This is a genomic window from Lentibacillus sp. JNUCC-1, assembly GCF_009741735.1.
Taxonomy (GTDB): Bacteria; Bacillota; Bacilli; order Bacillales; family Amphibacillaceae; genus Lentibacillus_B.
In genome coordinates this window covers 461,374-519,044 of record NZ_WHOH01000001.1, presented here as the reverse complement: position 1 = coordinate 519,044, position 57,671 = coordinate 461,374, and the positions used below count along the sequence as shown (strand labels likewise).

Annotated in this window: 51 protein-coding genes, 1 other RNA gene, 3 pseudogenes and 2 riboswitches (2 of these 57 only partly in view); of the genes and pseudogenes, 44 read left to right on the top strand and 11 right to left on the bottom strand. The window is 43.6% G+C overall.

Translation table 11 applies throughout. The features are described from left to right. On the top strand, positions 1 to 384 hold the end of the coding sequence (locus JNUCC1_RS02490; RefSeq protein ID WP_156645366.1) for a CynX/NimT family MFS transporter. The gene continues 846 nt to the left of window position 1, outside the view; only the last 384 of its 1,230 coding nucleotides appear in the window; its start codon lies off the left edge, out of view; it ends in the stop codon at positions 382 to 384. 219 nt (positions 385 to 603) lie between these two features. Here the strand turns inward: JNUCC1_RS02490 and JNUCC1_RS02485 are convergent, their stop codons facing one another. Both JNUCC1_RS02485 and JNUCC1_RS02480 read right to left on the bottom strand, forming a co-directional pair. Beyond that, positions 604 to 2,523 (bottom strand): vWA domain-containing protein, encoded by a 1,920-nt coding sequence (locus JNUCC1_RS02485; RefSeq protein WP_156643842.1) that lies wholly within the window; start codon positions 2,521 to 2,523, stop codon positions 604 to 606. Between the two features lie 10 nt (positions 2,524 to 2,533). Next, positions 2,534 to 3,412: an ATP-binding protein gene (locus tag JNUCC1_RS02480; protein WP_156643841.1), complete on the bottom strand. Its 879-nt coding sequence runs from the start codon at positions 3,410 to 3,412 to the stop codon at positions 2,534 to 2,536. Positions 3,413 to 3,591: 179 nt separating this feature from the next. Here JNUCC1_RS02480 and JNUCC1_RS02475 point away from each other — a divergent pair, with 179 nt between their 5' ends. The 4 genes and pseudogenes from JNUCC1_RS02475 (at position 3,592) to JNUCC1_RS02460 (ending at position 9,722) form a co-directional block, all read left to right on the top strand. Continuing rightward, complete coding sequence (locus tag JNUCC1_RS02475; protein WP_156643840.1) at positions 3,592 to 5,187, top strand: glutathione ABC transporter substrate-binding protein; 1,596 nt, start codon at positions 3,592 to 3,594, stop codon at positions 5,185 to 5,187. An 82-nt stretch (positions 5,188 to 5,269) separates the two neighbouring features. Then, positions 5,270 to 5,466: riboswitch (cobalamin riboswitch) on the top strand. A 760-nt stretch (positions 5,467 to 6,226) separates the two neighbouring features. Beyond that, the gene (locus JNUCC1_RS02470) at positions 6,227 to 7,222 is read left to right on the top strand and encodes an ABC transporter substrate-binding protein (RefSeq protein ID WP_331713571.1); all 996 of its coding nucleotides are present in this window, start codon (positions 6,227 to 6,229) and stop codon (positions 7,220 to 7,222) included. After that, positions 7,185 to 8,245: pseudogene (locus tag JNUCC1_RS02465) on the top strand (FecCD family ABC transporter permease). The gene JNUCC1_RS02470 and the pseudogene JNUCC1_RS02465 overlap by 38 nt, the downstream one beginning before the upstream one ends. Position 8,246: 1 nt before the next feature. Further along, entirely contained in the window at positions 8,247 to 9,722 is a 1,476-nt protein-coding gene (locus JNUCC1_RS02460; protein ID WP_156643839.1) for an adenosylcobinamide amidohydrolase, read from the top strand. Positions 9,723 to 9,829: 107 nt separating this feature from the next. On the opposite strand, the gene JNUCC1_RS02455 is transcribed toward JNUCC1_RS02460, so the two are convergent. Continuing rightward, complete coding sequence (locus tag JNUCC1_RS02455; RefSeq protein WP_156643838.1) at positions 9,830 to 11,149, bottom strand: D-arabinono-1,4-lactone oxidase; 1,320 nt, start codon at positions 11,147 to 11,149, stop codon at positions 9,830 to 9,832. Continuing rightward, positions 11,137 to 12,324 carry an amino acid deaminase/aldolase gene (locus JNUCC1_RS02450; RefSeq protein WP_156643837.1) on the bottom strand — a complete coding sequence of 396 codons (1,188 nt, stop codon included), beginning with the start codon at positions 12,322 to 12,324 and terminating at the stop codon, positions 11,137 to 11,139. Before JNUCC1_RS02450 ends, JNUCC1_RS02455 begins: the two co-directional genes overlap by 13 nt. Positions 12,325 to 12,492: 168 nt before the next feature. Here JNUCC1_RS02450 and JNUCC1_RS02445 point away from each other — a divergent pair, with 168 nt between their 5' ends. The 17 genes from JNUCC1_RS02445 to JNUCC1_RS02365 all read left to right on the top strand — a co-directional run bounded on the left by JNUCC1_RS02445 (position 12,493) and on the right by JNUCC1_RS02365 (position 29,980). Further along, on the top strand, positions 12,493 to 13,392 hold the full coding sequence (locus JNUCC1_RS02445; protein ID WP_331713570.1) for a YegS/Rv2252/BmrU family lipid kinase: 900 nt from the start codon (positions 12,493 to 12,495) through the stop codon (positions 13,390 to 13,392). Between the two features lie 141 nt (positions 13,393 to 13,533). Next, complete coding sequence (locus JNUCC1_RS02440) at positions 13,534 to 14,136, top strand: TetR/AcrR family transcriptional regulator (protein ID WP_156643836.1); 603 nt, start codon at positions 13,534 to 13,536, stop codon at positions 14,134 to 14,136. A gap of 56 nt (positions 14,137 to 14,192) precedes the next feature. Next, complete coding sequence (locus JNUCC1_RS02435; protein WP_156643835.1) at positions 14,193 to 14,351, top strand: hypothetical protein; 159 nt, start codon at positions 14,193 to 14,195, stop codon at positions 14,349 to 14,351. A 936-nt stretch (positions 14,352 to 15,287) separates the two neighbouring features. Continuing rightward, on the top strand, positions 15,288 to 15,446 hold the full coding sequence (locus JNUCC1_RS02430) for a XapX domain-containing protein (protein WP_156643834.1): 159 nt from the start codon (positions 15,288 to 15,290) through the stop codon (positions 15,444 to 15,446). 10 nt (positions 15,447 to 15,456) lie between these two features. Next, the gene (locus JNUCC1_RS02425; protein ID WP_156643833.1) at positions 15,457 to 15,636 is read left to right on the top strand and encodes a XapX domain-containing protein; all 180 of its coding nucleotides are present in this window, start codon (positions 15,457 to 15,459) and stop codon (positions 15,634 to 15,636) included. A gap of 149 nt (positions 15,637 to 15,785) precedes the next feature. After that, entirely contained in the window at positions 15,786 to 16,496 is a 711-nt protein-coding gene (locus JNUCC1_RS02420) for a hypothetical protein (protein ID WP_231746951.1), read from the top strand. Then, positions 16,493 to 17,806 (top strand): efflux RND transporter periplasmic adaptor subunit, encoded by a 1,314-nt coding sequence (locus JNUCC1_RS02415; RefSeq protein WP_156643832.1) that lies wholly within the window; start codon positions 16,493 to 16,495, stop codon positions 17,804 to 17,806. The genes JNUCC1_RS02420 and JNUCC1_RS02415 overlap by 4 nt, the downstream gene beginning before the upstream one ends. 158 nt (positions 17,807 to 17,964) lie before the next feature. Further along, on the top strand, positions 17,965 to 19,224 hold the full coding sequence (locus JNUCC1_RS02410; RefSeq protein ID WP_156643831.1) for a cytochrome P450: 1,260 nt from the start codon (positions 17,965 to 17,967) through the stop codon (positions 19,222 to 19,224). Between the two features lie 100 nt (positions 19,225 to 19,324). Further along, positions 19,325 to 19,508, top strand: a riboswitch (Lysine riboswitch). 139 nt (positions 19,509 to 19,647) lie between these two features. After that, complete coding sequence (locus JNUCC1_RS02405; protein WP_156643830.1) at positions 19,648 to 20,481, top strand: transporter substrate-binding domain-containing protein; 834 nt, start codon at positions 19,648 to 19,650, stop codon at positions 20,479 to 20,481. Positions 20,482 to 20,496: 15 nt separating this feature from the next. Continuing rightward, complete coding sequence (locus JNUCC1_RS02400; RefSeq protein WP_156643829.1) at positions 20,497 to 21,252, top strand: amino acid ABC transporter permease; 756 nt, start codon at positions 20,497 to 20,499, stop codon at positions 21,250 to 21,252. A gap of 15 nt (positions 21,253 to 21,267) precedes the next feature. After that, on the top strand, positions 21,268 to 21,993 hold the full coding sequence (locus JNUCC1_RS02395; RefSeq protein WP_331713569.1) for an amino acid ABC transporter ATP-binding protein: 726 nt from the start codon (positions 21,268 to 21,270) through the stop codon (positions 21,991 to 21,993). Between the two features lie 959 nt (positions 21,994 to 22,952). Continuing rightward, positions 22,953 to 24,137, top strand: coding sequence for a M20 metallopeptidase family protein (locus JNUCC1_RS02390; RefSeq protein WP_231746950.1), 1,185 nt, complete (start codon positions 22,953 to 22,955; stop codon positions 24,135 to 24,137). Continuing rightward, positions 24,130 to 25,449 carry an amidohydrolase gene (locus JNUCC1_RS02385; protein ID WP_156643828.1) on the top strand — a complete coding sequence of 440 codons (1,320 nt, stop codon included), beginning with the start codon at positions 24,130 to 24,132 and terminating at the stop codon, positions 25,447 to 25,449. Before JNUCC1_RS02390 ends, JNUCC1_RS02385 begins: the two co-directional genes overlap by 8 nt. Positions 25,450 to 25,461: 12 nt before the next feature. Beyond that, the gene (locus tag JNUCC1_RS02380; RefSeq protein WP_156643827.1) at positions 25,462 to 26,718 is read left to right on the top strand and encodes a M20 family metallo-hydrolase; all 1,257 of its coding nucleotides are present in this window, start codon (positions 25,462 to 25,464) and stop codon (positions 26,716 to 26,718) included. Next, the gene (locus JNUCC1_RS02375; RefSeq protein ID WP_156643826.1) at positions 26,703 to 28,043 is read left to right on the top strand and encodes a hypothetical protein; all 1,341 of its coding nucleotides are present in this window, start codon (positions 26,703 to 26,705) and stop codon (positions 28,041 to 28,043) included. The genes JNUCC1_RS02380 and JNUCC1_RS02375 overlap by 16 nt, the downstream gene beginning before the upstream one ends. 16 nt (positions 28,044 to 28,059) lie before the next feature. After that, the gene (locus JNUCC1_RS02370; protein ID WP_156643825.1) at positions 28,060 to 29,574 is read left to right on the top strand and encodes an AbgT family transporter; all 1,515 of its coding nucleotides are present in this window, start codon (positions 28,060 to 28,062) and stop codon (positions 29,572 to 29,574) included. 97 nt (positions 29,575 to 29,671) lie between these two features. Continuing rightward, complete coding sequence (locus tag JNUCC1_RS02365) at positions 29,672 to 29,980, top strand: rhodanese-like domain-containing protein (protein ID WP_156643824.1); 309 nt, start codon at positions 29,672 to 29,674, stop codon at positions 29,978 to 29,980. A gap of 54 nt (positions 29,981 to 30,034) precedes the next feature. Here JNUCC1_RS02365 and abc-f read toward each other — a convergent pair whose 3' ends face one another. Then, the gene (abc-f, locus tag JNUCC1_RS02360; RefSeq protein ID WP_156643823.1) at positions 30,035 to 31,924 is read right to left on the bottom strand and encodes a ribosomal protection-like ABC-F family protein; all 1,890 of its coding nucleotides are present in this window, start codon (positions 31,922 to 31,924) and stop codon (positions 30,035 to 30,037) included. Positions 31,925 to 32,181: 257 nt separating this feature from the next. Here abc-f and JNUCC1_RS02355 point away from each other — a divergent pair, with 257 nt between their 5' ends. The 7 genes from JNUCC1_RS02355 to JNUCC1_RS02325 all read left to right on the top strand — a co-directional run bounded on the left by JNUCC1_RS02355 (position 32,182) and on the right by JNUCC1_RS02325 (position 35,261). Next, on the top strand, positions 32,182 to 32,799 hold the full coding sequence (locus JNUCC1_RS02355; protein ID WP_197431601.1) for an NUDIX hydrolase: 618 nt from the start codon (positions 32,182 to 32,184) through the stop codon (positions 32,797 to 32,799). A 107-nt stretch (positions 32,800 to 32,906) separates the two neighbouring features. After that, positions 32,907 to 33,131, top strand: coding sequence for a DUF1659 domain-containing protein (locus tag JNUCC1_RS02350; RefSeq protein WP_156643821.1), 225 nt, complete (start codon positions 32,907 to 32,909; stop codon positions 33,129 to 33,131). Positions 33,132 to 33,178: 47 nt separating this feature from the next. Then, a complete protein-coding gene (locus tag JNUCC1_RS02345) occupies positions 33,179 to 33,397 on the top strand; it encodes a DUF2922 domain-containing protein (RefSeq protein WP_156643820.1) in 219 nt (72 codons plus the stop codon). Between the two features lie 161 nt (positions 33,398 to 33,558). Next, entirely contained in the window at positions 33,559 to 33,696 is a 138-nt protein-coding gene (locus JNUCC1_RS02340; protein ID WP_156643819.1) for a YvrJ family protein, read from the top strand. Positions 33,697 to 33,949: 253 nt separating this feature from the next. Then, positions 33,950 to 34,255, top strand: coding sequence for a hypothetical protein (locus JNUCC1_RS02335; protein WP_156643818.1), 306 nt, complete (start codon positions 33,950 to 33,952; stop codon positions 34,253 to 34,255). Positions 34,256 to 34,529: 274 nt separating this feature from the next. Further along, positions 34,530 to 34,673, top strand: a complete 144-nt coding sequence (locus tag JNUCC1_RS02330; protein WP_156643817.1) for a lmo0937 family membrane protein — start codon at positions 34,530 to 34,532, stop codon at positions 34,671 to 34,673. A gap of 72 nt (positions 34,674 to 34,745) precedes the next feature. Further along, positions 34,746 to 35,261, top strand: coding sequence for a type 1 glutamine amidotransferase domain-containing protein (locus JNUCC1_RS02325; protein ID WP_156643816.1), 516 nt, complete (start codon positions 34,746 to 34,748; stop codon positions 35,259 to 35,261). A gap of 368 nt (positions 35,262 to 35,629) precedes the next feature. Here JNUCC1_RS02325 and JNUCC1_RS02320 read toward each other — a convergent pair whose 3' ends face one another. After that, entirely contained in the window at positions 35,630 to 36,607 is a 978-nt protein-coding gene (locus tag JNUCC1_RS02320; RefSeq protein ID WP_156643815.1) for a proline dehydrogenase family protein, read from the bottom strand. A 149-nt stretch (positions 36,608 to 36,756) separates the two neighbouring features. Here JNUCC1_RS02320 and JNUCC1_RS02315 point away from each other — a divergent pair, with 149 nt between their 5' ends. The 4 genes and pseudogenes from JNUCC1_RS02315 (at position 36,757) to uppS (ending at position 39,995) form a co-directional block, all read left to right on the top strand. Continuing rightward, on the top strand, positions 36,757 to 37,089 hold the full coding sequence (locus JNUCC1_RS02315; protein WP_156643814.1) for a PadR family transcriptional regulator: 333 nt from the start codon (positions 36,757 to 36,759) through the stop codon (positions 37,087 to 37,089). Then, positions 37,086 to 37,721 (top strand): HAAS signaling domain-containing protein, encoded by a 636-nt coding sequence (locus tag JNUCC1_RS02310; protein WP_156643813.1) that lies wholly within the window; start codon positions 37,086 to 37,088, stop codon positions 37,719 to 37,721. The genes JNUCC1_RS02315 and JNUCC1_RS02310 overlap by 4 nt, the downstream gene beginning before the upstream one ends. A gap of 79 nt (positions 37,722 to 37,800) precedes the next feature. Continuing rightward, on the top strand, positions 37,801 to 39,270 hold the full coding sequence (locus JNUCC1_RS02305) for a DUF4153 domain-containing protein (RefSeq protein ID WP_231746949.1): 1,470 nt from the start codon (positions 37,801 to 37,803) through the stop codon (positions 39,268 to 39,270). 24 nt (positions 39,271 to 39,294) lie between these two features. Further along, a pseudogene (gene uppS, locus JNUCC1_RS19430) lies at positions 39,295 to 39,995 on the top strand (polyprenyl diphosphate synthase). A 19-nt stretch (positions 39,996 to 40,014) separates the two neighbouring features. Here the strand turns inward: uppS and fdhD are convergent. Then, positions 40,015 to 40,824 carry a formate dehydrogenase accessory sulfurtransferase FdhD gene (gene fdhD / locus JNUCC1_RS02295; protein ID WP_156643812.1) on the bottom strand — a complete coding sequence of 270 codons (810 nt, stop codon included), beginning with the start codon at positions 40,822 to 40,824 and terminating at the stop codon, positions 40,015 to 40,017. Between the two features lie 732 nt (positions 40,825 to 41,556). Beyond that, positions 41,557 to 43,908 carry an FdhF/YdeP family oxidoreductase gene (locus tag JNUCC1_RS02290; RefSeq protein ID WP_331713567.1) on the bottom strand — a complete coding sequence of 784 codons (2,352 nt, stop codon included), beginning with the start codon at positions 43,906 to 43,908 and terminating at the stop codon, positions 41,557 to 41,559. Between the two features lie 275 nt (positions 43,909 to 44,183). Here JNUCC1_RS02290 and JNUCC1_RS02285 point away from each other — a divergent pair, with 275 nt between their 5' ends. The 8 genes from JNUCC1_RS02285 to JNUCC1_RS02250 all read left to right on the top strand — a co-directional run bounded on the left by JNUCC1_RS02285 (position 44,184) and on the right by JNUCC1_RS02250 (position 51,213). Then, on the top strand, positions 44,184 to 44,720 hold the full coding sequence (locus tag JNUCC1_RS02285) for an RNA polymerase sigma factor (protein WP_156643810.1): 537 nt from the start codon (positions 44,184 to 44,186) through the stop codon (positions 44,718 to 44,720). Continuing rightward, entirely contained in the window at positions 44,698 to 45,987 is a 1,290-nt protein-coding gene (locus JNUCC1_RS02280; RefSeq protein WP_156643809.1) for a hypothetical protein, read from the top strand. Before JNUCC1_RS02285 ends, JNUCC1_RS02280 begins: the two co-directional genes overlap by 23 nt. 32 nt (positions 45,988 to 46,019) lie before the next feature. Next, positions 46,020 to 47,162 (top strand): glycerate kinase, encoded by a 1,143-nt coding sequence (locus JNUCC1_RS02275; RefSeq protein ID WP_156643808.1) that lies wholly within the window; start codon positions 46,020 to 46,022, stop codon positions 47,160 to 47,162. Positions 47,163 to 47,192: 30 nt separating this feature from the next. Beyond that, positions 47,193 to 47,377, top strand: a non-coding RNA gene (gene ssrS / locus JNUCC1_RS02270) — 6S RNA. Between the two features lie 87 nt (positions 47,378 to 47,464). Beyond that, positions 47,465 to 48,877 carry an MDR family MFS transporter gene (locus JNUCC1_RS02265; RefSeq protein ID WP_156643807.1) on the top strand — a complete coding sequence of 471 codons (1,413 nt, stop codon included), beginning with the start codon at positions 47,465 to 47,467 and terminating at the stop codon, positions 48,875 to 48,877. 21 nt (positions 48,878 to 48,898) lie between these two features. Next, positions 48,899 to 49,216, top strand: coding sequence for a TIGR04104 family putative zinc finger protein (locus JNUCC1_RS02260; RefSeq protein WP_156643806.1), 318 nt, complete (start codon positions 48,899 to 48,901; stop codon positions 49,214 to 49,216). Positions 49,217 to 49,339: 123 nt separating this feature from the next. Then, complete coding sequence (locus tag JNUCC1_RS02255) at positions 49,340 to 50,098, top strand: alpha/beta hydrolase (protein WP_156645360.1); 759 nt, start codon at positions 49,340 to 49,342, stop codon at positions 50,096 to 50,098. A gap of 2 nt (positions 50,099 to 50,100) precedes the next feature. Continuing rightward, entirely contained in the window at positions 50,101 to 51,213 is a 1,113-nt protein-coding gene (locus tag JNUCC1_RS02250) for a serine hydrolase domain-containing protein (protein WP_197431600.1), read from the top strand. Here the strand turns inward: JNUCC1_RS02250 and JNUCC1_RS02245 are convergent. Continuing rightward, positions 51,114 to 51,548, bottom strand: coding sequence for a DUF3889 domain-containing protein (locus tag JNUCC1_RS02245; RefSeq protein ID WP_231746948.1), 435 nt, complete (start codon positions 51,546 to 51,548; stop codon positions 51,114 to 51,116). The two genes, JNUCC1_RS02250 and JNUCC1_RS02245, sit on opposite strands and share 100 nt — an antisense overlap. A gap of 66 nt (positions 51,549 to 51,614) precedes the next feature. Beyond that, positions 51,615 to 52,712 (bottom strand): SDR family oxidoreductase, encoded by a 1,098-nt coding sequence (locus JNUCC1_RS02240; protein ID WP_156643803.1) that lies wholly within the window; start codon positions 52,710 to 52,712, stop codon positions 51,615 to 51,617. A 94-nt stretch (positions 52,713 to 52,806) separates the two neighbouring features. Between JNUCC1_RS02240 and JNUCC1_RS02235 the strand changes: the two genes are divergently transcribed. The 3 genes and pseudogenes from JNUCC1_RS02235 to JNUCC1_RS18430 form a co-directional block, all read left to right on the top strand. Further along, positions 52,807 to 53,886 carry a sensor histidine kinase gene (locus JNUCC1_RS02235; protein ID WP_156643802.1) on the top strand — a complete coding sequence of 360 codons (1,080 nt, stop codon included), beginning with the start codon at positions 52,807 to 52,809 and terminating at the stop codon, positions 53,884 to 53,886. A gap of 27 nt (positions 53,887 to 53,913) precedes the next feature. Further along, positions 53,914 to 54,573 carry a response regulator transcription factor gene (locus JNUCC1_RS02230; protein WP_156643801.1) on the top strand — a complete coding sequence of 220 codons (660 nt, stop codon included), beginning with the start codon at positions 53,914 to 53,916 and terminating at the stop codon, positions 54,571 to 54,573. 408 nt (positions 54,574 to 54,981) lie between these two features. Next, positions 54,982 to 56,237, top strand: a pseudogene (locus tag JNUCC1_RS18430) (IS3 family transposase); the annotation flags it as partial. A 297-nt stretch (positions 56,238 to 56,534) separates the two neighbouring features. Here the strand turns inward: JNUCC1_RS18430 and JNUCC1_RS02215 are convergent. Continuing rightward, positions 56,535 to 57,671 carry the 3' portion of an IS256 family transposase gene (locus tag JNUCC1_RS02215; protein WP_156643798.1) on the bottom strand. Its footprint extends 57 nt past the window's final position, so the window shows 1,137 of its 1,194 coding nt (coding positions 58–1,194); its start codon lies beyond the right edge, outside the window; its stop codon occupies positions 56,535 to 56,537.

Sequence of the window (57,671 nt, the reverse complement as noted above, 5' to 3'; positions counted from 1 at the left end):
AAAGGAATTGTTCTTGTGTTCAGCGGTTGTACCACTGTTGGATTTTTAGGGCTACTCGCTGGTGGTCCCGCACCGCTTATATTTTTGTGGATTACGCTAGTTGGTATTGGTGCTGGTGCTACGATCAGTTTATCTCTGACATTGTTAAGTTTGCGGGCGGCTACTACAGCGCAGGCTGCACAGCTTTCCGGAATGGCTCAGTCTGTCGGATACGTGTTGGCCGCATTTGGTCCGATGGTCATTGGGCTTTTGTATGACATCACCCATACATGGCAAGCACCGATTCTGACAATAGTCGCAGTTGGAATTATCATGAGTCTGGCCGGCTATGGTGCTGGAAGAGATAAATACGTATTGGAGGAAGAAGCTGCCGAGAAGGCATAAATAGATAGGAAACCACATTCCTTAAGATAGGGAATGTGGTTTTTTTTGCTTAGAAAATTATTAAATGTCCGAGCTGTTAATAAACATAGCCAAGGGCAACGTCCAGCTCCAACGCCTACCCCCTCGAGTCATAAGCAATAACGCTACGTGGCAAAGACCGCCACTACACGTTCTTGCTTATGATTTTCGGGGGTGAACAAGGCGTTTCCGCTTTTGTTATCAAATCGCTTTTAGCAGCAGTTTTTTCAATAAAGGCGTGAAATGATCAGGCAATTCTTCAACGGACGGTACAATGATGCGTTCTTTATCATATATATTTTTCATGAGAGCATCCGCTTGTTCTGTGATTTCACCTTCAGCAAGAAAGAGTCCGATCACATCAATTTGTTGTTTTCGGGTTTCTGAAACGGCCAGATGCGTATCCACAATGCCATTGTCTTCGTAGTAGGCAGCAGCGGGTTCACCGTCAGAAAAGACGAGCAGGAACCGGTTTTTCTCAGGTCTTGTCAACATCCTTTCCCGTGCCACACGAATACTGAATCCATCACGGTTGTCTTCTTGAGCTTCCAGTTGCATAATTGCTGCGCCTTTATCCTTGTATAAAGAGTCACTGAACGCATGAACGATATGAAAGTAATTCGGCTGATAGTTGTCTCGGACATCTGATGCTTCTTCCCAGAAACCGATGATTTCATGAGGGATTTTCAATCGTTTTAAAACCCTGTGAAATAAAATGACACCTTTTTTTGTTTCGTCCATTTTGTTGATCATTGAAGCGGAACAATCCACTAACAATGAAAAGACAGCGTCAATTTCTTTATCGTCCTCATTCTTTTTGTAAAACAAGCGAGGGAACTCATCTGTCGCGATACTGATCAGTTTTTTCGATAGACGTCCGGCAACTAAATTGGTCCTTGGCGCTGTTTGCTTGTGTTCAAGCATATTGTCGATCGTTCTCGTCAGCCTGTTCTCATAGGGGATAATGCTTTCTGAAAACCGTTCGTAAGCGTTAATGTCTTCATCTGTCGGAGAAGTGGCTTTCTGTTCAATGGCTACAGCGAACCGATTGTCTTTGCCAAAAGCTGCCCCGTGAGAGCCTTCTTTATAGTCCCCGCTTTTCTCCGGCATCGGAGTTTTATCGGAATAGTCATTTGTGTCTGATTCCCCTGATGACCCTTGAATTGAAGCGAGGGCCTGGTCGCCTTCCTCAGTTTCTCTGGCTCCTTCTCCGATTAGAGACGTCTTCGTGCCCTTTTCGAGTTCAAACTGGAGAAAAGTCTGCTTGTGGTCGGCGTTTTCATTTTCTTTATGCCATGTTGGCATTGTTTCGTCAAAAACGTCGCTGTCCTCTGGATCTGGGTCATCTTCATCATCATTATCGAGCGGGTCTGTCCTTCTGATGTCATCGGATGCTCGGTCTTCGTTCGAATCTGTATGCGTGATAGGGAACGCAAAATATTCGTTCATTAAATCGTTGTATCCTGGAGAACTTCCCTCGACTGCCTCAACGATGTTCAGAACGATTTCATTAACATCGTTTGTCTGTTTCGCCTCGAATAAGCGTTCAAGAAGAGGTGTGAGCTGCCGCAGCAGGTTTGTCTGCTCCTCATTGGCCTCTGGAAAGTCCGGGTCAGGTCCATCTGCCTGGATAAATAAATAGATCAATGCAAACAGTTCATCCAGACGATACCCGCGCTCAGCATTCACTTTAAGCTGCTGGGTAAAATAAGACCGGTAATATGTGCGTCGTGTATCAAACAGCTTCTTTGTTCCCGGGCGCTGATGCTTGATCGTTTCTTCAAGGCGGATGTCTTCGAGTATCGCAAATAACTGCTCGACAAACTTGCGGAGGCGCATGTCTTCTGCTTTAAACATCATAGACATGACACTATCCACTTCAGACGCCTGCATAGTCCCAATCGCTCTGAGATAAACATCTGTTTTCAAGCCAGCCTGCTTATAATCTTCCCGGGTTTTTTCCCAATGTGTACTTGCCGTTATTTTCCCCTCAGTAACAGAAAACGTCGAGCCATATGCATATTCGAATGAGATCTGAGGCCGTCCAATTAAGACACGGACAAGATCCTGCAGTTGCATAAACAACGCGGTATCAATCTTTTTATCATGAAAACGGTACATGTCGATACTCCTAACTGAACAGCGTTTGGGCGATATTTTCAACAAGCTGCCGTTCACGAGACTCTTCCAATTTATCCGTAATAGCTCTTTGGATAGCCCGTCGTGGTGCAATATGGGACGAGAGATCGCACGCATCTAATAACGCTCGGATTGAGGCTGCATCTTCGGCGAGCTGGCCTTGTGATACGGCTTTGATCAAATCACTGGACAGTGTCACAAAGTGGTTGATCAGCCGGTCATCATTCAGACGGCTTTCACTCTTAATTAACTGCTTTAAGTCTTCTCCTTGTAAATATGGAATGTCAATGACAATAAAGCGATTTTTGAGTGCCTCGTTCAGTGGGACGGTCCCTACATAGCCTTCGTTAATCGCAGCAATGACCCCGAATCCATTTTCAGCAGTAATAATCTCTTGTGTGAAGGGGTTGGTGATTGTACGGCGATAATCCAGAACCCCGTTAATCAGCGGCAAGGTTTCAGGTCTCGCCATGTTGACCTCATCAATATAGAGGAAAGTTCCGTGTTTCATGGCGTTGGTCACCGGACCCGGAACAAATTCAATTACTTGCTTATCCCCTTCATAGGCAAGTGTTTTAAAACCGAGTAGGCTCTCAGCATCAAGGTCCACTGAAGCATTGATGCTGAACATCGGCTGATTGAATAGGTGACTCAGTGTATCAGCAAACCGTGTCTTACCAGAACCGGTAGGACCTTTCAACAATATATTTTTACCCATAGAAAGCGCGATAATAGCATCAGTCAGCATATTTTCCTTGGGAGGAACGTAGCCCTCTTCCCGAATCAATTCATGATAGGCATCGCTCTTTGTTTGATGATAATCTTTTAATAATGTTTGGATGGTTTCTGGTAATTGTTCTTTTATGGACATAGAAGTGTATCTCCTTTCAAAGCTATTCTAACGTGTTTCATAGCTGAATTGAAAGCACTAGGTATTCCTTACAATTCAGCAAACAATTTGATTTTTATTGCATGATGTTTTATGGTATGAAACATGGTTATTTAATACATAAATAGTCATACAATTTTGAAATGGAGGAATTAACACCTATGAAGTCACGCAGACATGTATGGTTCATTAGTCTCCTGGCGGTGCTTGGATTAATTCTGAGCGCATGTGCCGGCGACGGAGAACCTGACACCGCAGAAGACAGCACATCATCCAATGAAAAAGGAGAAGGTGGCGATCTCGTTATCTCTATCGGCGCAGATGTTGTTTCGCTGTCCACTCAAGGATCTAACGACATCCCCTCTGGTAATGTGGCCGTCAATCTTTATGAAACGCTAACAACCATGGACGACAACCAGGAAATTCAGCCGGGTCTGGCGAAAGACTGGGAAGAAGTGGATGACACTACATGGGATTTTCACTTGAAAGAAGACATTAAATTCCACGATGGCGCCGAATTTAACGCAGAGGCAGTTAAAAAGACATTCGACCGCTTGATGGATGATGAAATTGGCTCACCGCGCGCTTTCCTCTTAAAAGCAGTGGAAAGTGTTGAAGTAAAAGATGACTATACCGTTCGCATTAACCTTGAATACCCTTATGCACCGCTACTTGCCAACCTTTCACATATAGGCACAGCAATTATGAGTCCAGAAGTCATTGAAAAAGATTATGCTCAAATGGAAGAAGGCGGGGATGTAGACGCCTATATTAACAAGCACCCTGCCGGAACAGGACCTTTCAAATTTAAAGAATGGGTACCGGGAGACAAAGTGGTGATCACCAAAAATGGAGATTATTGGGGAGAGCCTGCTAAACTTGACACAGCTACATTCCAAGTTGTTTCAGAACAAAGCACACGCCTGGCTCAGCTTGATACAGGGGAAGCAGATGTAGCAGATGCCATTGGTCCGAACAATGTTTCCCGTATGGAAAACACGGAAGGCGTACATTTGCTGCAAGAACCAAGTGTATCGTTGTCATATATCGGTTTTAACGTTCAAAAAGAACCATTCGACGATGTGAAGGTACGAAAGGCTGTTTCTATGGCGATTAACAAAGAGTCGATCATTGAAGGTGTCTACAATGGGGTAGGTATTCCTGCAAAAGGGCCGCTACCGCCAAATGTATTCGGTTATGATGACTCATTGGATGGTTTTGATTATGATCTTGAAAAGGCGAAAGAACTCCTTGCAGAAGCTGGTTATGAAGATGGATTCAAAACGACGATCTGGACAAACGACAATGAGCAACGTGTAGATACGGCCATAACGGTCCAATCTCAACTGAAAGAAATTGGAATTGAGGTTCAGATTGAAGAACTGGAATGGGGCGCTTATTTAGAACGAACAGCAAACGGCGAGCATGATATGTTTGTGCTCGGCTGGGTTGTCGGAACGATGGATGCGGATTATGGGCTTTATCCACTGTTCCACTCCGATTCATTAGGCGGTCCGGGCAACCGTACATTCTTGCAAAATGAAGAAATAGATGAATTGTTAGCCGAGGCGAGACGTGAAACAGATTCTGATAAACGTAAAGAACTGTACTCACAAGCCCAAGAAAAACTGATCGAACTGTCACCAATGGTATATCTTACTCACAAAGAATATTTACTTGGTGTGAGTGATTCGCTTAAAGACTTCGGGATCGATGCTCTAGGATATTATGAAATCAAGGACGCTTATATCGAATAAATAAAGGATACCCCCGAATATTACTTATTTCGGGGGTGTTTTCTTTCTCATCCAGCTGAGTTGTAGTATACTCATTTATGAAATTGAATAGTTCAGATAGGGTGCGTTGTTTATCTCTTTTGGATGAACGAACGATAATAGGGAAGTTGGTGAGAAGCCAACGCGGTCCCGCCACTGTAATTGGTTATTCAGCAGCACTAGCCACTGTGTTAAAACATGGGAAGGCGCATGCTGATGATACCATGAGCCAGGAAACCTGCCCGGATCTGTACGCCAAGAGTGCCTACGAGGATAGGGAGGTGTAATCTATTCGGTATGATCCTACATAGATCAAACCGTCACATGGCAAACGATATCCACGCCATGTCCCATCACCCCTTCTGCCCAAACGCAGAAGGTGTTTTTATTTGTACTTAAAATATTGCCATGCACAAAACCAAAATACCTATAAATTGCAAACTAACTAGGCAGATTTTATGACTGTCACTGGCAACCGCTCAGGGAAAACACTCCGCGTCCAGTGGGCGCTGATGAGCCTCGGGCCACGGGACGTGGGTCATGAAGGCGTTACGACAGGACGTCGCGTTCTTAGCCTTCCTTCCCCAAATGCGCGCTGTGGGGTCTCATCGAGGCTTTTGCTCCCACAGGAGTCTCCGTGTTTTCCCCGAGCTTATAGTAGAATAATCCCTCTCTTTACCACATTGGAAAGAGATTACTACCTCTTGCTAAGCCGCTGGAATATGCGAGACTCCTAGGGGAACAGCACGAGCCCGAAGACCCCGCAGAGGCACATTAAAGAGGGTCGACTAAAACCGCCCTTTGCGGGCAACGTCGACATACCCCTTGCCGGGGCAAGGAGGCTGAGGCCGTGCCCCTGGAAAGCGAGTATATTCCAGCGGCGTTAGCCAGAAAGCCTTAAAAAAGCGTTTAGGGGAGAGTTTTCGCTAGTTCGCAGTTTGTGTCGATTATTCGTGGGAGATTTTCAGTTGTGGGGCAATGATTGTTTAGAAAAGGTTTTTATATTTAAGGAGGATTTAGTGTGAAGAAGTTACATTTATTTTTATTATCGTTACTTGTTATGGTTGGTTTAATGGCTGGTTGTGGTTCGGATGATAATCAGCAAAATGCGAACAATAATGCTGCAGATCAAAATAATACGGAGCAAACAGAAGATAATGGCAATGATGAAGAAGAGGCAGCGTTTCCGTTTACGATAGAAGATGCCTCAGGAGAAGAAGTGACGGTTGAAGCAGAGCCGGAACGTATTGTATCACTGATTCCAAGTAACACTGAAATCGCATTTGCTTTGGGACTTGATGAAGAAATTGTTGGGGTTTCAGACCATGACAATTACCCTGAAGCTGTCGCTGAAAAAGAAAAAGTCGGTGGCATGGAATTGAATATAGAAGCCATTCTTGCTCTTGACCCTGATTTGGTCCTCGCCGAAGTCGGCAATCCTGAAGAGGCTGTTAAACAACTGAGAGATTCCGGTATAACAGTACTTGTGATGCCAACAGGAGAAAATTTTGAAGAGGTCTATGAAAACATTAAAACGATTGGACAAGCTACAGGCCAGGCTGAAGAGGCCAATAAAATTGTCATTAATATGCAAGAAGAGCTAGATACTTTGAAAGAAAAAGCTGAGCAAATTGAAGAAGAAGATCGCAAAAGCGTCTTTATTGAAACTTCACCATCACCTGAAATTTATACGGGTGGAAAAGGAACATTTTACAGCGAACTTCTTGATGTGATCAACGCTGATAATGCTGCAGGAGAAGAAGAAGGCTGGGTTATGCTCGATCAAGAAGCGATCATCGCCCTTAATCCAGACGTGATTATCACCACATATGGCGATTATGTTGAAGAACCGATTGCCGAAGTGAAAGGACGCGACGGTTGGGACGATGTAACTGCTGTACAAAACGATGCGATTTACGATGTGAATACAGATCTTGTCAGCCGCCCGGGACCACGGTTGGTTGAAGGGGCGAAAATTCTTGGTGAATCTATCTATCCTGACGTTTTCAAAGACTAAGCGGTTTATTGCTTATCCGTTGCTTATAGGGATTTTAACAGCAGCCATTCTGATGGGTATCTCCATCGGAACGGTTCATATCCCGGCAATGTCTGTTGTGAAAATTATATATGCACATGTTTTCCATGTAGCACTCGACCCAGGGGTTAATGTTATGCATGATAACATCGTAATGAACATCAGGTTCCCCGGGTCGTCCTTGCCGGTCTTGTTGGTGCTGCTCTTGCTATTGCAGGGGCAGCATTTCAGGGACTGCTCCGTAATCCGCTTGCCGATCCATATACCATTGGGGTCTCATCGGGGGCGAGTGTTGGTGCTGTTCTCACTTTGTTTTTTAATCTAAGCTTGCCTTTTATAGGGTTGTATACGTTGCCTGTTGTAGCTATTATTGCATCATTCATAACGATTTTTACAGTTTTGTTTTTTGCCAGGCAAGTAGACCGGACGATGCGAGTGGAAACGATTATTTTGACTGGGGTCATCTTCAGTTCTTTTCTTGGGGCACTGATTTCTCTTATGATCGCACTTACCGGCGAAGAATTGCGGCAAATTATTGGTTGGCTGCTCGGAAGTGTATCCATGCGAGGCTGGGAGTATGTATGGATTATCCTGCCATTTTTTATAGTGGGGGCCTTGATTCTGCTCATGCACGCCAAAGAATTGAATGCTATGTCATTTGGTGAAGACCGCGCCAAACATTTGGGTGTCCATGTTGAACGAAAGAAATTAAATGTGCTGATTGCCGGTTCACTGCTTACAGGAGCAGCTGTCGCGGTATCAGGTACCATCGGATTTGTCGGGCTTGTTATTCCCCATTTTATTCGAATCTTATGGGGACCGGACCATAAGCATTTGCTGCCATTGTCGGTCCTGGCAGGTGCAGCATTTTTAATATTGGCCGATTTGGTTTCACGGATTATTATTGCACCGGCTGTGTTGCCGATCGGAGTCATCACAGCACTCATCGGTGCACCGATTTTTGCCGTAATATTAATGAAGCGGCGGTTTGAAAGAAGTGGGTAAAATGATCGAAATGAAGCACGTTTCAGGTGGTTACGGGAGCGAACCAGTTGTAAAAGATATTACATTTGAAATAAAGTCTCAAGAGTTCTTTGGTATTATTGGCCCGAATGGCAGTGGCAAAACAACGCTTGCCAAGCTGATGAGCGCTTTGCTCCCTGTGCAATCAGGTACGATTCATGCAGCGGGAAAGGCACTTGAAGACTATTCCGCGAAAGAACTTGCCCGTTTGATGGCTGTGCTCCCGCAGCACAGTTCACAAACCTTTAGCTATACGGTCTATGAAACAGTTTCACTTGGCCGCTATGCCCATCAAAAAGGACTTTTTGGTTCTTTTACGGCGGAAGACGAACAAATTGTCCAGGAAGTCATGCAGCAGACAGGGATCTCAGTTTATCAGGATGCCAAACTTGATCAACTATCAGGTGGGGAACGACAGCGCGTTTATCTTGCCCAGGCTCTCGCTCAAAATCCAAGTATATTGCTTCTGGATGAGCCAACCAATCACCTGGATCTTGCCTATCAAAAAGATTTACTTGACTTGCTGAAACGCTGGACAAAAGAAAAAGAGCTCACGGTTATTGCTATTTTCCATGATCTGAATTTGGCTGGTTTATATTGCGATCGGCTTCTTTTACTGGAAAAAGGGTATGATTACGTTTGTGATACGCCGGATGAAGTATTAAAAAAAGAGCGTCTTGAACGCGTTTATGAAACGACTATTGAAAAAAACCCACATCCTAAAGTTCCTAAGCCTCAAATTATGCTTGTCCCCGAACTGCTGCCAGATCAAATTGAAACGGAAAGGGTAGACGCTCGTCGGTTGGAGCGTGAAGATGATATGATGCTTCTCACTAGTGAAACCCCTCTTAAGACCATGTCTTCAAGTGTGATTGGTGCGGGTATGGGATGGTACAAAAATTTCATCAATCGCCGTGTGCCAGCCAATTATGATTGTACTGATCATAAAGCGGAAATGGAGGAATTTATCGCTCACAAAGGGCTCGATCCCAATGATACAGCAGGTATGATGACTGCGGTGAACCTGGAAGATGCGGCTGAGGTGTTTTTGGAGGGGGATGGATTCTCAATTTATGTCGTTGTAACAGCAGGTTCTGGAACAGCACTGGACGTTACCAGGGGAGAACAGCATGCTGAGATCACAAGGCCTGGCACCATAAATACATGGGTGTTTGTGAATGGTTATGTTCTTGATGAAGCATTTATTCAAGCGATTGTTACAGCAACAGAAGCCAAAACAAAAGCCCTGCAGAGGTTAAGCATTACAGATCCTTACAGCGGGACTTCCGCTACAGGTACCGCAACAGACAGTTTTTTAATCGCAGCAACCCAGCAAGGGGATGTATTGCAGTTTGCTGGTCCAATTACGCCACTTGGAATCCTCATTGCCAAAGGCGTATATACTTGTACCCTTAAAGCGCTCGACAGCTACCAAAAAAGAAATAACGGTGGCATATAAAATGCTAATCAGCAAAAAACGGAACACCCCCATTTAAGTGCGTGGAGGTGTTCGTTTTTTGAGCAACAATGTGGTTTAGCGCTTTCAAAATTGAATTGTTCCGACCTCTACTTTTTAATACCGAATAATTTCTGTAAATAGCTGTTTAAAAACAGACCGTTAGGATCCAGTTCTTGTCTCAGGTCCAGGAAATTTTGCAGCTGAGGATAAGCTGTATTAAGTTCCTCATAGGTCATGGTGTGCATTTTGCCCCAATGAGGCCGTCCTTCATAATGTCTAAAGACCTCTTCCAGCGCGTCAAAGTAAGGTTGAAACGGCATTCCTTTGTACATATGGACTGCGACGTAAGCTGAATCTCGATTGTATGCCGGACTCAACCAAATGTGATCTGCCTTAACATAACGGCACTCAATCGGGAAATGCACGTCAAAATTGTACTTTTTAATGATGTGCTGAATATCCTCCAAAACATCTGGAAGCCAAGCTTGTGGAACGCTATATTCCATTTCAGTGAATTTAACCAAGCGGGGTGTGGCATACATGTCATGGCTGTATCCGCTGCTCTTTCCGGTAGGTACCGCTTGAGCCGAGAGCAGACTGGCCGATTTGGATAAAGCAGGCAAGGTGCGGCACAGTTCCGACAGCACCCAAAAAGCGCCGTTTTCAACGATGATGTCTGCAAATTTATTGCGCCCACGAGGGGGTTTTGGTGTGTTTGCTGTGATGTTCATCATTTTTCCTTGAACAGTTTTTGTGTGTGGGAACCAATAAAATTCAAAATTCCGGTTTGAGTCATTCAGCTGCTTCAGGTTGCTCAGGCAATCTGTAAGCGGCATTCGGAGACTTGTTGCTTCAAGGCGATAGGCTTTTACAACCTGAAGTTCCAGCTTAATGATCACTCCAAGCATGCCCAGCGACAAACGTGCGGCTTCAAAGTATTCCTCATTCTCTTCGCGTGAAATATGAAGAAGATCCCCTGAGGCGGTGATGATCGTGAGACTTGTAACTTGGGTGGATAAACTGCCAAATGCCTGCCCAGTCCCGTGGGTCCCCGTGCTAATGGCTCCTGCAATTGCCTGGGCATTGATATCACCAAGGTTCTCCATGGCATATCCTTCTTCAAACAAAAGTGGACCAAGATCATTCAGCCGTGTCCCGCCCCAAATGGTGACACGCCTATTTTGATGATCGATTTTCTCAATTCCTGATAAATGTTCGAGCGAAAGCAGCACATCACTGGTAGCTGCAAGCGGTGTGAAAGAGTGGCCCGCCCCAATAACACGCATAGACCTGCCACTTTCCTGGCACTCTTTCACGATTCGTATCACCTCTTCAGTGGAACTTGGTTTCATGATTGCTCCGGGCTGATTATAAACGGTTCCTGCCCAATTTTTCCATTCTGTATCATTTGTTGTCATAGAAAACATTTGGCATCCCCCCTGTAAGTTCGATACGTGTCAATGACGCTTCCATCCTTTATGACATGGATCAGATGGAAGTGCTCACACAGTTCGCCTGCTTTACTGTGTCGTAAAAAAACAGGATCACCGATTTGCAAGTCAATCTCGCCTTGATAAACAACCGGTGTCTGAACCTCACCTGCTCCTTCATTTGAGGTGAGATTCGCACCTTCTGGTAAGTACACACGCGGCAATCGGTCCTCTCCCACAGCACCAGAGGCAATGTAGCCACCCCCTGCACATGTGTAAATATCTTTTTTAGGCTGGCGTGTAATTTCAAGTGCAAACCCCATTGCAGGATCATTTCTGTGATCGATATAGTCATCGAACAGATGCGGATTGAAGAAACCAGAGCCTACTGTTACTTCACTGACAGCTTCTTCGATTGCGGTCTGATGCAGACTGCCTGTTCCACCACCATTCACAAATCGCAGGTCTATACCTTTGTTCTCAATGTCCTTCACAATCTGTTCACGTTTGTTGACCAATTCTTTTGTTGAGCTTCTTTTAAGCAGTCGTATGACAGCATTTTTAGTTTTTTGTTTCGGATTGTTGTCTGTTACGCCGGCAATCTGTGCCTCATACCCCATTATGCCATCAAGGCGGACATGTTTAGAGTTATGAATGCGATTTATAAGTGCTATGGCATGTTCCCGGGTTTTGACAGGGGAACGGTGCACACCGAAATGAAGCCCGGGATACGAGCTAGATAAATCGATATCCAAACAAACAAGAAAATGACTGTCAGTTTCTTTAGCAATTTGTTCCAAAATCTCTATATGTGTAACACTATCGATCATGAGCGTAATGGTTTGGTTTTGTTTCACACGCTCAGCAATCTGTTTTAAAGATGAATGGTTCACTGCAGGATAGGCGATTAACAAATCATCAAATCCGTTGTCATTTAAGTAAAGAGCTTCATCAGGGTGGAAACATAACACGCCTCTAAAAACATCTGAAACGTTAAAAATAAATCTGAGTGCATCGATCGAACGGACTGATTTGCTGGCAATTCGAATTTGTTTACCTTGAGCCCTTTCTGCAATGGATTCAATGTTCCGGTGAAATAATTCGCTATCCAAAAAAGCACACGGTTTGTCGACTGACGTCAAAGCTTCTTTGTAATATTCATAAGTACGCATAATGACGCTCCTTATAAAGTTAGTATATTTTAAGTATACTGCAAAATGCTCACAGATCATAATGAAAGATGTCAGTTTATTGTGACCAAGAGCAGATCGCTTTTAGTAAGGCATTAAGTTGGGTATAGATTGTAAAGACGCGTTGTTTGGAAGGGAAGTGACGTGAAGGTGCGATATAATAAAGCAGTGTTGATTTATAACGGCGTGGCTGGGGGAAACAATTTGCAGCAAAAACTGGCTCAGACACTACCAATCCTCAGTCAGGCAATTCGATCGCTAAATGTTGTTCAAACATTATCTCAAGAAGAAACAGAAGACGTTTGCCAGAACCTGGATTCTGATATAGAGCTGTTGCTTATACTTGGAGGGGATGGCACAGTGCACGTGTGTATTAATGTTTTGGCTAAGTTGGAGCACAGACCTGTCATTGGAATCTTACCGGGCGGGACCTCGAATGATTTCACACGGACACTGGGCATACCTCAGAATCTGCAGACTGCTGCTCAAACCATTGTGAATGGAATCGAAAAACCAATTGATGTAGGTGTCTCAGGTACCGATTATTTCCTTAATTTTTGGGGTGTGGGTTTGGTGACTGAAACCTCAAAGAATATAGACGTTTCCCAAAAGCAGAATCTGGGTGTGCTCAGTTATTTGTTGAGTACGATTAAATCTATTGGAAATGCCAATAACTTTACTTATGAACTTGAAACTGAAGAAGAGACATATAAAGGGGATGCGGTATTGATTTTCGTGTTGAACGGTCGTTTTATCGGGACCAGAGAACTGCCAATCCCAACATTAGAGGCTGATGACGGAATGCTTGAGGTTCTTATTGTGAAGAATTCCAATCTGGGTTCTTTTCGGGAGTTCATGGCTATGAAAAATCCCGATATGGATAAAAGCGCTTTTCAGCAAATTGAACACTTTCGGGTAAAAGATTTGGCCATCAAAGCCAAACCTAAACAAGAAGTGGATATGGATGGAGAAATTTATCAAATGACACCTGCAGAGATATCTATTTTGCCCGGTCATTTTCGCATGATAGGTGTTTCAGAGCCCTTATAACCCGGTTGTTTCACCAAATGAAACGGTTTGACAAACAATCGTCACAAGTTCTCAAGCATAACGGTTGTAAATTGTGTCAAAATCGAATACAATTTATATAGACTCATTGGTCAGTTTAAGATTCAAGGCAGGTGCAAGGGGATGGCTCCACGTATTTCAGATGAAGCAAAAGAAGAAAGACGCGTTAAAATTCTGCAAGCTGCATTGGAGTGTTTTTCACAAAAAGGCTATTATGCATCGAAAGTGGATGACATTGTTCAATACTCCAACATGAGTAAGGGTTCGATTTACAACTATTTCAGTGGCAAAGAAGACATCTTTATCAGTATACTGCAGCATGAAACACAGAAGGCACACGCGGTGATGGACGCTAAACTCAAAGAAATCTCCAGCCCGCTTGAACAATTGAGATACTGGATCAAATCAGATATACCATACGATCCGACCAAAAAGAAACTGATGCGTGTGCACATTGAATTCTGGCTATATTCGACTGACTCTCCTGAGGTCCAGCATGTGTTGAAAGACCGTTTCGATTTTAATTTTGAAAAGGTCAAGGACATTATTATCGCTGGGCAGAAACAAGGAGAGATCAAAGCAGACATTGATCCAGAGAAAGCAGCGGCCACTTTTTGGGAACTGCATGATGGTCTATGGCTGCATAAGATTATCGGGTATGCCGAAGAGAAAATAGAAGAACGAATCTTAAAAATGGAAAAGACAATGATGGCATTACTCACTTAGGAAGAACTGCCACCACAATAAACTGACCAGTCATTTTAAAAAAGGAGTGATTACACATGGCTAATAAAATTAAAAACATGTTCAGAAGAGAGCGCAAATATTTGAACGATGGCAAGTCTGGCATTGAAGCTTACCACGTTCAACAAAAAGAAGCTCAACAACAAAAGCGTAACTTCATCCTTTATTGCGAAAATGTACGCCAATTTTCACGGTAAAACACAGTTGAAGTTAAAACGTCCGCCTGATTCCAGGTGGACGTTTTTTAGATCAAAATTTCTTACATAAATTGGTAGGAAAAATTGAACAGATCACGTATGATAGAACTATACATGTGAAGCAAATAACAATTCAGTTTATGTCGTTTCCCACAAAATATACTAAGTCACAGTATAAGTAAACTGCGAACTAACTTATGACTGCCCCATGCAGCCGCTCGGGGGAAACACTGCGCTTTCCGCGGGCGCTGCTGAGCCTCCTCGGTCTGACGACCTCCGGGGTCTCATCGAGGCTTTGCATCCCGCAGGAGTCTCCGTGTTTCCCCCGAGCTGTTGATCTTACTTCTCGCCTTCGTAGGTAGAACGGATTTAAGCGTGAAAAGGCATATAGAGATAGAAAAACCATAAGTAAATACAAACCCTGTAAGCCCAGATTACGACTAAATTAGATATAATACCTATTAGTGGAACAACTCAAACAGTGTTCACGTTCATATTTGATTTCTTGAGCAGAACCGTCCAAGTCACTGAAAAACATAAAGTGATTGGAGCGGAGGGAAGTCGACTCCTGCGGGAACAGCACGAGTCCGAAGACCCCACAGCGTTACATTAGGGAGGGTCGACTAAAACCGCCCTTTGCGGGCAACGTCGACATACCCCTTGCCGGGGCAAGGAGGCTAAGGCCGTGCCCGCGGCTAGAAGACACTGTGAAAGTGCACTTCTTGAACAGATGTCGCACTTGAGCTGTTATAAAGTTAAAGCGACTTCCCGCAGCGGAAATCACGATACTCTCATTATGGTGGTTAGTTGCCTGCCAGAAGCAGTCATTTCAAATTTTCTCTGGTTCGCAGTTTGTGTCTACTTTTCATTACGGAATTGTTGCAAATTAAGAAATTTACTGGCTTGATTTTGAAAATGAAAAGGTGTGCAAGGGTAATGATGACGATTATTTTTTCTTTTATTGCTGGAATTTTACTTGGTGTTGTTTTTTCAGTATTTGATCTGCCGATTCCTGCTCCGCCAAATCTTGCGGGTGTGATGGGGATTGTTGGTGTTTTCTTGGGATATGCACTTATTAGCACAGTTATTTCTTAGGAGGAACTTTATGAAACTCATACTGAAGTCACTTTTGGCCGGTTTTTTGCTTGGGGTCGTGTTTTCATTATTGAAATTGCCAATTCCTGCGCCACCGAATTTACCGGGGGTTACCGGGGTCGTCGGGGTCTTTGTCGGGTTTATCCTAGTAAAGGCATATAAACGCAGAAAAGTGTCGAATACGAATTAAACGATAAAGGTGTCGGCAGTCACTTTCTAAAGAACGCCGACATCTTTTTGTTAGTGAACTCATTCTTTTGGCCTAAATGTGACAAATACTTTAAATTTCGTTGGAAAAATGTATAAAAACAGGTTATCCTTTAGATAGAAGAACCTTATATGCTCGATACGCATGTAACAGAGAGGAAGACACTTATGACTTATCGGGGAAATGTTATTAAACTGTTATTCAGAATGGATGATCATTTATTTCGGGTAAAACAAGCTGAAAAAATGTCAAATATATGGAAAACAACTGCCTGGCTGTTCGTGGCTGCTATGGGGGTTTACATTTGGATGGCTTGGCTTGGTATGGGTACAAACTTGTTATCAGAAAAGGCTTTGATGTATACACCCGAGGAATATGAGGCCGCTAAATTTTGGTTTGTGATCGGGCGTGCCGGATTTGGGCTGTTACTCGCCGCTCTCATTTTGTTTGTGCCATCTCTATTATTCTATTATTTAACTGGAATTCCGTATAAAAAACTTGTCTACATGCAACAGGCTGTTCTTCTTCTGCTGCTGGTTGAACGGCTCATTTGGATTCCACTTGCAGTCTATGCCGGGCTTGACTGGTATGTCTCGCCAATGTCATTTGGACCACTTATGGCTTACATCACCTCCCAGTCATGGCTGATTTACTTTTTTGGCGCCATCAGTCTTTTTCAGATTTTGATTATCTGGTTTCAGGCTAAGTTTCTGAAGCGTTTTGGTGTTTTAAAGCTACGCTGGATTTGGACGAGTCTTATTTTATTACATATCTTTGAGTGGGCATGGGCTGCTTTGCTCGCATCAGTTGATCATATCGTATTAGGCGGGTGGTTTGGATGAACCGAAAAAGATGGATCAGTGTCGTGGCTGGTTTGTTTGTAATTCTCAACATATGTCTTGTTATGTTTGATGATGAGGGTAAAATTGACAGACTGTCTTATGTATCTGAATGGGATGAATTATTTCAAACAGACCTTTTTGAGCATCTGAAAAAAGACGGTGTACTGGACTATGCCGCTGAATACCATATGTATTTTGATGAACGATCAGGCCGTTTTGGTGAATTCCTTGTTGAAGAAGGTAGTCAGATCCAGCAAGGTGATCCCCTTTACACATATGAAGTGCGCAACTTCGCCGAAACGCGGCGTGCCCTTGAACAAAAGGTGCAGCAATTGAGAGAGGAAATCAGTTCTGTTGAAACAGCCTTGAGGACAATCGAAAGTGCCCCGGTTAATTCTGAAACGCTCTCCATCATGTTTCCGGATGAAACAGGCGCCATGGAGGTCCCACAAGGGTCAGCAGAAGCAGATATGCTAAAAGCTCAATTTATTGCTGAACAGGAAAAAGAGCTTGGACAGCTCCAGGCTAAGCTGGGTGCTGTGGAAGCTGAAATGTCCGCCGTTAATGCTCAGGAAGCTGAGGTAACCGTAATGAGCCCATATAATGGTCGCATTATTAATCGCTCAGTCGCCTTGGATAATCCGTTGCTGACGATTGGTGGAGAAGGTTTGCTGACGAAAGGGATACTTACAGAAGAAGAACGGGCCATGGTTGAGGCCGATATGGATGTAGAGGTACATGTGACTGAACAGCAAAAGGTTCTTGATGGAAGCTTTTTAGAATTATCAAAGGATCCTGCTGCGGTAGCCCTGGAGGAAGAGAGCCGCTATCCATTTACTGTTAATTTTGAAACAGAAGAAACGGATGAGAACGAAGGCGATACTGAAGAATATGATAAAACCGAACAACATGGTGAAACCGAAACAGGCCAGGATGAACTTGAAACGACAGAAGAGAAAGAACAGGAATTACTGCCAGGCTATCATGCACAACTGTATATTACGCTAAATGAGGCGTTGGATACCCTTGTAGCTAATAAGAATTGGCTGCAGGGTGAAAGTATTTGGGTGATGACAACGACAGGCACTCTAAAACCGGAAATCGTTGATCGTGGGCTTGAAATGAATGAGCTTGTGCAGATAACCGGCGATGTAGAGAATGGAAATTGGGTAGCCGTGGAGGAAAGTACTTCATTTTACCCGGACTCAGTGTTCGTCACCCCATTCAAGGCAAAACGCGTTCAGTGGTCGAATGCTGCAGAGCAGGTTAATTGGAAGGAATACATTGTAACAGGATTATTGTCACGCTAAGTATATATTGTCATTACTGATCAAACCATGTCGGGACTCTGAATGAGCTCTGGCATGGTTTTTGTTTGTTCGGCAAATTGTTTAAGATAGCAGTTAAAGAGGAACAATCTAAAGGTAACACAAGACGGATGTATTTACGTTGAACAGGAGGTATTCGAATGGTTTACAGAGTAGAGATGCCAGTCGATCATGGTGCAGATCATACATTAGGATTGTTGAAAGAAGGTTATACGTATATTTCAACAAGACGTGAAAAATTTAACTCGAACATTTTTGCAACACGTGTGCTTGGCGGTCAGAATGCAATTTGTATGGGAGGAAAAGAAGCAGCTGAAGTATTTTACGATACTGATAAATTCAAACGTTCAGGTGCCGCCCCCAAACGTGTTCAAAAAACATTATTTGGCGAAAAAGGTGTTCAAACGCTTGATGGTGAACCACATAGAAACCGCAAGAAATTGTTTATGGATTTAATGACTGAAAAGCGTTTGGCTGAGATGCAGAGCATTGTTGAAAAGCATTGGCAGGAAGCTTTAACCAAGTGGGAAAACAAGCCATCAGTTCATTTGTATAAGGAAGCTAATATTTTACTAACACGTGCGGCCTGTGAATGGGCAGGCGTTCCCTTAAAGGAATCAGAAGTGCCCAAACGCGCTAAACAGCTCAACGCTTTATTTGATGCGGGCGGGGCAGTTGGCCTCAGACATTTTGAAGGCAGAAAAGCCCGAAAAGACGTAGAAGCATGGTGTGCTGAGCTGATTGGGGCTGTAAGAAAAGGCAATCTTCAGGCAGAAGAAGGAAGAGCGCTGCATACAATTGCCTGGCATAAAGAGCCGAATGGACAATATATGCCTAAAGCAATTGCAGCTGTTGAACTGGTCAATATTTTACGTCCAATCGTAGCAGTTTCGGTCTATATTGCCTTCAGTGCACTTGCATTGCATGAATATCCTGCCGAAGCCACTCAATTGGATGATGATACACGTATACAATGGTTTGTTCAGGAGGTCCGCAGATTTTATCCATTTTTCCCTGTAGCTGCGGCTCGTGTGAAAAAAGATTTCACTTGGCAGGGCTACGTATTTAAAAAGGATACACTGGCATTGCTGGATCTTTATGGAACCAATCATGACCCGGATCTCTGGGAGAACCCAAATGATTTTAAACCAGAACGATTTAAGTCTTGGGATAAGAGCCCGTTCGATTTTATCCCACAAGGCGGGGGCGATTATTATAAAAATCATCGTTGCCCAGGAGAATGGCTCACGATTGATATCATGAAAACCAGTATTAAAATGCTTACAAGAGAAATGAGCTACACCGTCCCGCCTCAAAATCTTAACTACAGTATGAACCGGCTTCCAAGCCTCCCCAAAAGTGGCTTTTTGATTAAAAATGTGACAGCAGGAAAACACTAGGTGATTTCTAAGTGCTAACAAAAAATCTTAAATGCCCTTGACAATGCAGGCAGGGGTCGATATAATGTGAAGCATAATTTAATAAGACCTCACTTTTAGCAGGTGGGGTAGAGGCGCGATGTTTAACGATCGGCAGTGGAGCTTGAGGAAGCAACGATGCTGCATGATCAGGAAATATCGCCGAAGCAGATAATAGCCTCACTATTATCTTGCTGGGTCTGTAATTCATAGTTACAGGACTGTCTTGGTAAACGTCCGGTTTACCGAGTTGAGCTATCTCATTTTGAGAAAAGAAGAGGAATGACGGGCATTCTATAAAAAAATGCGACCCGAGTTCATCTCGGGTCGCATTTTTTTATTTTTATCAAGCTTGTCGAACTGCAAGGTGTGGGTCAATTATAAAAAATGGGAGGAGAAACATTTATGAGAAACAAGTTGGTTGGATTATTGGCAGTCTTGATCTTAGGCGCAATTTTAGCTGGATGTGGGGCAGAAGAGGCATCGGGCGAGCAGAAAACAGAAGACGATACATTTACAGTGGGACTTGAAGCAGGCTATCCGCCGTTTAATTGGACACAAATGGACGATTCCAATGGTGCTGTTAAGATTGACGGGAATTCAGAATATGCTGGGGGCTACGATGTTGAAATAGCTAAGCGGATTGCGGACGGTCTTGGCAAAGAGCTTGTTATCGTTAAAACGGAATGGGATGGACTCGTACCAGCATTAACATCTAAAAAAATTGATGCCATTATTGCGGGAATGTCCCCTACTGAAGAACGCAAAGAATCCATTGATTTTTCTGATGTGTATTATCAGTCAGACCTGGTTATGGTTGTGAAAAAAGGTGGTGCGTATGAGGGAGCGGATTCTCTTGACGATTTTTCCGGAGCTAAGATTACGGGCCAGCTGAACACATTCCATTACTCGGTCATTGCCCAGATCGAAGGCGTTGATAAGCAACCTGCAATGGACAACTTCCCTGCGATGCGCGTTGCATTGGAGTCTGGAGTTATTGATGGCTATGTTACAGAGCGTCCCGAAGCTGTGAGTGCAGCCAATGCTAATGATAACTTCGCCATGGTAGAATTCACAGATGGATTTTCCACATCTGAAGAAGACACGGCAATTGCAGTCGGCCTTCGTAAAGACAGCGAATTGACTAGCGACATCAACGAAGTACTCGAAACCATATCATTGGATGAACAAACAGAGATTATGGACAAAGCGATCGAAAATCAGCCATCGGCACAGTAGCAAGGAGCATTATTTATGAGTTTTGAATCAGTCATCCAAATTATCACAGACAACTGGCCCATGTTTTTACGAGGTGCTGGTGTTACACTATTAATCTCAATGATTGGAACGACTGTCGGCGCTGTTATCGGTCTGTTGATCGGGGTTTTCCGTACAGTTCCGACACCGGGAAATGCTTTTAAGCGTATCTTGCACAAAATGCTGGGAGCTGCGTTTTCCACCTATATCGAAATCTTCCGCGGAACACCAATGATTGTGCAGGCAATGGTCATTTATTATGGGTCCGCGATGGCACTGGGGATCGACATGGACCGGTTGTATGCCGCGATTTTCATTGTTTCAATTAACACAGGTGCGTATATGTCAGAAATTGTCCGGGGCGGCATTGTTTCAATCGACAAAGGGCAATTTGAAGCTGCTCAAGCTGTGGGCATGAACCATATACAGACGATGATGCATGTGGTCTTGCCTCAAGTTATGCGGAATATACTGCCTGCAACAAGCAATGAGTTTGTGATCAATATTAAAGATACTTCTGTCTTGAACGTTATTTCCGTTACTGAGCTTTATTTTCAAACGAAAACAATTGCTGGGAATAACTTTAAATACTTCGAGTCATTTCTGATTGCCTGTGCCATATATTTTGTCATGACATTTGCAGTGACCCGGTTGCTCCGTCTGATCGAAAAGAAACTCGATGGACCTGACAACTACAACATGGCCGGGAATCAAATGCAGGTCAACACACCTCAAATTGAAGGGCAATCTTAGAAGGAGTCATACATTGTGCAACCACTTATAGAAATACAACATTTAAGAAAATCATTTGGGCATCATGAAGTACTTAAAGATATTGATTTCTCCGTTCATAAGGGTGAAGTCATTTCCATCATAGGTTCTTCCGGATCAGGGAAATCAACCTTGCTCCGCTGTGTCAATCTGCTGGAGCGGCCAACAGGCGGAGATATTATCTATAAGGGTCAAAATATACTCGCAGGCGCTAATGACCTTGGCACTTACCGTAAAAACGTCGGCATGGTCTTTCAACAATTTAATTTATTTAACAATCACAACGTCTTAGGGAATTGTGTTGTCGGTCAGAGAAAAGTTCTCAAGCGCACCAAACAAGAAGCTGAAGAAGTTGCGATGAAATTTTTGCATCATGTAGGAATGGGTGAGTTTATCCATGCCAAGCCAAAGCAGCTTTCCGGGGGACAGAAACAAAGGGTAGCCATTGCAAGAGCATTGGCTATGGAGCCAGATGTGCTTCTATTTGATGAACCAACCTCAGCACTTGATCCCGAAATGGTCGGCGAAGTGCTGACAGTGATGAAACAACTTGCTGAATCCGGACTAACGATGTTAATCGTGACACACGAAATGGCCTTCGCCAGAGACGTTTCCGACAGGATTGTGTTTATGGATCAGGGTGTCATCGCAGAACAAGGACCCGCAGACCAGATTTTTGAAAATCCTGTAGAAGAACGAACAAAAGCCTTCTTAGGCAAATAAAAACAAAATCAAAACACGGAGACTTCAATAACCTTGAAGCTCCGTGTTTTTAAATGTATTCATAACCCAATAACCCCTTGCTTTGACGGAAAGTTTTAATGAAAACACAAGACAAACTGTAACTAGAGAAAACTTGGAATGACTGCTTCTAGCAATCGCTCGGGGAAACACTGCGCTTTCCGCGGGCGCTGCTGAGCCTCGGGGCCACAGGATGTGGGTCATGAAGGTGTTGCGACAGGACGTCGCGGTTTTAGCCTTCCTTCCCCTATAGCGACCTCCGGGGTCTCATCGAGGCTTGTTCTCCCACTGGAGTCTCCGTGTTTCCCCCGAGCTTGGTTTGGGAGGTTATTCTCAAACTCTTATAGGAGTAGAACCGTCCAAGCCACTGAATTAAATAAAGTGATTGGAGCGGGGGGAAGTGATTCCTGCGGGAACAGCACGAGTCCGAAGATCCCACAGCGAGGACATTAAGGAGGGGTGACTGGGACCGTCCTTTTCGGACAACGTCGACATACCCCATTGCAGGGGCAAGGAGGCGTTAGGGGATGTTCGATTTAAACCAGCGCGTCCTGCGCCAACATCGAACGATCTGCGTCCTGCAGGCCCCTTGGCAAAGAAGACACTGTGAAAGTGGGTTTATTGAACAGATGTCGCACTTGAGCTGTTGTAAAGTTAAAGCGGCTTCCCGCAGCGGAAATCACGGTACTCATTTAAACATATGAAGGGGCTTAGTGACAGTCAAAATATGCTTAGTTAGTTCGCTGTCTAGGGAAATTTTGTCCTTGCAAGAGATAATGTTTTCTGTTTGGAGGATTGATGGGATGTTTGTGTGTTTTATCAAAAAATTTCATAAAACATCTGGACAAATGTGTTTGTAAGCGCTATTATGGATTAACGGAACATATATGGACATTTTCCCTAATGAAAATACGGAATAGTCTGTGCAAGGAGAGAGATGAATGACAAATATGATGAACATCATGAAAGATGTTATAGCGTTCAGAAGGGATTTACACCGCTATCCGGAATTGTCTGGTGAGGAATATGAAACATCACGCAAAATACAAGAGAAACTCGCTGAATACGGTATCCCCTATCAAACTGGTTTTGCTGGAACAGGGGTACTTGGCATCATTGAAGGCGATCAACCCGGGCCGACAGTGGGATTGAGAGCCGATATTGACGCTCTCCCAATTACAGAGAAAACTGATGAAGCCTTTCGCTCAACCATTGACGGTGTTATGCATGCCTGTGGTCATGATGCTCATACAGCAATGCTGCTGGGAACAGGTCGGCTTTTGATGGCAGAACGGCACAACATTGCCGGAAAAGTTTTGTTGATTTTTCAACCGGCTGAAGAAGATTCACCAACAGGCGGAGCAGCGCAAATGCTGGAAGACGGCGTTTTTGCCGAACATCAACCTGATGTATTGGTGGCACAGCATGTGTGGCCGTCACTTCCAGCTGGCCAGATCGGTGTTGTGCCAGGACCGATTATGGGCAACTCCGACCGCTTCCAAATTACAGTGCGCGGGTCTGGCGGTCATGCCTCAATGCCGCATGACACAGTTGATGCGTTGGCTGCTGCAAATCAGATATTCACCGCGCTGCAGACCATTGTCAGTCGAAATGCCAATCCATTTGATCCAGCCGTTATTACAGTCGGAAAAATGGAAGGCGGCTACCGGTACAATGTAATAGCCGATGAAGTTGTGATGGAGGGAACGATCCGGACACAATCTGATGCTATGAAACACATTATTAAACACAGGTTCCATGAAGTTGTCCAGGGTGTGGCCAGTTCAATGCAAGCCGAGGCGAACATCATATACTATGACGGGTATCCGGCTACAGTTAATACTGAGCGGTGGGCTAGGCGTGTAAAACAAACAGCTGCGCGGGAATTCGGTGCCCAACAGGTTCCTGAAGTAAGCCCCAGCTTAGGGGGGGAAGACTTCGGAAGGTTTTTGGAACGATATCCAGGTGTCTATTACTGGCTTGGAACCTCAATTGGAGAAGGACAAAAGCCGCTTCACGACCCCGGATTTATGCTAGACGAGGCAGCGCTTGAAAAAGGTGTTACCTTGATGAGACAACTCGCTTTAGATATTCTGAAAGATTTAAAGGATGGTCATTATGATTGATATCAATGAATTTATTGAAGGTATAACGGATGAATTGATTGAAAACCGACGTATGCTGCACACAATCCCAGAAGTGGGTTTTACGGAATATGTGACCACATGGCACATTGTCAACCAATTGAACAATACAGCTTTTACAGTTTACTACGGACGAGATGCGCTTGATTCTGACAGTCGATACGCTGTGCCTGATCAGGAGACCCTCGAGTCAGCTGAACAAGAAGCTGCAAAGGCGGGTGTTCCAGTAGAGATGCTCGATCATATGTCAGGCGGGCACACGGGCTGTGTTGCAAAGCTGGATACCGGCCGGCCAGGGCCTCATATTGCGCTTCGTTTTGATATTGATGCCTTGCCGATTATTGAAACAGATTCTGATGATCATATCCCTGTCAAACACGGGTTTTGCTCTCAAAATCATGGAGCAATGCATGCTTGTGGGCATGATGGTCACACTTCAATTGGTCTTGCTGTGGCAGCGTTTATTAACAGATTCAAAACCCAATTAACCGGTACTTATACTTTATTATTCCAGCCAGCAGAAGAAGGCGGAAAAGGTGCCAAAGCAATGGTCGAAAAAGGATGGCTTGAGGGTGTCGACTTTTTTTTGAGTGGGCATCTTGGGATTATGGAAGCCCCTGCAGGTACAGTCGCTGCCACGACTGAAAGGTTCCTGGCAAGTTCAAAACTGGATGTGCATTTTAAAGGCAAGTCAGCTCATTCTGGGCTTGAGCCGAATGCCGGGAACAATGCTCTTCTCGCCGCAGCGACTGCCGCTTTGCACTTGCATGCCATTCCACGTCATAAAGACGGGGCAACACGCGTAAATGTTGGCACTATGAAGGCCGGATCTGGCCGTAATGCAATCGCTGACACAGCCCATATCGCTTTGGAAACACGCGGAGAAACAACGGTGCTCGATGATTATATGCAAACTGAAGCCAAACGTATTCTTAAAGCCTCAGGTGATTTACATGGTGTTGAAACACACATCAATATGATGGGGAGAGCATTGAATGGGAAGTGTGACCCTGTATGGAAAACAATCATTCCAGAAGCTTTAAAAGAGACGTCTGTTGTTACAGATGTTTGGGAGCATGGAGAACTCGGAGCCTCGGAAGACGTGACATACATGATGGAAGCTGTGCAGCAACAGGGCGGTAAGGCAACATTTATGCTGTTTCCGAGCCCGCTTCCCGCTGGACATCACCACCCAGCTTTTGATTTTGAGGAACACGCGATGACGACAGCAGTTGCCGCATTTGTAAGTATGATTGCTTATCTCAACGAGTTTGGCAGTCATTTAATTGAATAGGAGAGGGATCACATGCAAAAGTGGCTTGAAACCCATTTGTTGAAATTAAATGGTACACAAGAGATGGATTACATCAAGGGCTTCACCCGACACGGTTATTCAAAAGAAGAATCTATTTCTATTGAGATGTTTAAACAAATTTCTAAAGAACTGGGACTCAGCATTCGTGAGGACTTGGCGGGAAATGTCATAGCCCGCTGGGAGGGAACAACGCCGGACCTTCCGGCAGTTGCTACAGGCTCACATCTTGATACCGTCACCAATGGCGGTGGCTATGATGGTCTGGCAGGCGTATTGTGTGCACTTGGTGCGGTGAAGCAGCTGAAAGACCATCGTTTTCAGCCGAACTACCCGATAGAAGTTATTGTGTTCCGCTCGGAAGAATCAGCTCGCTTCGGCATTTCAACTCTTGGCAGCAAGGCGATGAGCGGATTGCATACGTCTGAGATTGGTTCTGTGGTTGATCAGCAAGGCGTTTCGATTAAAGAAGCTGTAACACAATGCGGTTTTGACTGGAATGCATTTTCTGATGCTGAACGAGACATGGAAGAACTAAAATCTTTTGTTGAACTGCATATTGAACAAGGGATGCTTATTGAGAATGCCGGTAAAGATATAGGAATTGTCGAAGGTATTGCCACCCCGATCCGACTGGTGATTACAGCGGAAGGTCAGGCAGGTCATACAGGAACGACCCCGATGGATCATCGGCAAGACGCACTTGTCGCGATCAGTCCGCTCGTCCAGTTTGTTCATGATTATGCAAAACAATGCAACAGACACGAAACCATTCCCGTTGTAGCAACAGTCAGTATGCTGTCATTAGAGCCAAACGCCATGAATGTCATACCGGGAAAAGTGGAAATGGGCATTGATATTCGCAGTGTTAATGATGATCTGAAAGAACATGTTGCGACCGCCATTAAACGGGAGTGTCTGGAATTATCCCGGGTTCATGATGTCGAGATACATGTGGAGGAACGGGTGAATAACGCCTCTATCTTCTTGGGTCGGGACATCAGCAGAAAGTTGCATAAAGCGGGAGAATTAGCCGGGCTGACGATCCATCCCATGCACAGCGGGGCGGGTCATGACGTTATGAATATGGCAGTGAAATGGCCTGCGGGCCTTATATTTATCCCTTGTAAGAACGGCATTAGCCACCACCCTGCAGAATACGCTTCTCTTGAAAATTTGGAAAAAGGTGTTCAGGTTTTGAAGGCGTATTTTGAATCTGAAGCTGGTGAAGCGCCATGCCAATTCGAATAGGTGCCATCGGTCCTGCTGATTCAGTTCAACGGGTGATGGAAGTCGGCCAGCAATACACAGATGTTGATATCAAACCATTTGTGTATCAAGCGACTGAGGATACGGGGATTATTATTGAGAGAAATCGACATTTGGTGGATCAGTGGTTTTTTTCCGGTCCCGTGCCCTATGACTTTGCGGTACAAAATGACTTTATCAATCCAGATGAAGGCATTTATGCGACGCTACACGGTTCCAGTCTATTGGGCGTTCTGCTAACTGCCTCGATGGAAAGACAACAGCTAATTCCATCCATTAGTCTCGACTCTATTGATGAAAGCCAGCTGCGATCCGTTAAACCCGGCACAGATATTAATCACCTGAAGATTCATCAATATCCCGGAACCGGATATGTGCCTAAAGATAAGCTTGTTGCATTTCACGAAGCTCTTTACCGTGCAAATGAAACCACTGTCGCAATTACATGTATCAATGGTGTCTATCACCAACTGCAGGCTCGAAACATCCCTGTGTACAGAGTCATTCCATCTGAACTGGCCGTCCAGCTCGCCATTGACTACCTGCGCCAGCGCCAGCAGAAATTATCATACAGAAAGAAACAACTCGTAATCATTGGTTTTGAAGTCATTTACCCATCAGCTATAGAAGACGGATTTATTCCTTATAAAATTCAGCATTCAGAACTTGAATTGCACCACCAGCTCCTTCAATTTACTGAAAAAGTTAATGGGTCACTCGCTAAGATTGGCAATGGAAAATATGTTGTGTATACGACCCGCGGCGAACTTGAATTCTACCGTCGCACACACTCACTTGAAACGTTTGTCGAGGACATTAAAAGGCATAGCAGTCTTGGTGTCCGGGTTGGTATTGGCTATGGACATACCGTTCTTGAAGCTGATGAACATGTGCATATTGCTTTTGATTATGCGAGACAGGATAACCGACACAATCTGATCATCGTTAATGAAGACAAGGAGGTGAGTGAACTCAGAGGCTCATCAGAAAGCACACTGCTTCAACAGCGCATAGTCCGAGAGAAATTTGAGGGACTCGAAGTCAGCGCAACACAAGCGATGCGCGTGTTTACATTGGCTCAACATCATGAAAAACAGACATTTACCGCTCAGGAACTGGCAGGCTGGCTTCAAGGAACTGAACGCAACGCCAGGCGTGTTTTACAAGCGCTGGAACGGGCCGGGTTTGTAAGAGTGGTCGGCGAAGAATCAGGTCAGCGGGGCCGGCCGCGACGTGTGTATCAGTTAGAAGAAAAAGCATTCGAATGGACAGTCGACAAGGGAGATTTTAAACAGAGAGATCATTAAAAAGGGAGTTGAAAACATGGCAAAATCACAAGAAAAAGAAAGTAAGGGGTTCTTGAGCGCAGTTGAGCGCTTGGGGAATAAGCTGCCAAATCCATTCTTCATATTCGTTTATTTGGCAGTAGCTGTTGTATTAGTATCCTGGCTGATCAGCAGTTTAGGCGCAACTGTTGTACATCCTGGTACACAAGAAGAATTGCCGATTAAAAGTCTTGTGTCTGGTGAAGGTATCCAATATATTTTAGACTCCATGCTCGATAACTTCACTGGTTTTAAACCGCTTGGCCTCGTATTGGTCATGATGCTTGGGATCGGTATTGCTGATAAAGTCGGTCTACTTGAAACTGCCATTAAAAAGTCTATTTTAAATGCTCCAAAACCACTTGTCACCTATGCCGTTATTTTTGTGGGCATCCTCGGCAACCTTGCTTCGGATGCGGCGTTTGTTCTCGTTCCGCCTCTTGCTGCCATGGTGTTCTACACGGTTGGACGTCATCCGCTTGCAGGGTTAGCGGCAGGGTTTGCGGGTACTGGGGCAGGTTTCACCGCCAATATTATTATTGCTGGTACCGACGCCCTCTTATCAGGGATTTCAACAGAAGCAGCTAAAGCCATTGATGACACGATCAATGTTACACCAGTTGACAACTGGTACTTTATGATCGTTTCGGTTGTTATTTTGTCTGTTGTCGGCGCTATTATAACCGAAAGAATTATTGAACCCAGACTGGGTAAATATGAAGGCGATTTCGATGGTGAGGTCCAAGAAGTGACCAAATTGGAGTCCCGAGGATTGAGTAATGCCGTCATTGCGGCAATTGTATTCCTGCTAATTCTAGCTATCGGACTTTTCTGGCCGGATTCCCCATTGAGAGGTGAAGGAGGTAAGATCGTCCCTTCTCCATTCTTGAGCGGAATTGTCCCGATTCTTCTTTTCTTCTTTATTACACTAGGTGTCACGTACGGTATAACTGTCAAAAAAATTAAGTCGTCCAATGACATTCCAACATATATGGGTGAGGCCATGAAGGATATGTCGGGTTACATTGTGCTCATATTCGCTGCAGCCCAGTTCATCAATTACTTTAACTGGACCAATCTTGGAACATATGTAGCTGTAAACAGTGCTGAGTTTTTGACCAGTATTAATATGACAGGGATGCCGGTGATCATAGGATTCGTGCTGTTAACTGCCCTATTGAATCTTGTAGTGTTCAGCGGCTCTGCACAATGGGCGCTAGAAGCTCCGATTTTCATCTCAATGTTTATGCTGCTGGATTATAACCCGGCATTTATTCAAGCCGCATACAGAATTGCGGATTCGTCAACCAATATCATTACGCCGCTAAATCCATATATTCTAATCGTCCTTGCTTTCATGCGGAAATATGATAAAAATGCAGGCATCGGCACATTGATCTCTCTCATTCTGCCATACAGTCTGATTTTCCTGGGCATCTGGATCGTATTACTCTTAATTTTCGCCTATACAGGTATCCCATTCGGTCCTGGTGTAGGTGTGTACCTGTCGTAAAAGAGCATCTACTCATTTGCTGTAGTCAATAGTTGACGCTATACGTGCCAGTGTTTATGATGGGAATGTCTGAAAAGATGAAAGGAGACATAATCCCATGAAAGAAATAACAACAAAACAACTGGCTGAAAAACAAAAAGAAGATGCGGACATAAGCATTATTGACGTACGTGAAGACGAAGAAGTCGCTAACGGCATGATTCCGGGAGCCAGGCATATTCCCTTGGGAGAAATCCCACATCGTCTAAGTGAAATTGATAAAGACAAGACCCATTATCTTGTTTGCAGATCCGGTGGCAGAAGCGGCAAGGCAAGTGAATTTATGGATGAACACGGATACGATGTTATTAATGTTGATGGCGGAATGCTTGAATGGAAGGAAGACACTGTTAAGAAAGACCAGTGAATATAAAAAGCATGGATTTCGGAGCAGCCTTCGAAATCCATGCTTTTTTCGTTGCTATTTTTCAAATGACTCGACAAGCAAAGTCAGTTCTTCCCAACGTTCCATTTTTGCTTCCAGAGCTTCCTCTGTTTCTTGTTGTGTTTCAAAAAGGCTCTGCACTCTCTCAGCATCACTTCCTGCTTCTGAGATTTCAGTTTGGAGCTGATCTATCTTTTGTTCCAATTCAGCAATTTCATCTTCAATAACCGCCCATTCTTGTTGTTCATGGTAGGATAATTTCTTTTTCTTTTGTGGTGTTGCAGCAGCAATGTCCTTTTGTTGAGTTTGAAATGATGGTTCAGGCGAAGAAGAAGCCAGACGCTGCTCTTCCATATAGTCACTGTACGAGCCAATATAACGTGACGTTTTTCCGCCGCCTTCAAAGATAATCAAACGGTCGATGACACGGTCAAGAAAATAACGGTCGTGAGACACAGTTACGACGACCCCGGGGAATTGTTCGAGATAGTCTTCCAGAACCCCGAGTGTCTGTGTGTCAAGGTCATTTGTCGGTTCGTCGAGGAACAAGACATTCGGCTCACCCATTAGTACTTTGAGCAAATAGAGCCGGCGGCGCTCGCCTCCAGAAAGACGCCTGATATATGTCCACTGCTGTGGGCGGGAAAACAAAAATCTTTCAAGCATTTGTTCGGCCGTGATCACTTCCCCGTTTTTCGTGTGAATCACTTCAGCGACCTCTTTAATATATTCAATAATACGTTGATTGTCGTCCAGTTCGGCATCTTCTTGAGTATAATAACCAATATTAACGGTTGAACCAATGTTTATATCACCGCTGTCTGGTGTGATTCGCTCCGCCATCATATTTAATAAGGTTGTTTTCCCCGAACCATTCGGACCGATAATGCCGATTCGATCTCCTGGAATAATCAAGTCACTAAAATCCTGCAATAAAATCCTGCCGCCGAATGATTTCGTCACATTCGTTATCTCGATCACCTGTTTACCGAGCCTGGCCGAGCCTGCCTGAAATGCAACTTGTTCGGACTCCGTTTGAAAGGTTTGGGTCTGCATATCGGCGATCCGGTCTTTTCTGGCCTTTTGTTTGGTGGACCGTGCCCGGGCGCCTCGTTTCAGCCAGGCTAATTCCCGTCTCAATGTATTTTGATGCTTGGCCTCAAGCTGCTTCTCCAGTGCTTCACGTTCTGCTTTTTTCTCAAGGAATAATTCATAATTGCCTTCATACGTATAAAGATTACCGTGATCAAGCTCGAAAATCCGACTTGTAACGCGGTTGAGAAAGTATCTGTCATGCGTAACGATTAACAAGGCTCCTGAATAATTTTGTAAATAGGATTCAAGCCATTGAACACTTTCATTATCCAAATGGTTTGTGGGTTCATCTAAAATCAGTAAATCAGCAGGCTGAATCAATGCTTTGGCAATAGCGACGCGCTTTTTCTGGCCCCCGGATAATGCTGTGACCGGTTTATCGAAGTCAGCAATTCCTAATTTAGTCAGGATGGTTTTTGCCTGTGTGTTGGCTTCCCAAGCATTGATTTCATCCATTTTTTGCTGATGTTTTATAAGATTTGTTTGGGCTGATGAACTGTTGGGATTAAGTTGGAGCTCCAGCAGCGCTTGTTCATAATGGCGCATGGCCTTCATAACTTCGGATTCACCGTAGTAAATCTGCTCGATGACTGTCAGAGCAGGATCAAGTTCAACTTCCTGAGATAAATATTCAATATGATAATCACCAGGTGCCTTGATGGTGCCTTTCTCTGGTGGTTCGATGCCGGCAATCGCTTTTAGCAAGCTTGATTTACCTGTGCCATTAACACCAATCAAACCAATGCGATCGTGTTTACCAATTATAAATGAGATATGATCAAATAATGTTTTATCTCCGATGGATTGATAGAGTTGTTCTACTGTTAACATCTTATAACCTGCTTTCTTATGGACGGTTTCTATGCGTTTACTTTATCATGAATGTAGGCTGTTCACCAAGTTGTGACAGCTCTTACAACAAATCCGATAACCATGATAATCAAGAAGAGGACAAAGAGCCAGAATAGTATATTTCTGTAGAATGGGTATTTTTGCTGTGACATGGGTCTCCTCCTTTTGAAGTTAAAAAGTGTTGTTCTGTCTTGTAACGTACTATAATGATAACATGTATTGATGCTGGAGGTGAGATGTTGCGTGCAGAAGAACTTATAAAGCGAGTGGATCAGCATTCGCCATCGCTCCTAGGTAAGGAGCATTACAGAGAGTATGGGATCTTAATTCCCCTCATCATGGTGAAAGGCGAGATTCATCTTTTGTTTGAAGTACGTGCAATGAATATGCGCAGTCAGCCCGGCGATGTATGTTTTCCGGGTGGCAGAATGGAAGACGGGGATATAAACCCGGAAGCTTGCGCTGTTAGAGAAACATGCGAAGAGATTGGGCTGACACCTTCTCAAATTCATAATATCCATAAGCTGGGCCATGTCATATCAGAAGGGCGGATTATTCATTTGTTTACAGGATTTATTCCGTCAGAAGATCCCTTAAATCCTGACCCGGGCGAGGTGGACCATGTATTCACTGCCCCGCTCGACTATTTCATGACCACAACCCCTGAAAGGTATCAGGTCGGTTTTCGCGCTATACCCGAAAAGGACTTTCCACTTGATTTGATTCAGGGCGGAGAGAATTATAATTGGCAGAAGCGTTATATAGAAGAACTCTTTTTTAAATATGAAGATAAAGTCATTTGGGGTCTTACAGCATACTTGATTACCAGATTGATCAACATTGTTAAGCCTTGAAAATGAACGAAACAGACCAGTCCAATGCGGCTGGTTCTTTTTTTATATCGTTTATGCCCCTTTTTCCTTGCATCGTTCGATTATAAGGGTGAAAGGAGGTGGCACACATGGGTGTAGAAGATAAAGTGAATTCTTCCTTGCGACTCGTTCTATACGATGGGGACGATCTGGTAACAGGGAAGCCGATTTACAAAGCCAAAACGTTTAACAATGTTAAGACAGATGCAACTGCAGATCAGTTGTACGCAATCGCAAATGCTCTGGCTGCTTTGCAAGAAAGACCGCTCAGCAACATCGAGCGCAGAGATACGTCAAACATTCACCAAGCGTAATAAACCAGAGTCAACTAAACATCTAACAGAAAGGAGGCATACTCATTATGAAACAACTTGAGTTAAAGTTTGTAAATCAAGAAGGCAAAACAGTCACTTACACCTTAGACAAACCAATTGAACCTGTTGATACAGCGGCAGTTCATCAGGCGATGGATGAAATCATTTCACGAAATGCTTTTACTTCAACCGGCGGTAACATTGTAGAGAAAAAAAGTGCGCGCGTTGTAGAACGTTCCGTTGAAGAAATTGATCTGGGAATCTAACGTCCAGACATTCAGATTCTCGTCTAAGGGTTATACTTTACAGTTTAACCCCTTGATGAGAAGCAGATTCAAACTTAGATACAGGACTGTGATGCATGGGAGCATGGATGGTGCTACTATGCATCATGGTTTTCATTATAAAGACAGGAGGAGAGATTCAGATGGAAAACTGGGTTTCATTCGTAACAGAAGTGGGTTTTCCTATTGCGGTGACTTTCTATTTGCTGCACCGGATTGAGGGGAAACTTAATGTTCTGATTGAATCGATCCATGCCATACCGGATCAACTAAAAGTTTAATCTTGTAAAAACCCTGTTTAATTACAGGGTTTTTAGTAGTGATGTCGAATTGTGTCGTATTGTTCAAGATTTTTCTCGTTTTAAGTACAATTATTTTGTGAATTTAACTTTAACAATGTCATATTGTCAGGTTATCATTATGTTATGGTCGAAAATGTCGAATTTAAGATCAATTATCAAATAAGCCTATTAGGCTATTTTTTTATTTTATGATATAAATAAAATAGCAAAGTGAAAGGAGGAGCAGATCAAATTGAAGTCGGATCGTGAAGCGGAAAATAAATTAAAACGTATTGTGAATCGTCTTCATGAAGTGGAAACAAAGCAACGGTTAATGGATGGCAGAATTGCAGAATTGGAGCATCAGTCTTATCTTCATTATAACCACCTTAAACAGCTCCAAAAAGTGTCCACCCAACAGGAGCAATTTATCGCACAGCTGATTAACATCATCGGCTCAACAAACAAAATGGTCACGGACTTGTTGGAAATAGCCCCCCAAGCCCTCCATAGCGACCCTTTACCAAAATCGATTTCTAAGCGCATTCACTTCGTATAAAGAGCTTGCAACTAAATGATGGTTGCCGGTTATATGTTTATTTCCAAGCCCACTATTTGGAAGACCAAGACATGTGTTTAGCCGGTACCATCATAAATTAATAAGGTGTTTCTTCTTTAATTATCCTCCAAACACCTCGTTAGGCTCCTCACTGGTCAAGAGCGGTTCAGCCCCGAATCGCTCTTTTAGTTTTGGGTAATTTTTCTAACCAGAGGTTTATGCTTATAGATAAAGAGGTATGTATCACTAAACAGCAAACGAAGGAGGGTAACAGATGCTTTGGACGATCATTGCGATATTGTTAATTTTATGGTTAGTAGGCTTCTCATTTGATGTAGGCGGCCTAATCCACATTCTGCTTGTTATAGCCGTCATCGTTTTAATCATTCGACTTGTAACAGGCGGCAGAGCTCCTTAACCTTAAATATGTTTAAACGTCATTCAACCTGGCAATACACTAAATGAAACTGGTTTTAGGAGGTTGAATATAATGAGTAAAACAATAGCATGTGTTCTAACAAATATGTTTGAAGATGTGGAATACGACAAACCTGCTCAATCGTTTAAAGATGCAGGTCATAAAGTTGTAACGATTGAATGGGAAAAAGGCAAACAAGTGACTGGAAAGCAAGGGAATACCTCTGTAACAACTGATGAAGCAATAGAAAATGCCAATCCGGATGACTATGATGCGCTCTTTATTCCAGGCGGCTTTTCGCCTGATCAGCTGCGCGGAGATGATCAATTTGTTTCTTTTGCCAAGTCATTTATGGATGCTAAAAAGCCGGTTTTCGCCATCTGTCATGGGCCACAGCTTCTTATTACAGCCCGTTCTCTGGAAGGACGGCATGCCACTGGCTTCAAATCCATCCAAGTTGATATGGATTATGCCGGGGCAAAAGTACTGGATCAGGAAGTGGTCGTATGCGGCGATCAACTTGTGACGAGCAGACAGCCCGATGACATTCCTGCATTCAACAAGGAAGCATTGAAGCTTTTAGGCTAAAATGTATTTCTCATTGTGTTAATTCCCCCCTTAATAAAAGACCAGCGCCATGGGATATTCAGGCGTTGGTCTTTTGATATATTACCGTGGAGGCCGGTTTTGCCGGTATTTTTTATCATCTTTCATGGCATTTAATTCTTCTTTACTTTTGTTCTTCTTCTTTTTTCCTTTACTCAAAAGAACATACCCCTTTCTGGTTAAATAGGATTCATTTCCCGATTGTTCTTATGATCCACTGCATAGCAGAATCTATACATCAAAAAAGACGCTTAAATAGCGTCTTTTTGATGTCCACGTCTAGCTCCAACGCCTATCCACCGAGTTTTCTGGGATGATCAAGGTGTTTCCACATTTGTTTTGTTTTTGTCTTATTTCTTTTTCCGTTTGCTTAAACGACCCAAAACAAATGCTAATAAGCTGACGATCAGAAGTGTATTCGTTTTTTTATTAAACATTTGCTTTGTAATGAGGTTTAGATTTTGCGGCCGTTCTGCCAAGCGGCGCATAAAGTATCCATACCAGTCGTTGCCAAATGGGACGTATGTACAGAAATGATAGCCCTCTTTAGCAAGGTCAAGCTGCATATCTTTCCGGAAACCATAAAGCATCTGGAATTCAAATTTATCTTTTGGTATATCATGATCTTCTACAAATTGTTTAATGTGATTAATAACATGATGATCGTGTGTGCCAATTGATGTGAATTTTCCACTTAGCAAATGGTATTCAATCAGCTTAATGAAATTCTCATCTATATCTTTTTTCTGCTGCCATGCGACCTCAGGAGATTCTTTATAAGCCCCTTTCACAATACGGAGGCGATGCTCTTTATATGTTTGAATCAGTTCCGTGGACTCATAAAAATATGCTTGAATCACGGTGCCGATGTTCTGGTATTTGGCTGCTAGCGTGTCAAACAACTCGAATGATGGCTTTAAGTGGGCATGATCTTCCATGTCCATATTAATGAAAATATTATATTCGTCGGCTTGAGCAACGATTCTTGTAAGGTTGTCTAAACAAAAATCAAAGTCGATATCAAGACCAAGCTGGGTTGGTTTAAGTGAAATGTGAGCATCGACCTGATGTTCATGAATAGCCTCAAGGACTTCCAGAATTTGATCCTTTGCTTCAATAGCTTCAGATTTTTCATATACAAATTCACCCAGATTATCAACTGTTGCGGCAATGCCGTGAGCGTTCAGTTCTTTAACGCTTTCAATCATTTCAGTGATGTTTGTACCGGCGACAACAGTTTGTGCTCCAAGTTTGAAACCATACTTTTGGGCCAATTTATTCAAGGCCTGATTTTGAGAAAGACTCATAAACACATTTTTCAACCACATAATTTATGCCCTCTTTTATCTCTGTATTTTAATAGTATTATAGCAGAAAAAAAGAGAAAACGCGTGTAAAAACTTTAAATAAAGGTATTGACATTTGATTTAAAGTTGCATATGATGCAGATACCTATTAATTCTAGGTAGGTGATAAAATGTTTAATCGGGAACTTGTTAAAGGCAGTACATCTCTTCTTGTACTTCAATTGCTGGATGAACGGGATATGTACGGGTATGAGCTGGTGAAAGAAATGGATCGCCGAAGTGACCATACCTTTCAGATGAAGGAGGGAACACTGTATCCTGCACTTCATAAACTTGAAAAACAGGCTTATGTCGAACATTACTGGAGTCATGAAGACCGGGGACCGGCACGTAAATATTACCGGATTACCGAAGCAGGGCAGGCGTTACTCTCAGAACGGACAAATGAATGGCATCAATACGTCCAAGTAATGAACAAATTGATTGGAAGAAGTGAATCATGACAAATGGTGCTGAAACATTTCTGCATGAATTATCACGGGAAATTGGGCGTCATCCGGAGAAACAATCGCTCATGCAGGAATATAAAGCCCATGTTACAGATCTTCTGCAGGAACACGAAACACTTGAGTCAGATGAGGTGTATCCATATCTGGTTGAAAGGCTTGGTACCCCCAAGGAGATTGCTACTGTCTGGCATGACGAATCAAAACTGACAGAGAACAAGATGCAATGGTTGTTTGTGCTCCTAAACATCGCCTTGTTTGTGGGTGGCGGACTCCTGACAGCTGGCTATAATCTGTTTCATTGGACGTGGCTTGGCACAGTTTGGAATGTCATCACCGATTTATCTTTTGTGGTTATGACGATTTACATGTTGTTTTGGGGGCTTTTAGGTTATGAAATCGGCCGTGAATTTGGCCATGCAGGGAAAAAACTTCTCAAGAAGACATTTCTCCTGTCAATTTTACCAAATCTGGGTTTGATGTATTTGATCATATTTAAATTGATTCCCCATGCTTGGTTTGGCTCGATGATCAGCATGCCTTTTATCCTATTGTGTACAGGGCTGACGGCTATTTTGTATCCTGTATCATGGATCGGATACAGATGGGGGAGACGTGATTCAGTCTGACATGAGTCCACGGCTGTGTTATTTTTTAACTTTATACCTAGAAAAACAATGTATGTAGAATTACAAGGTAGGGTGATTGATGATGGAGCGGCAAATTCGCTGGCGTGAGGTGTTGTTTTTTATAACTTGTTTGTTGCTGGGGGTTTTGGGAGAACTGAGTTTCTTCCATGAGCAGATTGGGATGTCCTTTTTGATTTTTATAAGTGGATTTTATGCTGTCCTGCTTATTCGGTTCGGGCTTGGTTTTTCCAATCGGCGTATTGGAATACTGATAATGGCTTCGATTTGGATTCTTGCAGGCACATACGCTTTTTATGATCAGCATATATTTTATGAGTTAAATGTCTTGCTCATACCAGTACTGACTTTCTTTCATGTCGTGCTCATTACCAGGCCCACGCATGTTAAGTGGAGCAAACTGAACTTTGTTTTCTTGCTTTTACAGAAGATAAAAGAAGGCATCATGTATGCAGCGGCTTTTATTAATCAGATGACGTCTCAAGTGTTTAAGCGCTTGAACACCCGTGCTGCTGGGGTTGCCAAACAGGTTACAATTGGGCTTCTTCTTGGATTGCCGATTTTGTTTGCTATGACATTATTGTTGATGTCTGCTGACCGCGTCTTTGCTGATGTGATGTTAAAATTGCCATCAATTTTATTCGATGCCAGGGCGCTTCAAAATGTTGTTCACGGGGTTATTGCATTACTAATGGGACTCTTGTTTTTCGGGGTTTTCCAGGTGCTTAAACGATCTGATGAACAAAACGGCACGGAGGGGAGAGAACTTCTCAAAAGCAGGGTACGATGGAATGCTGTAACCCCGTTGACAATACTGTTTCTCCTAAATTCTGTGTATGTGATTTTCACGGTCATCCAGTTTAAGTACTTTTTTGGTGAGGGATTGCAAGATGGCTTTACGTATGCAGAATATGCAAGGCGGGGTTTTTTTGAATTGCTGTTTGTCACCCTGATCAATTGGAGTCTGCTGATCACCTTCTTAAAAATGGTAAACATGAAAGGCCGTTGGATGAAACGGGTGCTAAGGTTGATGTACGCCCTCCTGGTTGCAGTCAGTGCTGTGATGCTTTTGTCCAGTTACCAGCGCCTTGGGTTATATGAAGCAGCCTATGGGTATACAGTAGAACGTGTTATGGCCCATGCATGTATGCTTTTGTTAATGGTCATCTTCGCATACACGTTTATCCGAATCTGGATTGAACGTTTGGCCTTGTTGCATTTTTATCTTATTGTAGGGCTTGTGTTTTATACAGGTATAAACGCGGCAGGTATTGAAAAGATTGTTGTCGAGAACAACCTGGAACGTTATGAAGCGAATGGGAAAATTGATATAGATTATTTTAAAAATCTCTCATGGACCGGGCTCGCTGGTCTTATGGATCTGTATGAACTGGACCCTGAATATCCGGGGCTGGAGGAATATTTAGAAAAACAGAAGCAGCATCTTAAGGGTAAAGAAGATGACTCATGGCAATCGTTTAACATGACACGGGATAGAGTCAAGGAAAGAATGGAAGGTATGGAATTTTAACCAAAGTTAAGGAGTTGGTTCTACATGCGATCTTATGTACCGGATCATATTGCCATCATAATGGATGGAAATGGCAGATGGGGAAAAACGAGAGGATTAACGCGAAGTGAAGGGCATTATGCCGGCGTGAAAGCAATGGAGCGGGTGATTGATGCAGGAATTGAACTCGGTGTTAAAGTTTTAACTTTGTATGCATTTTCCTCAGAGAACTGGTCAAGGCCGCAAGATGAAGTGAATTATTTAATGCAGCTTCCGGTCAAATACTTTAAGCAGAAGCTTCCCGAATTTAAACGGAGAAATTGCCAGATTCGCATTTCAGGTAATATTGCCGTCTTGCCCAAAGGCACAAAACAGCGCTTGAGCAAGCTGTTGCTGAAACGCGCCTTAATAATGGCATTATTATTAACTTCGCATTTAACTATGGTGGCAGAGCAGACATTGTTCAGGCTGTCTGCGGAATCTGGCAGGAAGTTAAAAACAACAAACTCAGCCTCGATGATATTGATGAAGACGTTGTTCATACATTTCTATATACAGGCGATTTGCCAGATCCGGACCTGATTATCCGAACAGGTGGCGAAAAACGTGTGAGTAATTTTCTGCTTTGGCAATCTTCCATGTCAGAACTGTATTTCTCTGATGTCTATTTTCCTGACTTTACCAGCGACATGCTCAAGGAAATTATTGATCATTGCTTTAACAAAAGAGTGCCTGAAGAAATATAAGAGGGTCAGTCCCCAAGGCCTAAAGACCTTGGGAACTGACCCTTTCATAGATTCTTTCAGGGTGGGTGTAAACGTTCATTTTTTGGTCTCGAGCAAATCCGATAACAGTAATATTCAAGTCTCTGGCCAGCTCCAAGGCCAGATCGGTCGGAGCGGATTTGGAAATGATGATGCCAACCCCGATTTTTGAGACTTTCAGCAACACTTCCGAAGATACGCGGCCGCTGAAGACAATCACTTTATCTTTTAAAGGAACATGATCAGTTAAAACGCGTCCATATACTTTATCGAGTGCATTATGACGTCCAATATCGGTATGGACATACAGAAGGTCGTCTGCAGTGGCAAGTGCCGCGTTGTGCACGCCTCCTGTATCGTGAAAGTGCTCTGATTGAAGCTGCAGGGCTTCCATTAGTTTGAAGCATTGATCAACACGAATGGTCAGCTGGCTCATAATGGTTTTAGCTGTTTTAACATCACTTTGAAAATAAAATTGCCGGCTTTTTCCACAGCAGGAGCCGATCACGCGCTTGGAATGATCAACGTTCTTAGGATCAATGGGTGTGACAAGCTCTACATGGGCAAAGCCACCGGTTTCATCTATTTGTAAGGATTGGATGTCCTTAGTGGAACGAATGACCCCTTCTGATGCGAGAAACCCGATGATAAGTTCCTGCAGGTGCGTGGGAGAACAGACCATTGTTGCAAATTCAGAACCATTTAATGAAACGGTTAACGGATATTCAATCGCCACTGTGTCTTGTATTTCAGAAGCAATATCGTTATCAAACCGGATAATCTGCCATTCTTGTTTAACGAAATCGGTCATTCCTTCACCTTCTTTAAACATAACTGTCATCATAATAAATTGTTGCTGAAAATATGCCCTACTTTCAGTCTTTAAGTAAACAGCGAACTAACTAGTTAGATCTAATTTGGGATTTTATGACTGCCACTGGCAACCGCTCGGGGAAAACACTCCGCGTCCAGTGGGCGCTGATGAGCCTCCTCGCGCTGCGCGCTGTGGGGTCTCATCTAGGCTTTTGCTCCCACGGGAGTCTCCGTGTTTTCCCCGAGCTAGACATGAGAGGTTATTCTCTAACTCTTATGTGAGTAGAACCGTCCAAGCCTCTGAATTACATAGAGTGATTGGAGCGGAGGGAAGTCGACTCCTGCGGGAACAGCACGAGTCCGAAGACCCCACAGCGTTACATTAGGGAGGGTCGACTAAAACCGCCCTTTGCGGGCAACGTCGACATACCCCTTGCCGGGGCAAGGAGGCTGAGGCCGTGCCCGCGGCTAGAAGACACTGTGAAAGTGGTTTTCTTGAACAGATGTCGCACTTGAGCTGTGATAAAGTTAAAGCGACTTCCCGGAGCGCAAATCACGATACTCTCATTGTGGTAGTTAGTTGCCAGAAGCAGTCATTCAAGTTTTCTCTAGTTCGTAGTTTGTGTCAACTATTCATTTTAAATATGTTTTTGAAAGCAACAAATCCTTACATAGGTCATTGGTCATTCTTGGATACGGGCCCCGTGGGTTGTGAAGTGACGGGGGGGGGTTAGCTTATGTCCATTTCGAGTTCTTCGACACGTTTTTCCACGTATTTTGTATCTTTGTGGGCATAATAGGTTTCTGCTTTTTCTACAATAGCAGATACGTTGTATTCCGGAATGCCGGCGAAAGATTCATAGATGCCTTTTTCTATAAGAACATTTCCTTCAGGCCAATGGACCTCAATGTTCCCTTGTTTAACCTCAACAAACTTTGCACGGCCTGTCATGGAGCCATATGCGTTATAAGCTACAATGGCATCGCCTTCTTTTACCCCAAGCTCCGTGCCATCTTCTTCATTCATTAGAATATCATACCGGTCAGCATCATTAAATGGATCTGTTTCACTGTAAATCATAGAATTGAATTGCTTGCCGCGCCTCGTGGTAACGTAAAAGTGTCCTTCAGGTTTACGCAGTTCCGGTATTTCCACCGGAATTAAGTTGCCTTTCCCATCGGGAGTTGGACAGCTCCCGCCTTCGCAAAGCCAAGCACCACCCCATTGAAAGACATCACCACTTTCTTTCAGATGCTGAATGCCGTCATAGTTCGGGTTCGCTTTTGCTATTTCTTCACGGATTTCATCAGCATGTTTAAAATCAATCAAACTGGCTTGGTCCGGTTTGACACGTTTAGCGAGATCAACATAAATTTCCCATTCAGACCGTGCTTCCTCGATTCGAGGCCCTTTGATTTCCGGTGAAAAGTAAACCATTCGTTCTGTGGAAGTGGATGTTCCGCCACCGGGCTGCTCATAACGGGTCATGGCAGGCAGAACGATGACCGCTTCCTTGGCATCAACAAATGTTGATGTGTTAAAAATGATATCCTGATGAACCCTGATATCGACATTTTCGAGACATTCTTTCACGAAATCTGGGTCAGGCATTGTTTCCAGAAAGTTTCCGCCTGACATATAGTAAAGTTTGAGTTTTCGTTCATGATCCTCAGGGAGCACCGCATTTTCTAGTGACACACCGACAATATCTCCTTGCCATTCAGGAATATCAAAACCCCACAAGTCCCCAATTCGCTTTTGGTTCGTTTCATTCATATCACCGCCCGGCAAAACAAACGGGTCAGCTCCCATTTCACCTGAACCCTGGACACCGGAATGTCCTCTGATCGGCATAACGCCACAGTGCTCACGTCCAATAAACCCGCGTAAAAGTGCCAGGTTTGCTACTTGAGAGACGTTATCTGTACCGAATCGATGTTGTGTAAGTCCCATCGACCAGACGAAAACGGCAGATTTTGATTTGGCAAGAAGCTCCGCCAACTCAATCATCCTCTCTTTGGAAAGGCCTGAAGATTGTTCAAGCTGTTCCCAGTCATATGCTGCAACTTTGTTCTTAAGCTCATCGTAATTGTTCACATGTTCTTGAACGAAAGCATGATCAACAGCGGATCCAGGGGATTGTTCTTCCATCTCAAACCAATGCTTCATAATACCGTGCATGAACGCGATGTCACCACCAATGTTAACCTGGTACACGTCATCAGCAATTTTAGTTCCGAACAATGCGGATTCAGCAATTGATGGAACCCAATATGTATCCATGGCAGGTTCATGGTAAGGGTTGATAATAATAATTTTTGTGCCTTTTCGTTTGGCGGCGTACATGTATTTTGTCGATACGGGTTGGTTGTTGGCAGCAACAGACCCCCAAAATACGAGGACATCGGTGCCGATCCAGTCTTTGTAGTTACAGCTTGACGCTCCAATCCCGAGTGAACGGCTCAGTGCTGTTTTCGACGGGGAGTGACAAATGCGTGATGCATTGTCAATGTTGTTGGTACCGAGAAAACGCGCCACTTTTGCTGCGGTATAATAAGATTCATTCGTAATACCGCGTGAAGTCAGATAAAAAGCTGACTGCTTCGGCTGAACCGCTTTCATTTTATCAGCTATTAAATCAAGTGCGTCATCCCATGACAGGCGACTAAACTGGCGATCACCTGGCTTGCGAATCAGTGGATAGGGGATGCGACCCAATTTACGCAGTTCTGTACTGTCCATTTTTCTGAGTTCATCGATGTCTTTGTGCAAAATATCAGGTTTGATGGCGCTCATCGTGTTCAACCGAAGAACATTAAGACGTGTTGTACATAAGTGCGGCCCTGCCAGTGTTTGGTCTTGCAATCCGGCAACACCGAGCGCACACCCGTCACATACGCCTTTTGTCAAAATCCGTGTAGCATAAGGCAGATTATCTTTATTTTCCCAGACAACTTTCATCGTATCACGAATATGGTGCGGCTTAATTTTTCCGAGGCCAAAAGGTATTTTACTTGCCCAAAGACTTGGATCCGGTTTCTTCGATAGTTTTATAGGCCCGGTATGTTTAGTATTTCCCACTTTCATTCCCCCAGTAAATGATCATTTAAAGGCTGAAACGTTTGAAGACCGTCTTCAAATCGCTGTAGATAGAACCTGAATTAAGTATACCTTATTTATGTCTTAACTTCACCTGCAAATGTAGGTTTTACAGGTTAAGACAGGCCTTGCTGAGCCAGTAAAAGTATAGTTAAATACAGTTACCAGTATATTAAAGTGAAAGATTTTTAATTGAATTGTTACTTTTAATGTAAAAGAACGTCTAATGCATGAATCCAATATTGGAGGAACCATATATGGACTATCAACAAACTTTATCAGAATGGTTTGAGCTTTATAGTGATGATGTTTATCATTTTCTGGTTTATTATGCCGGTTCGAGGGATGTGGAAGATCTCGTACAAGAGGTATTTATTAAAGCAGGACGCGGGATGTCTAACTTTAAAAATGAATCCAGTCCGAAGACGTGGCTGTTCACAATCGCCAGACGTGTGGCGATTGATGAGTCCCGAAAGAAAAAAAGACGCGGGCTGGATGAGGCTGTCGAATACGATGACGGACGTGCAGCTGCTGAAAGACGTACACCTGAAGAGCAGCTTTTATCGGATGAAACAAAACAAGCACTTTATGAAGCCATCAATCGGCTGAAAACGAGTTACAGGGATGTCGTGATGATGCGTGCGATTAATGAGTGCAGTATAGCTGAATCAGCCGCTATTCTCGGCTGGAAGGAGTCAAAAGTGAAAACAACCTATCACAGAGCTATTAAAGCTTTGCAAAAGCAAATGAGTGAAAAAGGAGATGGGCAGGATGCGAAAACAGCGGGATATTGAAAAGCAGCTTAAAAACTTCCCGAAGCATCGTTTAAGCTCCGAGAAGAAAAAGCAGATTCATGATCAGTTAATGCAGGCACAACACTCCCGAACACGGGCGGGCGCTAACTCACCAACCAGAAAGGGCCGCATTAAGCATATAACTGCATGGGCTGCAAGTGTTGCTGCACTCATGTTATTTGGGTTGCTGGGCGGTTTTTATTTGCTTGATGAAAATAAAGATACAACCAGCAGTCAGTCTCAGGAAAAATCAGAAACCATTCTGGAGGATAAATCAGAGCCAGAGCAGCAAACAAATGATACAAAAGAAGCGGATACCGAGTCTAAAGATACAGAAACCAATGACACTGTAGAACTGCCAATGACGATGGACAAACAAAAAGCAAAATCCTTAATGGAGCATTTTAAAGCTTCTCTCATGGATTTGCGTGACACTACGGGACAAAATGGCGAACTCGAACAATTTGATTCCAAACAAGATGTTAAAACCCACTTCATGAAAATAATGACTGAGAAACTTGCCCAAGAAATAACAGATGCCTATATTGAGGAAAGGGATGGCCAAGTCTATTTAATCGGAGCAGGTGCGCCGACTTGGCTGGATCCCGATCAGGCATTCCAACTTGAACAGACAGGAGATGGGAAATACACGATCGGACAGGAGCGTAACGATGAGTATGGCGGACACCGTTATATGACCTATTACGTACAACAGCGAAAAGATCAATGGGTTGTTTCTGGTCTTGATTCTGAGAGTCTGGAAGAATCATTTGATATACGTGAGGCGTCCGACGAGATTTTGCAAGCTATTAAGCAACGCGATATGAAGTCCATTGCAGAGATGGCTCATCCTGACAAAGGTGTTCTCTTTTCTCCTTATGTTTATGTTGAGGAAAATGCAGTTAATGTCAGTAAGGATGAACTGTCAGATCTCATGCAGGAACCGGATCAGCGGCTGTGGGGACACTATGACGGAAGCGGAAAACCGATAGAATTGACGCCTAAAGCCTATTTCGATGAATTCCTCGACGTCAGCAAGTACTTGAATGATCCTGATGAAGTGCTAATTGATGATCCGCAGCACCGCGGCAACACGGTAAATAACGTGAAAGAAACATTTCCGGATTCCAAGATCATTGAGTACTATGATGGCGGTTCAGAGGAATACGCCGGTATTGACTGGTCCAGTATCATTCTTGTGTATGAAAAGGATGATAGTGGAAAATGGAAACTAGTTGCTGTGGTAAGGGATATGTGGACGATATAATGAGGTAAAAATGAACAAAGGAGCTTATCTGCATGAACATTGTTGTTGCGCCTGATTCCTTTAAAGGAAGTCTAACAGCTACCCAAGCCGCAGAAGTGATGAAGCAAGCGGTTCTGGAAGTTACTAAGAGTGCTTATGTGTCACTAAAGCCGATGGCAGACGGTGGTGAAGGGACGCTGGAAGCGATAAGCACTGCAAAGGAAGGAACTGAGATCCCTTTAACGTGCACTGGACCGCTTGGGGAACCTATTCAGACGTCATATGCCCTTGTTGAGGCCCAAACTGCTGTCATTGAATGTGCGAAAGTTGCCGGCCTGACACAAGTACCAGAGAAGTTGCGTAATCCAGATTATACAACGTCGTTTGGCATAGGTGAAATGATGTTAAACGCAATTGATCGAGGGTGTTCCACCATTATTCTCGGGCTCGGCGGCAGTGCTGTAAATGATGGTGGGTTTGGGATGTTGCAGGCTCTTGGTCTTAAGGGATTTGATCAAGCTGGAAACCTATGCGGCCTATTTGGCAAAGATATGCTTTGTGTTGACGCCATTAACAATACTCAGATGGATGGCAGACTTGCCAATGTCAACCTGAAAGTTGCCAACGATGTCGATAACCCGTTATGCGGTGACAATGGCGCAACTGCTGTGTATGGTCCTCAAAAAGGTGCCACCCCTAAACAAATAACTCTGTATGATAAGGGACTAGCCAGCTTTGGGCAAATGATCGAAAAAACATTTAAAGGATCATTTATGCATCAAGCTGGCGCCGGGGCGGCCGGTGGACTTGGTTTTGCTCTGTTGGCACTCGGTGCAGATTTGAAACCCGGCGCAAAACTGATTGCCGATTATATTCAATTAGAAGAAGCGATTCGGCATGCTGATCTTGTTTTGACAGGGGAAGGGCAAAGTGACAGACAAACATTGTACGGGAAAGCACCCGGATATGTAGGTGAACTTGCAGCACGGCATCACGTGCCCGCAGTGCTGATATCAGGTGCACTTAGTGATGACATGGACATATTGAGGGATCGTTTTGCAGGTTGTTTTTCGATTGTTCATAAACCGTTGACGCTTGAAGAATCAATGACAGATACAGAAAAGTTGTTGTTCAATCAGACTGTTCAGGTTATGCAATTATGGCAGTCAGCTCGAAAAAGCAATATTTGCTATTGATTTAATGACAGTTCAGGTGTATGATGGAACTACAAGCTACGATGTGCGTATTTATTTAAGTTTAAACCTCTACCTAAATATTAGGGAGTTTAACATCGGAGCCTCAATGTCAAGCCGTTTGTGAGCGGAGGACAGGATGGTTTCTGCAGACACCCACCTGGAAGATGTGGTGGTTTAAAACTTTCTATGATCAATACGGCATTTGTGGCTCGTTACATATGAAGATGACAAACCGATTTCCCCTTCTAGGGAAGTCGGTTTTTAGTTTAAATGTGTAAATGAACTAGAAAATAGGTGTTGCAATGGAGAAAAAACAACAAATGCTGATTGTAATTATATTGATTTCGGGCGCTTTTCTTGCCATACTGAACCAAACGCTGCTCGCAACAGCAATTCCACCGATTATGGATGAATACGGCCTTACAGAAAATACGGCACAATGGGTGACAACAATCTTTATGCTCGTTAACGGGATTATGATTCCGGTAACAGCGTTCTTGATTGAACGCTTTACGACAAGGGGGTTGCTTTTAACAGCAATGTCAACGTTTGCAGTGGGGACACTTATTTGTGCACTCTCCCCAACGTTTGCCATCTTAATGACTGGCCGGGTGGTGCAAGCCGCTGGTGCTGGGATTATGATGCCGCTCATGATGACGGTGCTCTTGCTCATTTTCCCCGTGGAAAAACGCGGTTCGGCAATGGGCTTGGTAGGGCTTGCGATTTCATTTGCTCCTGCCATCGGTCCGGCATTATCCGGCTGGGTGATTGATCATTATCCATGGCGAATTATGTTTTATATCATTTTGCCGCTTGCATTACTTGATATTTTGTTTGCATACTTATTAATGAAAAATGTAACTGAACGCACCTTCCCTAGAGTGGACATCATCTCAATTGTTATGTCTGTATTAGGTTTTGGGGGTTTGTTGTTTGGGTTCAGCAGTGTTGGAAATCATGGGTGGGCAAGCAGTCTTGTTATTGGTCCGCTCGTCGTAGGAATTGTGTCACTTGTATTATTCATTAGCCGCCAGCTTAAATTGAAGCAGCCCATTTTGGAATTTCGGGTTTTTCAGTATAAAACATTTGCGATTTCGACGGTCATCGGAATGATCGCGTTTCTTGGTCTGATTGGCTCCGAGACCATTTTGCCGATTTACATGCAAAACATGGCTGGGTTTACGCCGTTTGAATCAGGTATTATGTTGATGCCAGGTGCTCTTTTAATGGGGCTGATGTCGCCCATAACGGGAAGGATATTTGACCGGTATGGGGCAAGGCTTCTTTTAATTACCGGTTTGTCGATTCTGACAATCACAACGCTGATGTTCACAAGGTTAACGCCTGAGACAACCTTTGTATATTTATCAGTCGTGTTTGCCATTCGGATGTTTGGATTATCAATGGTTATGATGCCGGTAACGACTGCTGGGCTGAACCAGCTTCCAAAGCGGTTGATTCCACATGGCACAGCTATGACCAACACGATGCGGCAGGTGGCAGCTTCCATCGGCACGGCGGTTTTGATCACAGTAATGACTATGGGCGCATTAAATCAGGGAATTATGCCGAGCGACATGGTGCATGGTGTAAATCTTGCTTTCTATGTAATGGCTGGGTTAACATTCGTAGGTCTGCTCATGGCGTTTAAGATGAAAAGCGGCATATCAAGAGTGGAACCTGCGGAAGAACAGAAAGCTCAGTTGAATGCCTAATCAAGTGGGGGATATACTTAAATGACTAAATGTGATGAATGCGGAACACGGTTTAAATGGGTACAGATCTTTTTAAACATCTGGAGTGGTTACAGACCGGTACCATGTCGAGTGTGCGGGACAAAACACAAGATTGTTTATGCGTCAAGAGTGATCGGATCCATTGCAATTGTCGTGCCGGCTGTGATTGTCGGCTTCTTTGTACCGGAGTTGTCTATGCCGCTAAGGGTGGCGGGTATCTTTGGTGCCGGATTTGTCGTTTCCTTGCTTTTACCTTTTGTGTTGAAATATGAATCCAGATACGAACTCAAAGGACATGAAAAACAAAAAGATCAATAATAAACCGAGGTGGATCCCTGTTGATCCGTCTCGGTTTTATTCTGCAAATAGGACATTTCCTCTAATCGAGGAGGTGTGATATATTTGACTTATGAGAATTATCTATTGAGGGAGGCGTTGATGATGAAAGAAAAATATCCCGTTATGAAAGAAGCAGAAGCGTTCTATTACCCTGGTAATAACATTGGAGTTTTGATCAGTCATGGCTTTACAGGAACGACTCAAAGTATGCGTGAAGTCGGAAAACAAATTGCTGAGGCAGGCTATACAGTATATGGCCCGAGATTGACTGGGCATGGGACAGATCCAGAAGATATGGAGAAAGCCACTTATCAGGATTGGATCCATGATGTAGAAGCAGGACTTGAAAAGTTAAAGGAGACTTGTTCAACGGTATTTGTTGTCGGGCTGTCCATGGGTGGAACGTTAACCCTTTATCTTGCAGAGGAACATCCTGAAATTTCAGGTATCATGACCATTAACGGCGCAGTTGATATGAGTGAATTTGAAACAGGATACCAGCAATTGCAAGCATCAGGAGAACGGTTTGTTGAAGGCATTGGTTCAGACATTAAAAAAGAGGGTGTCACTGAACTTGCTTATGAGAAAACCCCGGTTAAAGCGATGGGAGAACTGGTTGCATTGATGAAACAAGTAAGAGAGAACTTATCAAAGGTAACAACGCCGACGCTCATTTTTTCATCAGACGAAGACCATGTCGTTCCGCCTGAAAACGCACAGATGATCTACAGGTCTATTGGCTCGCATGATAAGGAAATCATTGCAATGAAAAACAGTTATCATGTGGCCACACTCGATAACGATATGCCGCTCATCGTCTCTGAATGTCTTGATTTTATCGAAAAGCAAAGGAATGAATGAGTGTGCCTAAAGACACCCTGACCGAGATCATTACCTATATCAATAATTACGTTCATTATAAGAAAATTCCTGGTCTGGCCGTCGGTATGACCGCTAATGGAAACACGGTTTTTGTAAAAGGATTTGGCGTTAGACAGATAAATGATTTGTACAGCCGGGTCAACGCTGATACGATTTTCTCCATCCAAAGTCTTACGAAAAGCTTTACAGCCAGTGCCCTTGTGCATCTTGCTGAACACACAGATTTTAACCTAGATCGGCCGGTCATCGACTATCTGCCTTATTTCCGAACGAAAAGTGGCGCATTTCACGAGATAACGACTCGGCATATTTTGAGCCATACAGCTGGGTTTCCAGAAGATGTCTGGGTAGCGTCACTGCTTGACAGTGCTATGATGACCTTTGCTAAGGATATGCCGGAGTACCGCTTTTTGGATGAAAAGTTTCCAGATGTAGAGCAATTTCTGACCCGATTTGGGTCAAGAGAGGATATCACCCGGTATTTTGCCGAGATCGATTTAAGTTATATACCGGGTGAGTCATGGGCTTATTGTACGGATGCCTATGTCATTGCTGCAGATATTTTGGAAAAGGTAAGCGGTTTATCTTGGGAAGCGTATGTAGCAACCCATATTTTGAACCCGCTTGACCTGTCACGGACTATGGTCACCCCGTCGTTTGTCGCGGAAGAGGAGAACATCGCATCCTATTATTTAAAAACAATTGATGCCCCTATAGAAACGCCTCTTCCAAAAAACGCAGTCGGTGCACCAATGGGCTTCATGTATTCGACGATAAGAGATTTATTGATTTACCTCCAGGCACATATGAAGTCAGATGAGCGGATCATGTCCGAGACAAGCTTTGCAGAGATGCAAACGCCCTTCGCCAAACGAAAGGAAGGCTTGAGCTATGGCTTGGGGTGGAAAATCATGTCGAAGGACGGGGTGAAAATTGTTAGCCATGCGGGCGGATATCCCGGTGTGAGCAGTTTTGCAGCAATGATACCTGACTATCAACTTGGAATTGTGCTGCTTGCTAATACCGATTCATTGCGGCTGGAGACGGTTGCAGACAAAGTCATGAATATGTGGCTGCGGAAAACACACTCATGAAAGCTGAGCTCCAAAATAGATAGCGTTTGTTTGGTTATTATGATGTCGACGATCTCTTCAGTATCAGAATCGAATTCAATGTCTACAACGACACCGAATTCTTGTTCATTTTCGATCAGCCATAATTTAAAGGACTGAATGGACGTTGTGTCAGTTTGGCGCTTACCTTTGTGAAGATAGTCTACAATATCAGCATTAGGATAAGCTGCTTTGACTTCTTTCATCGCAAGCTTGCCCCACTTGGCATAAGGCGGTTCAGCGTACACATAATCAATACTAAGGGACACCAATATTAGAATCAAAAGAATGCCCAACAGTTTTATGAAGCCTTCCATAAAAACAGCCCCTTTCATACCTATATGGTGAGCGGGACTGCTTAAGATCATGCATAAGTTTGGACACTATATGATGTTGATCTGTCTTGCGTAGTCGTCCTTATATCGGCGATAGAAACTGACCATGCTCGGAATTGTGTCTACAAGGTCAGGACATGTGATATCACTTTTCTGTAGATCTTTTTGTGCCTGGCTGCAGTCAAAACGAGCTTCGGTCGTAAAGTAATCCAGGGCTTCTTGTTCTGTTCCGGTATACTTTCGCATTAGGCTGAAGGACAGGCCGATTTTTGCCATTGGAAGGGGCATGTGTCCCGATGGCGTCCTGCCGAGATAGTAGTAGGCGAGCAACTTATAAATGTCACGCATTTTATAGGGATTTGGGTCTGTAAGATGATACGTTTTTCCTACCCCTATATCCGCCATAGAAAGAAAACTTGTTGCTTTTAATACATAATCAGCTGGCACAAAATTCCCTTCTGCCTTCCCGTCTCCAAGGTAGGGAAGCACAGGCAGGTGGCGGATGCTGTCAAGAAAATTCAACATGAAATACAGCCCGTCAAATTTAATTGTTTCACCAGTTTCAGCATGCCCTTTCACAATTCCCGGCCGAATAATGGTTAATGGGATAACCGACTTTAAGTGGTCGACTTGTCTTTCTGCTTCAAATTTTGTTCTTTCATAATGATTCTTAAATGTCTGGCCGCACGACAGCTCATGCTCATAAATGTCACCTTCGCGTCTGCCTGACACATAAGCTGTGCTTACATATACATAACGTTTGAGTGAAGAAATGGTTTGGACCCAGTTGTTCACGTGACGCGTGCCTTCAACATTCACATTCCAAGCCAAGGTTTCGGGCACCGCCAAATCATAAATGGCCGCCAGATGAAAAACGTGTGTAACGGTTTGAATCAGGTGTGCTGTATGTTCCCGGTTAAGACCGAGGTCAGGTTGGGTGATATCCCCAGGCAAAATTGAAAACATACCTGGATTTAGGCTGTGTTTTTTAGCAAAGTAGTGAATGTCCTGTGTGGCTTGTCCTTCCAAAGAGGGTAATACGAGTAAGTAAATATGGTCAATATGTGTTCCGTGATCATTCAAAAGCTGTCTTAAAAGGCGCTGAGCAAGAAAACCGGGATACCCAGTCATGAAAAAAGTGTGCATGATATATGACCTCCTTTCTACTAAATATAGGTGTAAGTTATTAATCTGACAAGGCTTTCAAATTATAATACGTTTGCAAAAGGAGGGAAGGCGATTGCCCTTTTTTACATTGCGTCTCTTGACTTTCGTTGGATTATGGACGCTGTTGATTGTTAAATACAGTGAAAATGCAGCTATCAGTTTGTTATTCTTTGCTGCAGCATTGAGTCTTTATTTTTTTCTATCCATAAAAAATGTACATATTTGGATCTACTACACGCTCTCGGCTGTTATAATGCTCCATGCTCTATTGTTGACTGAGCATGTACTTGTCTCAAGTTTAATCTTAGGAAGTGTAGTTGGGCACGCTGCGTATCGCCATAAGGGCCGTGCTTTCACTTTTTATGTTGGTGTTAACGCATTGATATTAATAGCCCTGTCCTTCCTGCAGGATAAGCATTCGATTGATGCAGCTGTCACTGGCTTGTTTCTGGTCGTTATGGCTGTGCTGCTAAATAAAGCAGTTCTTGCTCGTGATAAGCAAATAGAGTTATATGAAGAATTGCTTAGCGAATACCACCGACTGAAACGATTGAATGTAAAGGCAGATCAAACGGTAAGGATTCAAGAACGCACACGTATTGCTCGTGATCTGCATGACTCAGTGGGGCATAAGCTCACATCACTTATTATGAAACTGGAAATGTTGGCAATCCAAGAAAAAAATCCGGAGTATCGTTCATTAAAACAATTGGCTGAGGATGGACTTAAAGAAACAAGAGATGCTGTACAAACGCTTCAAAGTGATGAACAGGAAGGCCTGGCTACTGTCATTAATCTCATTCGTAAGCTTGAAGCTGAAAGCCATATCATGATTCAATTTACAATTAAAGAAGGTGTCTTATCCACACCACTTTCAAATGCCAAAAGCGTTGTCTTGTATCGAGTGCTCCAGGAAGCACTGACTAACGTCATGCGGCATGGCCAAACACGAGAGGTTCAGATGACGCTTGGCAAGTCAGCGATTGATGACATCTCATTTGAAATTGAGAATGCTCATCATGCCAAGAAACCCTACATACCTGGATTCGGGCTTCGCAATATGAAAAAGCGCGTAGAAGAAGTAGGCGGCACCATCAGCATCTATCAAACCGAAACAAAGTTTATCGTTTCAGGAACCATACCGAGTGATTGACATAACTATGGCAAAGGGGGAGAGCCGATGTGGCGGGTATTGCTTGTTGAAGATCAAGCGATTGTTAGACAAGGTTTGAAGGTTATTCTTGAGCAGGATGACCAGATTAAAGTGACTCAGGAAGCAGAAAACGGACAAGAGGCAATTGATTTGCTGGAGAAGCATATCGTTGATTTTGTTATGATGGACGTTCGTATGCCAGTGATGAACGGCATAGAAGCAACTCGGTTGATTAAAAAGCGTTGGCCGCATATAAAGGTGCTCATTCTGACAACATTTAACGATGACGAATACGCTATGCAGGCGCTGCGTGAAGGGGCGAGTGGTTTTATGCTTAAAACAGCAGATGGAGGCAAATTGATTGAAGCTGTATATAGCACCATGCAAGGGGGCATGACCATTCATGACGAAGTGGCTGCAAAAGTCATGCCTCGTTTGCTTGAAAGTGCTCCTGAAAAGAACCCCATTGCACAAGAGGACTGTAATATCGAACTATCAGAGCGAGAACGTGCAGTCGTGAAGCTTATTGGGGAAGGCAAAACGAATAAAGAAATTGCCGACACACTTTTTCTATCGATTGGCACCGTGAAAAACTACTTGACTCAAATATTGCAGAAGACCGATCTCCGTGACCGGACCCAGCTCGCCATCTATGCTATCCGAAATGGACTGACCAGTGAAAAATAACCCACTATGCCCATTTTATAAAAGTATCTATTCTAAAAGATTGTTACTTTATAGCATAAGCTTTTAGTGAACTAATGCAAACTTGAATGACTGCTTCTGGCAACCGCTCGGGGAAAACACTCCGCGTCCAGTGGGCGCTGATGAGCCTCCTCGCGCTGCGCGCTACGGGGTCTCATCTAGGCTTTTGCTCCCACAGGAGTCTCCGTGTTTTCCCCGAGCTTGGTAAGGAGTGTTAATGTCCCAAATTAATACGTGTGCAGAACCGTCCAAGCCACTGAATTACATAGAGTGATTGGAGCGGAGGGAAGTCGACTCCTGCGGGAAAAGCACGAGTCCGAAGACCCCGCAGTGCGTACTGAGCTGCACCCCTAATGTTGGACACCATATCCAACATTAGGAGGTATAAAAATGTCCAAGTTTACCAAAGTTTTTAAGTTACAAATAGCTAAAGACTATGTGGGCGGAAAGTTCAGTTACCGAGACCTGGCAAATAAACTCAACATTGATGAATCTGTGATTAGGTATTGGGTGTTGTTATTTCAACACCATGGTGATAAGGCATTTGATTTTCCCTATACAAACTATTCGAGAGCCTTTAAACTAAAGGTAATAGAATTCATTAATGAAACGCATTATTCCATTCGAGAGGCATCTGCCATTTTCCATATACCTGATCCTTCTATGGTTCGAAGGTGGAGGAAAAAGTGGGAGAAAAGTGGAGAAGATGCCCTTGAATCAAGAAAGGGGCCTTCTGTTATGAATTCTCGCACTCAAAAGAACAAGCAGGAACCTGAGAATCAATCAATAGAAGCTATGGAAAAAGAGCTCGAATACCTTCGTATGGAGAATGCTTATTTAAAAAAGTTGAGAGCCTTGGTTCAAGAAGACCAATCACCAACAAAACCAAAACAAAAGTAATACTTGAACTAAGGCATAAATTCCCGGTGAGTAAGCTTGTAAAGGTTGCAGGTATTAAAAGAAACACTTATTACTACAACGTCAATCTTTTAAAACAACCGGACCCTGATCGCAAGTGGAAAAGAAGAATTAATTTTATTTATCACCGACACAGAGGCCGTCTTGGCTACCGTCGCATAACAGATGTCCTTAAAGAAAAAGGCCATGAAATAAATGAAAAAAAAGTACTTCGGTTAATGAGAGAGCTCGGGATCCATTGTGTCGTCCGAATGAAAAAATACAAGTCGTATAAAGGCTCATCAGGCAAGGCAGCACCAAACGTTCTTGAGCGTAACTTCAAAGCAGAAAAGCCGAATCTAAAATGGGTTACTGATGTAACGGAATTCAGGCTGTTTGGCGAAAAACTGTACCTTTCACCTGTATTGGACCTGTTCAACGGGGAAATCATTACGTACACACTTCAAAACAGGCCTACGTTCGATCTGGTGGAAAAGATGTTAGATCAAGCCTTGGAACACAAAAAGGACAGCGACGAACTGTTAATTCATTCTGATCAGGGCTGGCATTATCGAATCCCCCGATATCGGAAAAAGCTCGAGCAACATAACATTACACAAAGCATGTCCCGCAAGGGGAACTGTTATGATAATGCCGTCATAGAAAACTTTTTTGGGATACTAAAATATGAATTCCTGTATTTAGAGGAATTTGACAGCATTGAGCACTTTAAAAAAGAACTGGAAGACTAATATTTGGGTGCGTCAATAATTTTGTGTAAATAACCCTGTTCTGGTAGAACGGCTAGCTGATAGGTAAATTCAGGAAAATTTCTTTTTGAGCCACAGTGACAGCTGCTTGTCCTTGACCATATTGTTGCCTCTTCTTTGCGATTTGTTATGTTGGATTCAGGGTTTCCGACCAGCGAGAGCGGAGAAAAAGATCGGTCGTGGTGCGGATGGAGCCCTTAGGGCTTTATTTTTGCCATCTCTCCATTCATGCACCACCACGACCGCGAAACATGGTCAAGGATGGCGAACTTGAGATTAAGCCTGCACCTGTTGATCTTCAAACATATGCAGTAATTCTGGCTTAGCTTGATCAAATCCCCTGTGGCAACGGATACCGAATTTTTGATTATAATCTAAGAATTGAGTAACCAGGAATCGCTCCAAGGCATCTTCGTTGGGAAATTGTTCTTTGCGTTTCACGTATCGCTTAATTTCCTTATTAAATGCTTCGATGAGATTGGTTGAGTAAATACTACGGCGAATGGAAGCAGGGAAATCATAAAACGTTAATAGCTGTTCGTTCCCAACCACCGCGTCAATCACACGTGGATAAATCTTTTTCCATTTGTCCTGGAATGCATTCAAGGCATCCACGGCTTCGTCCCGATCCTTGGCTTGGTAGACGTTTTTAAAATCATCCAGAATGGCTGGGCGGTCTTTCACCCGCACTTTACTGGCAATGTTGCGGGCAACATGAACACAGCAGACCTGATGCTTGGCTTTTGGATAAACACGGTGAATGGCGTCCGTCATGCCGGGTAAACCGTCCGAAATGAATAGAAGGACTTGTTCCAATCCTCTCGCTTGTAGGTGTTGGATCATTTCTTCCCAAACATGCGTCGATTCTGTTGGTGCGATGGTGAAGTCTAGGACTTCTTTCGTTCCTTCCTCGGTAATGCCGATGGCAATATAAACGGCTTCCTTTTCAACCGTTTGACGACGAATGGGAATGTGCGTTGCATCCAGATAGATGCAGACATATCGTTTCTCCAGTTTCCGTTCATGAAAAGCCTGTACATCTTCCGCAACCAGCTGCGTGAAGTTGGATACGGTTTGTCTGGAATAATGATGTCCATACATTCGCTCCATCAAATCTGCAATTTCATCGGTTGTGATGCCTTTTTCATAAAGATGAATGACAAACTGTTCCAACGTGTCATTGGAACGCTGATACGGAGCGAGAGTTTCCGGTTGGAATTCACCATTTCGATCTCTGGGGATCGCAAGCTGAAGTTCACCATATTCTGTTTTAAAGGTGCGATCGTAGAATCCGTTCCGTGAGTTACCAGAATGGAATCCTTCGCGGGCATAGGGTTCATAATCCAGAAAAGCAGTTAGTTCATGTTTTAACAACTGATTAACAGCTGTCTCAAGATGGCGACGAAAAACCTC

Coding starts and splice junctions, on each gene's coding strand:
- JNUCC1_RS02305 (WP_231746949.1), top strand. CDS start 37,801: ATGATGGAGCGGCAAATTCGCTGGCGTGAGGTGTTGTTTTTTATAACT.
- JNUCC1_RS02325 (WP_156643816.1), top strand. CDS start 34,746: ATGAGTAAAACAATAGCATGTGTTCTAACAAATATGTTTGAAGATGTG.
- JNUCC1_RS02315 (WP_156643814.1), top strand. CDS start 36,757: ATGTTTAATCGGGAACTTGTTAAAGGCAGTACATCTCTTCTTGTACTT.
- JNUCC1_RS02245 (WP_231746948.1), bottom strand. CDS start 51,548: ATGGAAGGCTTCATAAAACTGTTGGGCATTCTTTTGATTCTAATATTG.
- JNUCC1_RS02275 (WP_156643808.1), top strand. CDS start 46,020: ATGAACATTGTTGTTGCGCCTGATTCCTTTAAAGGAAGTCTAACAGCT.
- JNUCC1_RS02340 (WP_156643819.1), top strand. CDS start 33,559: ATGGAAAACTGGGTTTCATTCGTAACAGAAGTGGGTTTTCCTATTGCG.
- JNUCC1_RS02455 (WP_156643838.1), bottom strand. CDS start 11,149: ATGTTTTCTATGACAACAAATGATACAGAATGGAAAAATTGGGCAGGA.
- JNUCC1_RS02430 (WP_156643834.1), top strand. CDS start 15,288: ATGATGACGATTATTTTTTCTTTTATTGCTGGAATTTTACTTGGTGTT.
- fdhD (WP_156643812.1), bottom strand. CDS start 40,824: ATGACCGATTTCGTTAAACAAGAATGGCAGATTATCCGGTTTGATAAC.
- JNUCC1_RS02405 (WP_156643830.1), top strand. CDS start 19,648: ATGAGAAACAAGTTGGTTGGATTATTGGCAGTCTTGATCTTAGGCGCA.
- JNUCC1_RS02390 (WP_231746950.1), top strand. CDS start 22,953: ATGACAAATATGATGAACATCATGAAAGATGTTATAGCGTTCAGAAGG.
- JNUCC1_RS02480 (WP_156643841.1), bottom strand. CDS start 3,412: ATGTCCATAAAAGAACAATTACCAGAAACCATCCAAACATTATTAAAA.
- JNUCC1_RS02285 (WP_156643810.1), top strand. CDS start 44,184: ATGGACTATCAACAAACTTTATCAGAATGGTTTGAGCTTTATAGTGAT.
- JNUCC1_RS02485 (WP_156643842.1), bottom strand. CDS start 2,523: ATGTACCGTTTTCATGATAAAAAGATTGATACCGCGTTGTTTATGCAA.
- JNUCC1_RS02400 (WP_156643829.1), top strand. CDS start 20,497: ATGAGTTTTGAATCAGTCATCCAAATTATCACAGACAACTGGCCCATG.
- JNUCC1_RS02410 (WP_156643831.1), top strand. CDS start 17,965: ATGGTTTACAGAGTAGAGATGCCAGTCGATCATGGTGCAGATCATACA.
- JNUCC1_RS02475 (WP_156643840.1), top strand. CDS start 3,592: ATGAAGTCACGCAGACATGTATGGTTCATTAGTCTCCTGGCGGTGCTT.
- JNUCC1_RS02380 (WP_156643827.1), top strand. CDS start 25,462: ATGCAAAAGTGGCTTGAAACCCATTTGTTGAAATTAAATGGTACACAA.
- JNUCC1_RS02415 (WP_156643832.1), top strand. CDS start 16,493: ATGAACCGAAAAAGATGGATCAGTGTCGTGGCTGGTTTGTTTGTAATT.
- JNUCC1_RS02345 (WP_156643820.1), top strand. CDS start 33,179: ATGAAACAACTTGAGTTAAAGTTTGTAAATCAAGAAGGCAAAACAGTC.
- JNUCC1_RS02330 (WP_156643817.1), top strand. CDS start 34,530: ATGCTTTGGACGATCATTGCGATATTGTTAATTTTATGGTTAGTAGGC.
- JNUCC1_RS02280 (WP_156643809.1), top strand. CDS start 44,698: ATGCGAAAACAGCGGGATATTGAAAAGCAGCTTAAAAACTTCCCGAAG.
- JNUCC1_RS02375 (WP_156643826.1), top strand. CDS start 26,703: ATGCCAATTCGAATAGGTGCCATCGGTCCTGCTGATTCAGTTCAACGG.
- JNUCC1_RS02450 (WP_156643837.1), bottom strand. CDS start 12,324: ATGCGTACTTATGAATATTACAAAGAAGCTTTGACGTCAGTCGACAAA.
- JNUCC1_RS02440 (WP_156643836.1), top strand. CDS start 13,534: ATGGCTCCACGTATTTCAGATGAAGCAAAAGAAGAAAGACGCGTTAAA.
- JNUCC1_RS02460 (WP_156643839.1), top strand. CDS start 8,247: ATGATCGAAATGAAGCACGTTTCAGGTGGTTACGGGAGCGAACCAGTT.
- JNUCC1_RS02355 (WP_197431601.1), top strand. CDS start 32,182: ATGTTGCGTGCAGAAGAACTTATAAAGCGAGTGGATCAGCATTCGCCA.
- JNUCC1_RS02420 (WP_231746951.1), top strand. CDS start 15,786: ATGCTCGATACGCATGTAACAGAGAGGAAGACACTTATGACTTATCGG.
- JNUCC1_RS02230 (WP_156643801.1), top strand. CDS start 53,914: ATGTGGCGGGTATTGCTTGTTGAAGATCAAGCGATTGTTAGACAAGGT.
- abc-f (WP_156643823.1), bottom strand. CDS start 31,924: ATGTTAACAGTAGAACAACTCTATCAATCCATCGGAGATAAAACATTA.
- JNUCC1_RS02240 (WP_156643803.1), bottom strand. CDS start 52,712: ATGCACACTTTTTTCATGACTGGGTATCCCGGTTTTCTTGCTCAGCGC.
- JNUCC1_RS02260 (WP_156643806.1), top strand. CDS start 48,899: ATGACTAAATGTGATGAATGCGGAACACGGTTTAAATGGGTACAGATC.
- JNUCC1_RS02255 (WP_156645360.1), top strand. CDS start 49,340: ATGAAAGAAAAATATCCCGTTATGAAAGAAGCAGAAGCGTTCTATTAC.
- JNUCC1_RS02365 (WP_156643824.1), top strand. CDS start 29,672: ATGAAAGAAATAACAACAAAACAACTGGCTGAAAAACAAAAAGAAGAT.
- JNUCC1_RS02385 (WP_156643828.1), top strand. CDS start 24,130: ATGATTGATATCAATGAATTTATTGAAGGTATAACGGATGAATTGATT.
- JNUCC1_RS02370 (WP_156643825.1), top strand. CDS start 28,060: ATGGCAAAATCACAAGAAAAAGAAAGTAAGGGGTTCTTGAGCGCAGTT.
- JNUCC1_RS02425 (WP_156643833.1), top strand. CDS start 15,457: ATGAAACTCATACTGAAGTCACTTTTGGCCGGTTTTTTGCTTGGGGTC.
- JNUCC1_RS02310 (WP_156643813.1), top strand. CDS start 37,086: ATGACAAATGGTGCTGAAACATTTCTGCATGAATTATCACGGGAAATT.
- JNUCC1_RS02265 (WP_156643807.1), top strand. CDS start 47,465: ATGGAGAAAAAACAACAAATGCTGATTGTAATTATATTGATTTCGGGC.
- JNUCC1_RS02350 (WP_156643821.1), top strand. CDS start 32,907: ATGGGTGTAGAAGATAAAGTGAATTCTTCCTTGCGACTCGTTCTATAC.
- JNUCC1_RS02435 (WP_156643835.1), top strand. CDS start 14,193: ATGGCTAATAAAATTAAAAACATGTTCAGAAGAGAGCGCAAATATTTG.
- JNUCC1_RS02320 (WP_156643815.1), bottom strand. CDS start 36,607: ATGTGGTTGAAAAATGTGTTTATGAGTCTTTCTCAAAATCAGGCCTTG.